This is a genomic window from Crossiella sp. NPDC003009 (assembly GCF_053591555.1).
Genome location: NZ_JBSFUA010000028.1, coordinates 1 through 55,336 on the forward strand (window position 1 = coordinate 1; position 55,336 = coordinate 55,336).

Sequence of the window (55,336 nt, forward strand, 5' to 3'; positions counted from 1 at the left end):
CACCCGTTATGACCAGACCGCGGTCTCCTACCGGGCAACCATCACCCTGGCCGCACTACTCCTCTGGTCCTCTGGCTTTGAAAACGCCCCCTAGGCGGGCAGCGCCCACATCGGGTTGGTGTAGAACCACAGGTCCTCCCACGGGTCGGCGTCCCCGGCCACGTCCATCGCCGGACCGGCCGGATCCACCGCCGCACCACCCAGCCCGACCGCGACCCGCTTGCCGTCGGTGCCCCGCAGCCGCAGGTAGAACGGAGAGTCCAAGCGCCCCAAGGAATGCGTGAACCGCACCGTGCCCGCGGAGGCGGTGACCGTGAAGGAGCGCACCACCTTGGTCTTGGGCGCGCTGAAGGTGTCCCGGTCGGCGACCGGGCCGGTCACCGCCCCCTGGATGAGGTCCACCCTGGCCAGCTTCGGCACGAACTGCGCCCAGTTCGGCAACCGCGCCAGGTCCACGTCGATCACCAGCTCCAGCGCGGTGCCCCGCTTCGCCCGCAGCACCCCGCCCAGCGTGACGCTGTCCTGCGCCCACCGGTCCGCGGTGCGCAGCCGGATGTCCAGCCCGGCCACCAGCGCGCCGTGGTCCACCCAGACCCGCCCGGCCCGGATCCCGGCCATCACCGCGCGGTAGGAGTGACCGTCGGCGCCGACGTGCGTGCGGGTGTAGGCGCCGGGCCAGAAGTCGGCGTTGGTGAGGTCGGGCACGGGGCCGTGCACGGCATCGGCGAGCTTGCCATCGCGGTCGAAGTTGGAGCCGGGGCCGGTGACGGCGGTGTCGCCGTAGACGGCGTGGGAGTCGGAGTTCGCGGTGACCCACCACGGCCTGCCCTCGGCGAGCAGGCTGTCCCACAACCCGCCCACGGTGGCGGTCATCCAGTCGAAGCCGCCGAAGGTCCGGTAGCTCGCGGGCGGGTAGGCGGGGAAGGAGTCCGGGCCCGGCTCCATGAAGTAGTAGCCGCGGGAGAGCCCGGCCCCGTGCGGCTTGGCGATGCCCGCGGCCTGGTGTCCCGGCGCGGCCTCCATGCCCACCGCGATGTGCGGCTGGGCGTCCCGCCAGTTGCGGATCTCGTGCGGGGTGTCGATGCCTTGCCGGGCCGGGTGGTTGGCCAGGAACAGCACGTCCTCGATCCGCCTGCGCCGCAACGCCTCGGCCAGGAAGTCGATGCCCGCGATGGCCAGTGCCTCGTTCGCGGGAGTGTTGCTCAGGGCGTTGCGCACGATGCCGTCGAAGGAGCCCTCGAACTCCTTGAGCACCCGCACCTCCTCCCGTCCGGGGTGGACGAACACGGTGCCGTGCTCGGCGGCCGGGATGTTCCACTCCAGGCCCTGGAACACCAGCGCGTCCGGCACATCCCGGCGCGCGGCCACGATCTCCGGGTGCACCCGTTCCACCCCGATCCGGGCGTGGGTCGGCCCGCCGTGGTCGGTGATCACCATCCAGTCCAGCCCGTGCGCCGCGCCCTGCCGCACGTGGTCGATCACCCGGTAACGACCGTCCAAGCTGTACTGGGTGTGGATGTGGTGGTCCCCGGCAAGCCACCGGTAACCCCCGCGCGGCGGTGCCGCACTCGCGGTGGCGCCAAAAACCCCTGGCGCGACAGCGAGTCCGGCGCCCAGCAGCCCGGCCCGGCGCAGCATTGCCCGGCGGGACAAGCCATCCGGCGGCAACGCCTCGTCCGGCACCGCGCTGTCGAGTGCCTCGGGTAGGGGATGGTCATGGGCATGATGGTGGTGCTGATGATGATGGTCCACAGCCGGTGGATCGGGGCCGCTCGAAGCCGGCCTGGATAGCCCACCCCGGTGACTCCGCCGTCGCCCGTTCGTGCCGGGTGTCAGCCCAGGTCGCGCCGGGCACGGCGAGATAACTAGATAAATAGTTCAGCCGGTGGGACTGCGGAGAACTCCTGCTGGAGCTGTCAGCGGGGTCCGGGGCCCGCGGTGACCGGCATGCCGACCGACCGGTAGTCCGAGCTGACCTGGTTGTCGCTGTAGAACTTCACGCCGGTGGAGGCCGAGGTGGCCTCCGCGACCCGCGTCGAGGAGCCGACGAACCTGTTGCGGGTGATGAACACCTGGTCCGGCCCGTCCACCTTGATGGCCTGGTTCCAGCTGTCGCCGATCTCGTTGTCCGCGATGATCCAGTTCCGCATGCCGTCGGTGTTGCCGCCGGAGTTCCCGCCACGGCCGTAGTCCTCGGCCATCAGGAACTGGTGGATGCTGGGAATGCTGTTGTCGCGGTCCGGGTTCGGCGGGCCGATGGCCTTGTTGCCGCGGATCTGCACGTCGTCACTGGCGATGGGGTGCGAGCTGGACACCCAGGTCTGGATGAAGTCGGTGTGGCTGTCGCCAGGGTCGCCGGTGACGAAGTTGACCGCGGTGTTGTAGAGGATCTTGTGGCCGTCGCCGAAGAAGGTGATGGCGTTGAGGTCGCCGGGGCCCTTGACGCCCTTGATGTCGTTGTTCTGGATGGTGACGCCGGTGTTGTTGTCGGAGTAGATGCCGTACTGCTGCCTGGCATCTACCCGGCAGTTCTGCAGCACCACGTGGTCGGCCGTGATCAGCACGCCGCCGCGGATGGTGTTGCCCTGGCAGTCGTAGACCTTGGGCGCGGCCGCGGTGCCACCGGAGCTGATCTTGTACCGGGAACCCTGGGGTGGCACCAGGATCGCACCGGCCGGCGTGGCCACACCGCCGACGCCGAGGGTCTGCTTGGGCGGCGGCTGGGTACCGGTTGATCCGGACACGGTCGCCTCGGTGATGCTCGTCCACTTGGCCGAGTCGGCGGAGTTGTTGCCGTGCCCGATGATCCGCAGGTAGCGGGCAGGCCCGTCGGCGAGGTCGTAGGTCTCCAGGCCGAGTGTGCTGCCGCTGCTGGTCGCCCGGGACAGCACGGTCGACCACGCCGAGCCGTCCTGGGACAGCTGGACGTCGAAGCTCGCCCGTCGGCGGTCCCCGTCGTGCCAGGCCAGCGCCACCGACCCGACCGTGGCGACCGAACCGAGGTCGAAGCGGATCCAGACCCCGTCACCGGCGGCGGACCACCGGGTGGACAGGTCACCGTCGATCGCGTTGGCCGGCCCGTTGCCGTCGTGGGTGTCGGCGGTCGCGGCGAGGATCGGCAGCGTCGCCGCCGCGGGTGGGCCGTGCAGCGCCATCGAGCCGAGTGCCGCGCACACGCCCAGCGCGGCGGTCAGCATGCGTTTCACCGGAACACCTTCCTGTCCTTCGGGGAAGTGAGCACCTGGGGTAGTTGCTAGCGGATCAGGCCCGGGATCGGTCCCCTCAGGCCCGGTCAGTTCGTTCACCACCTGCTGATGACCCCGGCGTTCTCCAGCCGCTTTACCCGTTCGGTGGTGCGAGGCAGGCTGGTCGGCATAGTCTCGATCACATGTTGCTCGGCGTGAACGTCCCGAACTTCGGCCCCGGCACCGGCCCGGCGGTGTTGCGCGACTGGGTGCGGACGGTGGAGGGCCTGGGCTTCGACCTGCTCATGGTCTCCGACCACGTGTCGGTGACGCCCGATGTCGCCGAGCAGTACCCCGCGCCGTTCTACGAACCGTTCACCACGCTGTCCTGGCTCGCCGGGGTCACCGAGCGGGTCACCCTGGGCACCACCGTGCTGATCGCGCCGTACCGGCATCCGCTGCTGGTCGCGCGGATGGCGGCGAACCTGAGCGAGCTCAGCGGCGGCCGGCTCGTGCTCGGGGTTGGGGTCGGCTGGGCGCGGCAGGAGTTCGAGGCACTCGGAGTTCCGTTCCACCGCAGGGGAAAACTGACCGACGAGCTGATCACCACGGTACGCGCGGCCTGGCAGGACGAGGGATACCGCGCGGGGACCGTCCCGATCTGGGTGGGCGGGCAGAGCGACGGCGCACTGCGGCGCGCGATCCGGCTCGGCGACGCCTGGCACCCCCTGCGGCAGACACCCGACGGCTGGCGGGAGTCCCTGACTCGGCTGAACAACCTCGCCGCCGAGGAACAGCGCCCACTGCCCGGGTTGGCGCCACGCATCCTGCTCCGGCTGACCGACGAGCCCGTCCCGGACCGACGGCTGGGCGAGGGCACGATCGATCAGGTCGTCGAGGACCTGCGACGGCTTCGCGCCGACGGCGCACGCGCCGTGGTGCTGGACCCGTTCCTCGGCGACCCGGCGGAGACGCACCACCCGGAGGTCGCCTGGCACGCCCTGGCCACCGTACGGAAAGAGTTGCTGCGAAAGGACCTCCCATGAGCCAAGAACACCTGCTGCGGGCCATCGAGCTGGCCGCCGAGGCGCGGGCGAGCGGGAACCCGCCGTTCGGGTCGCTGCTCGTCGGCCCGAACGGCTCCGTGCTGGCCGAAGAGCGCAACTCCAGCCTCACCGACGGCGACATCACCGCACACCCCGAGCTGAAGCTGGCCCGCTGGGCGGCCCGCTCCCTGGACGCCACCACGGCGGCCGGCACCACGATGTACACCAGCTGCGAACCCTGCGGAATGTGCGCGGGGGCGCTGGCCAGGTCGGGCCTCGGGCACGTGGTGTTCGCACTGTCGACCAAACAGCTCAACGGGCTGAAGACCACCGGCGGGTTCCCCGAGGTGCCAACCGACGGCCCGCACCTCTACGACAAGGCAAAACTCCCGGTCGAGGGCTACTACCCGTAGGGGTGCTCGGTCACTTCGGCCGACGAACGCACCCCCACCGCCCGCGAACCGTTCCCGACCCGAGTGTTCAGGCCGCGTCCGTGCCGCGCGGGAAGTCCTTGCGCTTGATCTTGGCCCGGCGCCTGGAAGTCGAAGGGGATGCAGAGGTGTTCCGCCAACGCCAGGGGGTTGCCCTGGATGCGGGGGCCGAGTGCCTCGCACGGGTGCTCGCCGTTGGGCCACCCTGACACGTCGGTGTTCCCGGCCGCGGCGAGGATCCACTTGTCCTCGGCGGAACCCGCATCGGTGTCGACGTACCAGCCGTCCACGATGCCCTGCTGCTTCTGCGCCTTGTTCGGGTTGCGCCGCTTCTCCACCCGGACGAGCTGACCCGAGCGGACGGTCAGGCGAATGTTGGTGCCATCGAGCTTCTCCGTCCCCACACCGGCTCCGTCGAAGACCCACGCGCACTCGGCGCGAGGACGGTCGACCACGTGGAAGCGCTCATCGCGCTCGAAGAGCGTGGGGATCTTCGCCATGACCAGTTTCCCTCTCTCGACCTGCCCGAGCAGTTCCTCGTGCGTGATGCCTCTGTGCTCAGCGCTCGCGGTTGTGACAGCACCGGGCCGGAGCCGGGCGGCGCTGTCGGGGCTGCCCGCTAGTCTCTCCGGCGGGGCTTCACGAGGGGGGTTCATGACGCACGAGTGGCCGGAGTGGTTCCAGGCTTGGACGGACGCGGACCGGGTTCGGGCGGAGCTGGACGCGGGCGCTGACCCCAACGCGCGGCTCTGGGCGATCGGCAACGCGCCGCTGCACAGTGCGGCACAGGCCAACGCGGGCGGGGATGTGATCGACCTGCTGGTGTCGCGGGGCGCGGAAGTCGAGGCGCGCAACGCGGCCGGGGAGACCCCGCTGTGGCTCGCGGTGCGGTGCGGCGGGGGCCGGGCGGCCGCGGCGCTGCTGGCCCACGACGTGCGGCCGTGGGAGCCCGTGCTGGCGGGCCGGTCGGCGGGTGAGATGGCGTTGCGCGGCGACCTGGCCCCGTTGTTCGCCGAGCTGCCCGGTGCGCTGGTGCTGAGCGAGCAGGAACGCGCGCGCCAGGCGGAGGCGGACGCCCTCATCGAGGGGTACGAGGGGCTGGAACGCCTGCCGTACCTGGCGATCGCGTTCGTGGGCGGGGTGGACCTGGACACGGTCGTCCGGCGCATGGGGGCGGATCCGGCGGACTGTCCCGAGGTCGGCCTCCGCGCCTACGAGGAGGTCACCTGTGCGGCCCCGGAGAGCAGGGTGTGCTGGGCCGGGGCGCCGCCGGGGGGTGGCGTCGTGGTGGTGCAGCTCGCCGGGATCATCCCGATCGGCGAGGCGTTCAGCCGCGCGGTGAGCGCCGCCGGCGGCATCGTGGCGTCTCACTTCGACAATCCCGCTGGCGCGTGCAACATGGCTTGGTGGCGGGACGGGCAGCGGGTCCGGTTCCGCGGTGAGCCCTTCCTCGACCCCGGCGACGGGCCGGAGGAGGCGTGGTACTGCCGGTTCGGTGACGGGCTGACCGATCAGGGCCCCACTGCCCGGTGCCTGGCGTTGATGGGGATGCTCACCGGGGTGCGCACCGGCCGTGCATGGCTGGTCGACGCACCGAAACGACTCGTGCACACCGCCGGGGTCGACTTCTGGTAAGGGGTTGCGTCTCAAGTGGCTTGAGGCTCCACAGTGGACGCTGTGAACGACAACGAGCTGTACCCCATCGGGGACGCGGCGCGCCGCACCGGTCTGAGCGTGAGTGCCATCAGGTTCTACGCCGACGCCGGTGTCCTCGCGCCCACCCGGCAGACCGATACCGGACACCGGTTCTACGACATCGACGCCATCGCGCGGCTGGAGCTCGTCCGCACCCTGCGGGACCTGGGCGCGAGCCTGGACCACATCCGCGGACTGCTGGCCGAGGAGACCAGCCTGGCCGAGCTGGCCGCGACCCACCTTGACCTCCTCGAAGGTCAGCTGCGCGACCTGCACGCCCGGCGAGCCGTCCTGCGCACCATCGTCAACCAGCCCACCACGACCGAACGGGTAGCCCTGATGCACCGCCTGGTGTCCATGTCCGACGAGCACCGCAACCGGCTCCTGGACGAGTTCTGGCAGGAGGTCACCCACGGCCTCACCGTCGACCCCGCCTTCGTCGAGCACCTGTACCGCCTGCGGCCGCAGCTGCCGGAGGAACCAGCCACCGAACAGCTCCAAGCCTGGATCGAACTGGCCGACCTGGTGCGGGACAAGGCTTTCCGCGACTCCGTGCGCCAGTACTTCCACACCAGCTTTGCCTCGCCCAAGGCCGTCGAGCTGACCGCGCCGCCGAGGTTGGCGCGGCTGGAGAAGCACCTGCTGATAGAAGTGGAGGCGGGGGAGGCGGAGCGGTCCGGGCTGTCCCCGGAGTCCCCGCGGGCGCGGGAGATCGCCGAGCGGCTGCTCGCCTCGATCGCCGAGCTCACCGCCGACGCCACCGGTGCGCCACTCAACGAGCACGACCTCGCCGAGCTGCGGCACTCGATGACCAACCCCGATCCCACCAGCGCCGCGCACCGGCACGCCGCGCAGGCCGTCGCCGGGTTCACCGGCCTGCTCACCAGGTACCTGTCGTTGATGGCCACCATCAACGGGACGCCGCAACCGGATGCCGAGGACGCGGGAGTGAGCGAGGAGTGGCTCGCCGCGGCCCTCGCGGCACCCGGCCGCTGACCACGATCCGCTACCGCACGGGAACCGGAGCCTCCGGCCCCTGCGCGGAGCTGATCGGCTCCGGCACGCGCAGGTCCTCATGCGCGTAGAGCGCGCGCACGGCCGAAGGATCGTCGGTGGCGCACACCCTGGCCAGCTCGTCGAGCAGGATGTCGTAGTCTGGGCCGGTCGTGCCCGCGTAGGCCTCGGTCATGCGGCCCCACTCGTCCCAGGGCAGCATCTCGACCTTGTTCAGCGCGGCGAGGTCGCGCACGGCGTTGCCGCTGATCTCGGCAGGCCCCCAGTTCTCGGTGCCGTACACGCCGAACCGGGACGCGTCGATCTCGCCGCGCCGATGGGCCAGCCACGCCTCACCGCCGGTGAGGAAGTCCTCGGGGCGCAGGTCGTGCGGGTGGGGCAGCGCGTTCCCGCCGAGGTGCTCGGTGTCGACGCGGACCCAGCGGGTGTCGTCCCAGTACTCGGTGATCCAGTGGTCGACGGCCTTCCCCGGCTGGAAGTAGGTGGCGAAGCCACAGCGGGCGCGCGCGGCGATCCCGCGGTGGCGCAGCAGCGCACAGCCCAGCACCGCGAAGTGCCGGCAGCTGCCGACCACGCGTTTCCGGGGTTCGCGCGGGACGGTCAACGGCGCGGGATCGAGTGCGAGCAGCCGCTGGAGGAGTGAATTCACCGGCCGAATTTGGTTGTCCTCGAAGCGGTCGGCGGGTAGGTCCAACTCCGGTGTGTCCATAGGGTGAACTACCAGGGTGTGGACCGGTCGGCAGATGTCCACCGGAGCAATGGCCGCGGACTCCAATGCGTGCGGATCCAAGCCGTCCAGGCTGGTGAACGGGCCGGGGGACGCGTAGTCGATGCTTTCCGCCATGAGGTTGACGGTAGCGGCTATAGGGGTTAATTCGCCATATTCGGAGGCATCTGATCGGAAGTATTGCTATTTACTGTGCGAATGAATATCCACGCGGTGGTCCTGGGCGGCGGGCTGGCCGGGATGCTCGCCGCGTCCGCACTCACCGGCTTCGCCGACCAGGTCACCATCATCGAACGCGACCGGTTCCCGGACGGGCCCCTTGAGCGCAGAGGCATTCCCCAGGCAGGCCACACGCACGTGCTGATCGCCGGTGGCGCGCACGCGATCGACCAGCTGCTGCCCGGCACCATCGACACCCTCATCGCGCACGGCGCCCAGCGCATCGGCCTGCCGAGCAGGTTCCTGGCCCTGGCCTCCCGCGGCTGGCTGCGACGCTTCGACGAAGCCCAGTTCCTGATCAGCTGCTCCCGCGCCTTGCTCGACTGGGTGGTCCGCGACAAAGTACTGCGGGACAAGAAGATCGCGGTCCGCGAGGGCACCGAGGCGATCGGCCTCCTCGGCGACGCCCAGCGGATCACCGGTGCACGGCTACGCGACCGCGACACCGAGGCCATCGAGCACCTCGACGCCGACCTCGTCATCGACGCCACCGGAAACTCCTCCCGCGCCCCACGCTGGCTCGCCGACCTCGGTCTGCCCGCGGTCATCGAAGACGAAGTCGACCCGGATATCTTCTACGCCACCCGCTTCTACCGCGCCCCCGAATGCGCGAGGCTCGACTTCCCCGAGATCAACATCGCCTCCGACCCGGCAGTCAGCCCGGTGCTCCAAGCCGGTGTCCTGCTGCCCATCGAGGACCACCGGTGGATTGTCACGCTGGTCGGCCCTCGATCAGCCAAGCCGCCGGTGGACGACGAGGGTTTCGCCCGCTTCGCCAGGGACCTGCGCCATCCGGTCATCGCCGATCTCATCGCCCGTGCCGAACCGCTGACCGCGCCACGGCGGTACCGCATCCCCGGCAACCGCCGACGCCACTACGAACACATCAAGCCCTGGCCCGCCGGCTTCCTCGTACTCGGCGACGCCGCCTGCACCTTCAACCCGGTCTACGGTCACGGCATGGCCGTCGCCGCCCGCGGCGCCCTCGCACTCCACAACGGCCTGCGACACAACGGAATCCACCGCGCCGGCCCGATCATCCAACGCGCCGTCGCACGCCAAGCGGACCTCGCCTGGAGGATGGCCACCAGCCAAGATCTCCGCTACCCCGGCACAACCGGGCCCCGCCCCAGCCGCCTTTCCGGACTTCGCCAGGCATTCCTGGACCGCCTCTCCTGGGCGGCCACCGGACGTCCCGCGGTGGCCGCCGCACAGTTCGACGTCTACACCCTCTCCGCGTCCCCACTGCGGCTGCTGGCACCGCGGATCCTGCTCGGCGCTCTCCTCGGTCCGGGGCGTCCGGCCTTGACCGAACCACCGCTGACGCCCGAGGAGTGGCGGGCGACTTGTTGATCTGCTGACCATCATCGGTTGACCGCGATCACGACAACGACGTGTCATCGGTGGCGACTGCGGCGCGGAAGACGCGCAGCAGGCTGGTGTGGAGCGCTGCCGTCGCCTGCGCGGAGGACATCCGGCCGGCCTCGACCTCCTCGCTCGCGGTGTGGCCGAGCTGGATGGTGACCGCGACCAGCCAGTCGGCGGAGAGCTGGTCGTCGAACTCGCCAGTCTTCTGGCCGCGCCGGATGATGCGCCGCAGCCGGTCGGCGACCGGTGCGTGGCGTGCGTGATCAGCCGGCGGGCTCACCGGCAGCGCGCTGAGCTTCCGCAGCAGGACGGGGTATCGCCCGGAGGTCCGGCGGCCGGCCTCGAGCAGTCGGAGCAGCGCGTCCGCGGCCGGTCCGGTGTCCAGGTCGGCGGCGTCCATCGCGGCGACGGCCTCGTCGGTGAGGTGGTCGAGCACCGCGGCCAGCAGCTGCTCCCGCAAGGGGAAGTGGGCGTAGACCGTCTGCCGGGTCACGCCCGCGGTGGCCGCGATGGTTTCGACACTGGCGTCGGGGTCGGCGTTGAGCACCCGGATCGCCGAGCCCAGGATCGAGGCCCGGCTGCGTTCGGCGTCGGCACGGCGCTTCCGGCCCTGCGGCTGATTCATCTCTTACACCTTGTCAAACTTGCGTAGCGGTCGATATCTTACAGTCTGTCAAGGAACGCGGCCGACTGCGAGGCAGGAACACCATGAGCACCCTCAACGGCGTCGACCCGAAGCAGTTCATCACCGACTTCTTCACCTCCTTCACCGAGGACCTCCTGCGCGGCGAGGAGGATCCGGCGCTGATTGTCGACCGCTACCACACCCCGGACGTCGTGCAGGTCGCCGACGGGCACCGGATGGACCGGGACAAGCTGATCGCGCACACCCGTCCGGTGCGCAAGAACCGCCCCAGCAGCCGGATGGAGGTGCACGAGGCCCTGGCGACCGGAGACCGGCTCGCCGCCCGCTACACCCTGCACGTGCGCAACCGCGGCAGGGACCTCGCGGTCGAGGTCTGCTTCTTCGGGCGGTTCAACGCCGAGGGCCGGATGCGCCAGGCACACATGCTGACCCGCACCGTTGCGGTCGACGCCGTCGCCTCGACATGATCGAGAGCACCTACACCGTCAGCGGCATGGCCTGCGGGCACTGCGCGGGCTTCGTCACCGAGGAGATCGAACGCATCGCCGGTGTTACCGCCGTCGCGGTCCACGTCGAGACCGGCCAGGTCACGGTGACCAGCGACCGGGCCCTGGACCTCGCGGAGGTGCGCGCCGCGGTCGACGAGGCCGGCTACGAGCTCGGGACCGCGCGCCGCTAATCGAGAAACTGACCGGCGCCCGCCCGCCGGTTTGCGCCAACCGTTTGGCTGAATCCCGGCCAACGTCGGTACCGCCGGGCTTTCCGGCAATCCCGCGATCGGCGGGTTCGAGGACATCCAGCGCGACGATCGTCGCCTGAGACCGGGCCTGAGCAGCGGTTCCCTCTCGGTGGCCGGTCGCCGGATTCGTCGAAAAGAACAGGCCGAACGGGGGGTATGCAGAACTATGCATATGTGACGGAATAAGCGGGCATGGAAATTCGAAAAAGGTCCTTCTTGGGCCTCTTTCCGGCATTGCCGCACTTACCCTGCAAGTGAGGACATCGCTATGATCAGTAAGCTCATCTTTCGGTACGGGTTGATAGCCGCGGCTGTCTCGGCCATGGCGTTCCTGGGCCCGGCCACCCAGGCGGGTGTCGTGTTCGAGAGCCAGGCGACCTCGGCTGCCCTGCCGATGGCCAACCCGCAGGCGGACGCCTCCCTGGGCCACCCGACCTCGGTCATCGACGTCCAGCCCGGCCAGCGCGACACCGCCGCCGAGCCGGCCGCGGGCATCCTGGCCTGGCCCGCGCCGACCCGGCGCAGCTTCCACCTCACCAGCTCCTGCCAGCCCTACGCCGCGACGATCAGGCGGGGCGCGGCGGCGTGGAGCGGGCTGACCGAGGGCGCGGGCACGCCGGTGGAGTGCACCAACAGCTACATCACCAACTGTGGTGGCGGTACCAGGGTTGTCGGCTGCAACTGGGGCCGGGGACAGCGGATCGCGCTGTTCATGCGCGGAGTTGGGGACGGCGCCCTGCTCGCCGCGCACGAGTTCGGACACAACTGGTACGGGCACTCGTCCTACCGGTGCGCGGGCTGGGGTAGCCCGCAGGAGGTCATGGCACCGTCGATCTGCAACTAGCGTACGAGAGGACCGCATCGGTGTGGCGCGAACCGCCACACCGATGCGGATCTTCACCACCGCACGAGCACCTTCTCCACCCCGCCGGTGAGGTCGCCGGTCACCAGGGGCATGTCGTCCAGGCCGGTGGCCAGGCTCAGGGCCGGGAAGCGGCGGAACAGGGCGGGGAAGACGATCCGGAGCTGGATGCGGGCGAGGTTGAGGCCCAGGCACACGTGCCTGCCGCCGCCGAAAGCCAAGTGCGGGTTGGGTTTGCGGTCGGGGCGGAACTCCTCGGGGTCGGCGAAGACCGTCTCGTCCCGGTTGGCGGAGTCGTTGGAGACCAGCACCAGGTCGCCGCGGCTGATGGTGATGCCACCGATTTCCACGTCCTCGCGGGCGTAGCGGACCAGGCCGAGCCCGTGCGGCGCGGACAGGCGCAGGATCTCCTCCACCGTGGACTGGACCTGGCCGTCGGGGTCGGCGGCGAAGGCTGCCCGCCGGGACGGCTCGGACAGCAGGTACAGCACGCCGAAGTCGATGCGGGTCGCGGTGGTCTCGTGGCCGGCGAACAGCAGCGCGATGACCAGCTGCGCCACCACCTCGTCGGTGATGGTGGCATCGCCCGCCTGCGCGGCGACCAGGTCGGAGATGACGTCGGGACCCGGGTTCGCGCGCTTGGCGGCGGCCAGGCGGAGGGTGTACTCGACGAACTCGCCGAACGCGGCCTGGCTGGCCGCCCCGTCGTCGATGAGGCCGAGGTTCCTGGACAGGCGGCTGAAGTGGTCCTGGTCCGCGGCAGGCACACCGAGCAGCTCGCTGATCGCCAGTGCCGGCAACGGAAACGACACCAGCTCGCGCAGGTCGGCAGGCGAGCCAGCGGCCGCCAGGTCGTCAAGGCACTGGTCGGTCAGCTCGTGGATCCGGTCGGTCAGCCTGCGCATCCGGGGCGCGGCGAACGCGGGGGTCAGCACCGTGCGCAGCCGGGCGTGCTCGGCCTGCTCGGTCTCGTAGTCGCCGCTGGCGCCGCCACCCATCGCCGACTGCGACAACCGGGCCGCCTGCGCCGGATCGGGGTGCGAGCGACCGAACCGCGGGTCGGTGAAGGCCTGCTTCACCGCCTCGTAGCCGAGCACGAGCCAGGCCGGATCACCGGCTGGGGTGGTCACCCGCACCAGCGGCGCCGAGCGGCGCAGCGCCTGGTATTCGGGCGCCAGCGACAGCGGGTTGGGCCGGTCGAGCGGTAGTTGGAGCTCGGACATGCGCTTCCTCCCCAGGTCGTGGGCATGCCAGAGCCATAGTGGCCAAATCTGGAGAATTCACAAGCTTTCGGAGTTCGCGGGATTCTGTTAACGGGCAGCGCTGCCCGGCGCGGTGCGCAGGCGATCCGTCGTGCCCCGGTACACCACCGCGAGGTTGCCCGCGCTGTCCCGCCCGACCTCGGCGTCAACCTCGAACACCTCGGCAAGGCGTTGCGCCGTCAGCACTTCCGACGGCGACCCGGCCGCGACCAGCCTGCCGTGGTGCAGCAGCACGAGCTGGTCGCAGAAGCGGGCGGCCAGGGACAGGTCGTGCAGGGCGGTCAGCACGGTCTGCTCGGTGGTGGCGAGCAAGTCCAGCAGGTCCAGCTGGTGCCGGATGTCGAGGTGGTTGGTCGGTTCGTCGAGCAGGATCGCCCACGGTTGCTGGGCCAGGGCGCGGGCGATGTGGGCGCGCTGGCGTTCGCCGCCGGAGAGGGTTTTCCAGTGCCGGTCCCGGAAGTCGGTGAGGTCCAGCCGGTCCAGCGCGGCCTCGACGATCGCGTGGTCGGTCGCGCCGGCCGCCCGCCAGCCGGGGCGGAACGGGGTGCGGCCCAGGGCGACCACGTCGGCCACGCGCAGGTCGCTCTCGGTTTCGGTGGCCTGTTCGACGAAGGCGATGTGCTGGGCGATCTTCCGCACGCTCCAGCCGGCGATGTCCTGCTCGTCGTAGCGCACCGTGCCCCCGGTGGGCGCGCGGAGACCGGCCAGGCAGCGCAGCAGCGAGGACTTGCCGGAGCCGTTGGGGCCGATCAGGCCCACCGTCTGTCCTGAGTGGACGGTGAAGGTGATGTCGTCGACGATGGTGCGGCCGGGCACCGACCAGGTGACCGCCTCGGCGCTGATCCTCACAGCTCACCCCGCCTGCGCAGCACCAGCAGGAACAGCGGCACGCCGACCAGCGCGGTGAACACCCCGACCGGCACCTCGCGCGGGGCGAAGGCGACCCTGGCCAGCGCGTCGGTCCAGACCAGGAACACCGCACCGGCCATCGCGGTGAACGGCAGCAGCACCCGGTGCAGCGGGCCGACCAGGAAGCGCACGCCGTGCGGCACGATCAGGCCCACGAAGCCGATCGCACCGACCGAGGCCACCGCCACCGAGGTGAGCAGCGCGGTGGCGATCAGCAGCACCAGCCGGGTGGTGCGCACGTCCACGCCCACCGAGGCGGCGGTGTCCGAGCCGAAGGCGAAGCCGTCCAGAGCGCCCGCGCACAACCAGATCACCAGCAGGCCCACCGCACCCGCGATCGCGCACACCAGCACCGCGTCCCAGCGGGCCGAGGCCATCGAGCCCAGCAGCCAGTAGGTGATCGCCCTGGTGGTGTCCGGATCCGCGGAGGCCATCAGGACCAACGAGGTCAGCGCGGCGAAGAGCTGACCGACGATCACGCCGGTGAGCACGATCCGCGCGGTGTGCATCCCGCTGCGCCGCAACAACAGCATCATCAGCCCGAAGGACAGCAGCGCGCCGGCCAGCGCGCCGCCGGTCACCCCGAGCGCGCCCGCGCCGGCCCCGATGACGACCACCACCACCGCGCCGGCCGAGGCGCCGTTGGACACGCCCAGCAGGTACGGATCGGCCAGCGCGTTGCGGGTCACGCCCTGCAGCGCGGCCCCGCAGACCGCCAGCAGGGCCCCGACCAGCGCGGCCAGCAGCACCCTGGGGATGCGCAGCTCCCAGATCACCGAGTCCAGCAGCCGGGGGAGCGGGGTCACCGGCAGGCCGAGCCGGACGCCGAGGGCGCGGCCGATCTCGGCGAAGCCCACGCCGCTGACCCCGATCCGGACCGCGAGCCCCATCGAGACCACCAGGACCGCCAGGCCGACCAGGAACACCGCGGCGGTGGACCAGCCGGCGCGCCCGCGCGGCCGGGTCGCCTGCGGCGGTTCGGTGTGGGAGCGGGCGCTGGGATGTAACAGGTCAGCCGAGGACACCGAGCGCCTTCATTCCCTCGGTCACCAGGCGCAGGGTGTTGGCGCTGCGCACGGTGGGGTCCAGCTCGATGCCGGGCACCTGGATGATCCGGTTCTGCTTCACCGCGCTCAGCTGGGAGACCACCGGGTGCTCGCGCATCATCTTGATCTTCTCCGCGGCGCTGTCGCCGGGGGAGCCGCGGTCGGCGAGGTCGCCGACCACGATCACGGTGGGGTCGCGCCGGGCGATCTCCTCCCACGGCACCTCCGGCCACGCCTGGTCGATGTCGTCAAAAGCGTTGGGAGCGCTCAAGATGCGGCTCATGTCACTGGGCATCCCGTTGCGGCCCGCGACATACGGCAGGCCCTTGAACACCGAGTACAGGTAGACCACGGTCGGTTTGACGGCACGTCCGGCGCCAGCGGCCTCGGCCTGCTTGACCACCTCGCGCTGCTGGGCGATCAGGGCAGTGGCGCGGTCGGGCACGCCGAAGACCTTGCCGTAGTTCTCGTAGTCGCGGAACAGCCGCTCGAACGGGGTGACCCCAGGCAGGTCCTTCGGGCAGTCGACCGCGCTGACGTAGGAGGGCAGGCCCAGCGCCCGCAGTTCCTCGCGGGTGCCCACCTTGTCCTTGGTGAAGTTGGCCGCGAAGGAGCTCACCGCCAGGTCCGGGTTGGCCGCGCGGAGCTGTTCGCCGGTGAGCGCCTTGGGGTTGAGCACCGGGATCTTGTCGTAGGCCGCCTGGTACTCGGGCAGGACCTTGGTCACCCGGTAGGCGGTGCCCGCCATCCGCTCGCCAAGCCCCAGCGCCAGCAGCGTCTCGGTGGAGGACTGCTCCAGCGTCACCACACGCTCCGGCGGTTTGGCCAAGCGGAGCTCCTGGCCGCAGCTGGACACGGTGACGGCGCCCTGGCCGGGCGCGGCGCTGTCGGCGGGCGTCGCGCACGCGGTCACCAAGACCACCGCGGCGAGTGCGCAGCCCATCCGGGCGTGGTGCGGCAAGCGGGCCTCCTGTTGGGTGTGCTGCGAGCTGCTTGCAACCGCAAGGGAGTTGCGATAGACACCCTAGGGCACCGACAACGGTTTTCAATAGTCTGAGGAGCGGCACCCTGTCCACCGCTACCGTCCTCCGGGACCGGACCTTCCTACGGCTCTGGACGGGAACCACCGCCTCCGGCCTGGCCACCTGGGCGCTGCCCTTCATCCTCGGCCTGGCCGTGCTCGACCGGAGCTTGAGCGCGGTCTCCCTCGGCATCGTGCTGGCCGCGCGGACCGTCGGCTTCCTGATCGCGGTGCCGCTGGGCGGGGTGCTCGCCGACCGGCACTCCCGGCGCGGTGTGGTGCTGTGGTCGGGCCTGCTCGCCGCCGCGGCCACCCCGGTGATCGCCTGGGGCCTTGGCGAGTCGCTCACGCTGACCGCGATCGCCGCCGCCCTGGTCGGCGCGGGCCAGGGCGCTTGCCGCCCAGCGTTCCAGGCCCTGACCGCGGAGGTGGTGGACCCCGGCCGCCGCCAGCAGGCCAACGCGGCGATGACCCTGGCCGTGCGGGTGAGCACCCTGCTCGGGCCGGGCCTGACCGCGTTGCTGGCCACCGTGCTGGACATCCCCGCCCTGCTGTGGGGCACCGCCGCGCTGTGGCTGCTCGCCGCCCTGCTCCCGCCGCCCGGCACCGCGGATCATGCGCCGACCGAGCGCGCGTCCCTGGCCGCCGAGTTCGCCGAAGGCCTGCGGGAGGCGCGCAGGCATCCCTGGTTCGTGGCCGGACTGGGCGCGCTCACCGCCGTGATCGCCACCGGCTACTCCGCCACCGGCGTGGCGCTGCCCCTGGTCAGCCGGGACCGGTACGGCTCGGAGGTGGTGCTGGCCGCCGCGCTCACCGCCTACACCGCGGGCGCGCTGGTCGGCGCGCTGATCATCGCGCGCTGGCGGCCGCGGTCGCCGGGCTGGGCCGCGCTGGCCGGGCTGGGTTGTTACGGCCTGGCCCCGCTGAGCCTGATCGCCGACGTGCACCCCGCGGTGGTCATCGCCGCCTACGTGGTCACCGGGATCGGCATCGAGCTGTTCAACGTGCCCTGGTTCACCGCCACCCAGCGCGAGGTCGACCCGCGCCTGCTCGCCCGGGTGTCCTCTGTGGACTTCCTGTTCTCCTATGGCCTGGCCCCGGTCGGCCTGGCCCTGATCGCACCAGCCATCAACGCCTTCGGCCTGACCGCCGTGCTCGCCGGCTGCGCCGTCGTCTGCTTCGCCGCACCGGGCCTGGCGGCCCTGGTGCCCAGCTCCAGGAGGTTCGCCCGATGACCGCCCTTGGCGTGCTGCCCCAACGACATGACCTCGCCGCGATGTCCGAGGCCCGCGCCGCCTTGGCCGCCGACGGCGCGGTCCTGCTCACCGGTCTGCCCGCCACCGCGGACGGCCTGATCGTCGGTGCGGCGAGTCTGCTCGGCCCCGGCCTGCGGCAGCTGTTCCCGCTGCGGGAGCGGGCCAGTCAGGACGGCGGGCCGGTGGACCTGCACGCCGACAGCTTCAGCATCGTGGTCGACATCGCCGGAACCCCCACCCGCAGAAGGGATCCGGACGAGGACTTCGTGTTCGTGCAATGCGTCCGGCCCGCTCCCAGCGGCGGTGACTCCTTCGTCGCCGACGCCTACCGCTTCGTCGACGAGCACGCCACGCCAGAGCTCCGCGAGTTCCTCACCACCGCCGACGTCGACCTCTACGGCCAATGGGCAGACATCCGCGGCGTGCCCGCGATGCCGTTGGTGGCCCGGCACGTCGAGCACACCCGCACCGGCCGCCGGATCGTCCGCCGCACCGACGGCGCCCTGCCGCTGCACCGCGACCCGGACGCCGAGCACATCAACGACATGCTCGACGTCTTCACCGAGGCCGTGCGGGAGATCCAGCCGGGTCTACCGAGGTTCCGGCCGGAGGCGGGGGAGATCCTGGCCATCGACAACTACCGCTGCTGGCACGGCAGGGACCCGCACACCGGCGACCGGATGGTCCGGATCCTCACCGTCCGCACCGCCGACGCCCGGTAGCGCGGCGCAGGGCAGGGTGCCGCCGCGGAGGGCGTGCCCGCCGGTGTTGCCGTCGTCGGCCCACAGCACCGGTTTCCGGCCCGCGGCACAGCTCTCCGGCGGCGCGATCGCGAAGCCCTCGTTGTTGAGGTTGGACATCCGGGCCGGGCGTTCGTGGACGGCGGTGGCGGTGAACCGGCCGCCGGTCACGGTCAGCGTGCTGGCGCGGCCCTGGCAGGTGTTGTCGCACACCGCCCACAGCCGCCCGGTAGCGGTCTCGAACTCCAGGCCCATGATCTTCGGCAGACCGCTCGGGATGGTGGCGACCCTGGTGTACTTGCCGCCTGCCTGGTCGAGCGCGTAGGCGTAGATGGTGCCGTTGTCCTCAAGTCCGACGAAGTACAGGCCGCTGCCGTGGCCGGGGTAGGCGGCGGGGTTGTAGGGCGCCTTGGTGCGTTCGTCGCGGAAGCCGCTGGCGGTGAGCGCGGTGTCCGGGACCCAGGTGATGGCCTCGGGCCCGCTGTTGGCGGAGACCTTCGGCAGGTCCGCGGTGAGGTCCCATTCGGCGGTGGCGTTGAGGGTGCGGGAGGCGGCGGCGGGGTTGAAGCGCAGGACCTTCGCCGAGCTGACCCCGCTGTTGTCACCGTCCCGCTCGGTGGCCGCGAACACCCCGTCCGGCGTGGCCACCACGCCCTCGGCGTCAGGATCGCCACGGCCGTCGCGGTAGCGCAACGACCAGCCACCGCTGGGATCGGGCCGCCACCTGGACCCGTCCGGCACCAGGCGGTAGAGCGTGCCGGGGCCGTTCCGCACCGCCCACAACACGTTGGGGCCCTGGAAGGCCAGGCCGCTGAGGTTGGAGCCGAAGACGTTCGAGGCGTCGGCGGTGCCGATCTCCGCGCTGCCCGGCCACTTGGCGATCGGCGGTGCGGCCAGCGCGGGCGCGGCGGGCAGGGCCACGGCGAGCACGGACAGGGCGGCGAGCAGGGAGCTGACTGGGGCACGCATGGCGAACTCTCCTTGGCGCAGGGGGCCACGGCAAGCTACGAGAACCAGTTAGGAAAGGAAGTTAACTAATGGCACTGTAGCTAGCGCGGTCCTGCTTGTCCACGGTGGAATCCCCTACCCGGCCGGGCCCCGTATCGTCTGCGGATGCCCGGTCAGCCGCGCTGGGCCTCGGCGGCGGTCTTGAGGTCGCGGAGCCAGGTTTCCAGGCCCATGTCGGAGCCGGGGCTGGCCTGCGGGCCGGTGTGGCTTTCCTCGGTGCGGACCAGGACGCCGCCGCGGACCTTGACGAAGTTCTACACGTGGATGCCATCGACGTGGTACCCAGCGCCGACCGCGGGTCCGGCCCAGCGGATGCACCTGCCGGGCTGGAGCTGCTGGACGGTGGAGTTGATGACCACCGGTCCCCCGGGCGGGGCACCTGGATGGTCGCCTGGAACCGGGAGTGCCTGCGCAGCGGTCCCGGGTCCAGGCGCTTGATGGTCATGGGGGCGGCGGGTTTCTGCCAGGCGGGCCAGTTCTCCACGTCGGTTTGCAGGTTCCAGATGGTGTGCAGCGGCGCCTGGATGAAGACCTCGGTGCGGTCAATCAGGAAAGTGAGAGGCTCTAACCGGTTCCGGTCAGCGGAGGTCGCGGATGAGGTTGGCGATGATCGAGTCGACCTTGGCCGAGTCGAAGGTGTCCGTGCCGATCAGCAGGGTCACCGCCCGCCGGCCGTCGTCGGTGATGGCGTTGCGGAACTTGTGGCCGCTGGGCATGCTGCCGCTGTGGCCCCAAGCCACGAGGTCAGGGGCGGGGCGGTAGCGCTCGACGCCCAGGCCGTAGCCGTCGGACAACTCGTCCGGCACGGTCCGCTTCAGCTCGGCCAGCTGGGCCGGGGCCAGCAGCTTTCCGGTCAGCAGCGCGGTCCAGAACGTGGTCGCGTCGGCGCCGGTGGAGATCAGCGCGCCGGAGGCGTCGGCCTCGGAGGTGTTCCATTCCGTCCGGTCCACCAGGGTCCCGGACCGCCGCACGTAGCCGCGCAGGTCCGGCTTGGGCAGCCTGGTCCGGTCGCCGGGCCAGTAGGTCTCGCGCAGGCCGAGGCGCTTGATGATCCGCTGGTTGATCTCGGCGCCGATGCCGCGGCCGGTGACCTTCGTGACGATGAGTCCGGCCAGGTTGTAGTTGGTGTTGGCGTAGGCGAAGCCCCGGCGGGGCGGTGGCAGGGTCAGCGCCTGCTTGACCGTGCGCAGCGGCTCGATGTGGTCCCATCGGCGCTTCTCCTCGTCCCGCCAGAACGGCGCGTCCAGGTAGTCGGGCAGACCGCTGGTGTGCTGCAGGAGCTGCTGGATGGTGATCTCGCGCCCGTCGTAGCGCTTGGTGCGGATGAGGCCCGGCAGGTGGTCCTCGACGGTGTCCTCGAGCTTGAGCTTGCCTTCGCCGACGAGCTGGAGCACGACCGTGGCCGTCCAGGCCTTGGTGTTGCTGCCGATCCGGCTGTGCTCATCGCCGAGGACCGCACGGCCCGTCCTGCGGTCGGCGAGGCCGACGCCGCGCTGCGCGAGGCCGCAGCGTGGACTCCGCACGGTCAGCGCGATCCCGGTCGCCCCGACCTGCCGCAGCGCGTCCAGTGCCGTCCGGATGGGTTCGGTGTCGCACCGCGGTGTCGCGGTCGAGACGGCGGGCAGCAGCACAAGAGAGGTGGTGATCGCCAGGACCACGGCGGCGTTCGACTTGCCTCGCACGGCATCCCCTTTTCTGGCAGGGCGGCGGTTGTGGTCAGCGTTGTGGCTGTGGCGCTCGGGCGCATACGGTGCGCAGCCAGAGATTCCGCGCAGGCTTTGTGCGTCTGGCCAAAGAGGTGAGGATGCTCGACACCGCCCTACCCGAGCTCAGCCAGGTCCTCGACGCGCTGGGCCGGTCGCTCCTGCGGCCGCTGACCGCGTTGCCCGAGCGGCCGGTGCCGGTCTCGGGCGTGCTGATCTTCGAGCCGCGCGCCCCGCTGCCACCGGTGCGGGACGCGATCCTGCTCGCCGTCGGTGTCGGGACGGCAGAGGCGCAGGAGCTCGTGGATTCCGTTGCCGGGGCCGGACTCGCCTGCCTGGTGGTGAAGAGCTTCGGCGAGCCGGTCGCCGAACTGGTGCAAGCCGCGCGGCGCTGCGGTGTCGTGCTGCTCGCCGCCGACGAGACCGTGGCCTGGCACCACCTGGACGCCATGCTCTCCTCGGCCCTCGCCGCCACGGCGCACTCCGGGCAGGCCGGCTTCGCCCCTGGCGGCGGCGACCTGTTCGCCCTGGCCAACGCGATCGCGGCGATGGTGGGCGGCGCCACCGTGATCGAGGATCCGCAGCGGCGCATCCTGGCGTACTCGACCGTGCCCGGCCAGGCCATCGACGAGGGCCGCCGTCAGGGCATCCTCGGCCGCCAGGTGCCGGCGGGCCCGGACTACGACGAGCAGTACCGCGCGCTGGCCCGAGTCGGGCGCATCCGCCGGTTCCCAGCCGTGTCAGGCGGTTTGCCGCGGCTCGGGGTCGCGGTGCGCGCGGGCGGGGAGCAACTGGGGTCGGTCTGGGTCGTCGACGCCGAGGGCTGCCTGGACTCCGCTGCCGAACAGGCACTCGCCGAGGTGGCCGACATCGTCTCGCTGCACCTGCTCGCCGCCCGCACCGCGGTCGACGCTGCCCGGCATCGCCGTGCCGGCCTGTTGCGGCGGCTGCTCGCCGACCCGAACAGCGTCACCGAGGTGGCCCCGCAGCTCGGCCTCGACCCGAACCGGCCCGTCGCGGTGGCCGCGTTCGTCGTCGCCTCGGCACACGCGGCCACCCGCCTGGCCGACCTGGTGAGCCTGCACTGCGAAGCGCACTACGGCTGGCACGGCTGCGCGCTGATCGACGGCACGGTCTACGTGCTGCTGCCGGACGCGCACCGCGAGCTGCTCGCCGACATCGCCAGGCGAGCCCACGGCGCGTTGCGGGTGCCGATCCTGGCCGCGCTCGGCTCGCTGGCGCCGGGGCTGGGCTCGATCGCGAGCTCACGCGCCGACGCGGACCTGGTCCTGCGCGCACTCGCCGACCGGCCCGGTGAGCCGGAACCCTGCCAGGTGGCCACGCTCGAGGAGGTGTGGGCCGGCGCGGCGCTGTCCGCACTCGCCCAGACCCTGGCCGGGCACGAGCTGCTGCGCCACCGGCTCGGACCGGCGATCCGCGCCCACGACCTCGAGCACGGCACGACCTACGCGGCCACCATCCTCGCCTACCTGGACGCCAACAGCGATGTCTCGACCGCCGCCTACCGGCTGTCCGTGCACCCGAACACGGTGCGGTACCGGCTGTCCCGCGCCGAGCAGATCTTCGGCTTCGACCTCGCCGACCCGGACCAGCGCCTGGTGCTGTGGCTGCGGTTGCGGCTCGGCGACCAGCCCGGCTGGTGACTCAGAGGGCGGCCAGCACCGTCGCGCGCTCCTCCGCCGTCATCCGCAGTCCCACCTGGGAGCCGTCGGCGAAGGTGAGTCCCAGGTAGGGCACATCGCCGCCGACGTCCTCGGCCGCAGGCCCGGAATCGGCCCCACTGCGCCAGCACACGGTGAAGTCCTCGCCGTCCTCCTCCACCACCGCCACCGCGACACCGTCGCTGACCACCCACCGGTCCAGCTGGTCGATCTCCTCGTCGAAGCCGACGAACCGGCCGGCGTCGGTGTGGATGAACCCGGCCGGCGGCGTGTGGCGACTCTCGTCGGCCATGTCGCTGGCGCCGCCGAACAGACTTTCCACGAAGCCGAGCGCGACCGTGAACCCCATGCCCACCTTGCGCCGCAGACCATGTCCGCTGCTGACCACCTCGGTGGAGGGCACCACGGTCAGCGGGGTGAGCACCACCGGAGGGCCGAAGGAGGGCGTCAACTCCGCCAGGCAGGCGCGCACGCGCTCCTCTGTCCGCTGCGATTCCATGCCACCATCCTGCCCGTGCCCCCCGGTGGCCGCGCCAGGGGACGTCCGGCCCCACCCCCGTAGCCGGCACGATACGGAGCAAGGCGGGCGCCTGACTGCCCGCACGGGCGTTCTCGGGGGCAACGCCGTTCACCGTGGCCGGTACCAGCCTAGGGTGCTGATCATGGGGAGGACGATGCGCGCCGCGCTGCTGGGAGTGCTGCTGGCCGGGTTCAGCCTGGCCGCGACCACTGCTGCCGCGGCGGCGGAGACGCCGATCGAGGTGTCGATCCAGCAGCGGGACGACATCCGCGGGCCGGATGGGCTGACCATGACCGTCACCAACCGGGGCGACCGGCCGTGCACGCTGGCCGCCACCGCGGCGGGCACGGTCGAGGTGCTGTCGGTGACCCGGGACGGGCAGCCGGTCGAGCCGGAGTTCATCCAGACCGCGTACCACGCCGGGTTCGACGCGATGCTCGCCGCCGCCGCCCGGCCGGTGGCACCCGGGCAGAGCCTGTCCTTCCCGCTGGCCGCGGACGCCGCGCTGGCCGCGGTCAGCCCGGTTCCCGCGGGCGGCCTCGGCTCGCACTGGGCACTGGAGCAGCCAGGTCGCTACCTGGTGACCGCCGCCTACCGCATGCCACCCGGAACGGAGACCGGCGAAGGCTCGGTGTGCGCCGGTGCGAGCGCCCCGGCCACCGCCGCGCTGGAGGTCGGGTCAGCGGGCAATGGGTTGTCCTGGCTGGTGATCGCCGGGATCGCGGTTGGCGTGCTGGTCCTGGCGCTGCTGGTGGTGCTGGTGCTGCGGCGGCGCAGCCGCACCGGGGTGGTGGTGCTGGTGCTGCTGGCAGCGGTGGCCGGGCAGCTCGCGCCCCTGCGCGAGGCGCGGGCGGCCATCCAGGTCGTCGACGGCGGCGACGCCGGGTTCCGGGCCACGGCCGAGGGCTGCTTGTCGCTCTTCCGCGGCAACGACCCCAAAGGGCCGCCGCGCGGGCCGCTCGACCCGGCGAAGATCATGCCCTTCCTGGACGGCCCCTTCAAGGTGTGGATCAAACCGGTCAAGGGCGAGCTGAACGTCAAGGCGCACACCACCCCGGACTGGGCCACCATCTACTGGGACCACGACAACCACAAACCGATGCACGGGGATCCCACCGTGAGCTACGACCCGTGCTCGGCGCTCTACCACGAGCTGACCCACGCCTTCGACGGCGGGAACAACCAGCTCGCCGAGGGGGAGTGCGCCGCGGCCACACCCGGCAAGTCCGGCAAACGGGTGCCCATCAGGGACGTCCGGGCGGTCCGGGCGGAGAACGAGTTCCGCGCCAGCCAGGGCCTGCCGCCGCGCAACAGCTACGGCCCCCGCCCGCTGCCGCCCGGCAAGGAACTGGACGCGGCGAAGATCAAGGCCGACTGCGACAAGGGCAAGGACGGCAAACCGGCCAAGGGCGGGCCCAGTCGCAGCAACCTCGTGCCGGGGGGCAGCGTCGGCGACCCGCACCTGACCACCTTCGACCGCAGGGAGTACGACTTCCAGGCGGTCGGGGAGTTCGTGCTCGCGCGGGCCCCGCAATGGGAGGTGCAGGTCCGGCAGGCCCCGCTGGCCGGCAGCCGCACCGTCTCGGTCAACCAGCAGGCGGCCCTGCGCGTCGGCGCGGACCGGGTGGTCTTCGACCTGGCCGCCGACTCGGGCGCACAGCGGATCCTGCTCACCGGCAAGCAGATCAGCCCCCTCGACGAGCGGCTGCCCGGCGGTGGCCGGATCGTGGCCACCGAGGAGGGGCACACCGTGACCTTCCCCGACGGCTCCGAGGCCGACATCGACCCGATCGGCCGCTGGGGCCTGCACGTCCTGCTGTTCCCCCGCCCTGAGCTGGCAGGCAAGCTCAGCGGCCTGCTCGGCGACCTCAACGGCGATCCGGGCAATGATCTGTCCACAAAGGACGGAAAGCCGCTGCCGGAGAAGCCGTCCAGGGACCAGCTCTACGGCGAGTTCGCCGACCGCTGGCGGGTGGGGGCGAACGACCCGCTGCTGGACTACCCGGCCGGGCGCGGCACCGCCGACTACACCGACCGGTCCTTCCCGGACAAGGAGATCAGCGTCGCCGACCTGCCCGCGCCACGTCGGGACGCCGCGCAACGCCGCTGCGCCGCCCTGGGGGTGGCCGGCCAGGCGCTGGACGGCTGCACACTGGACCTGGCCCTCACCGGCCAGACCGCCTTCGCCCGCAGTGCGGCGGCGATGACCGAGACGATGACCCGTGGACCGCAGCCGCGGCCGCGCCCGGGTGAGCAGGGCCTGCTGCGGGACGGTTCCACCGTCTCCGGCCGGGTGGACAAGCCGGGCACGGTGCACACTTACCGCCTGGAACTGGGTGATGCCACGGTGTTCCGGCTGCACGACGTGCGCGGCGACCTGCACGACCGCGGCAAGCTGGAGGTCAACCTCGAGGGCCCGTACGACCCGGACTCACCCGGCTTCACCATCACCAGCGTGTACCAGTACCGGGTGGTCAAGGGCGGCAAGTACACCTTGACGGTGACCGGGGACGACGGGGCGACCGGCAACTTCGCCTTCCGCCTCAACACCGCCAAGGAACGCCGCATCCCGGCCGGCATCGGCGACACCGTGCGCGGCACCCTGGACGTGCCGGGCCGGGTTGACCTGTACAGCTTCCAGGCCACCGCGGAGGTGCGGCTGGTCCCCGTCGACGGCTCCGGGTGCGAGTTCGCCATGGCGCTGGTGGAGGAGAGCGCGTCGCTGACGGCGCACACGCCGCACGGGGTGTGCTACGGGGTGGGGATGGGGCGGCTGGAACCGGGGAAGCGGTACGTGCTGGCCGTGTGGTCGAGCGAAGGGCGGACCGGGACGTACTCGTTCCGGCTGACCGGCGAGAACTGACCTGCGAGGTAGCCTGGCGGGCGGCACGACCATGATCCCCGGCTCGGCCGCCGCTGAGGTCGCCGCGGCGATGCTCGCGCTGTAGCCGGCAGCGACTGGACTCATGATCAGGCCGCGGTGTAGCCGCCATCGACGCTCAGGATGCTGCCGCTGACCCAGGATGCGTTGCCGGAGGCCAGGAACACGGTCGCGTTGGCCACGTCCTCGGCGTGGCCGAGGTCCGGCCAGGGGGTCTTGGCGCGCAGGAGCTGGTTCAGTTCCGGGTCGTCGATGAGCGGGCGGAGCATCGCGGTGTGCAGGAATCCGGGGCAGACGGCGTTGATGTTGATGCGCTCGGCGGAGAAGTCGACGGCGAGCTGGCGGGTCAGGTTCACCACCGCGCCCTTGGCGGTGCAGTAGGCGGGCGCCTGTGGCAGTCCGACCAGGCCGCCGGTGGAGGCGATGTTGACGATTCGGCCGCGGGTGCCGTCGACGAGGTCCTGCCTGCGCATCTGGGTGATCGCGGTCTTGCAGCCCAGCCACACGCTCTTGCAGTTGATCAGCATGGTGCGGTCGAACTCGGCTTCGAGCTCGTCGACGATGGTGTGCGGCGGGTTCAGGATGCCCGCGTTGTTCACCATGATGTCGAGCCGTCCGAACGCCTGGACCGCGCGGTCGACGACGGCTTGCACGTCCGCGGCTTTGCTCGCGTCGGCGTCGAGGTACTCGGCCGTCCCACCGCCGGCCCGGATCACCTCGTCGGTGTCCCGGTCGGCGTCGGTCTCGTAGCCGCCGTCCTTTGTGGACTTTCGGAGGTCGGCGCAGACGACGCTGGCGCCCGCCGCGGCCAGGGCAAGGGCGATGGCGCGGCCGTTGCCGGAGCTTGAGCCGGTGACGGCGGCGGTACGTCCGGCCAGGCGGGCCATGAACACATCGGTCATGAGTGGACGCTAGGACGGACCCCGGGCTCGACCCCATGCGCCGGGTTGCGGTGTGCCGGTGGGGAATTGCGGTGCACCGAGGCTTGCCAAGCCGCCAGTACTCTGTGATACGTTGTAGTAGTACTCGGTGCCACTGAGTACTAGGCGAATCGAAGAGGACCCACGATGGACGACCTGACGGAGATGCTGAAGGGCACGCTTGAGGGTTGCGTGCTGGAGATCATCGGCAGCGAGGAGACCTACGGGTATGCCATCACGCGTCGGCTGAACGAGCTCGGTTTCGCCGACGTGGTCGAGGGGACGGTTTACACCATCCTGTTGCGGCTGGAGAAGAACGGGCTCGTCGAGGTGACAAAACGACCGTCCGGGCAGGGCCCGCCGCGCAAGTTCTACGCGCTCAACGACGCGGGGCGGGCGGAGCTCGCCACGTTCTGGGCGAAATGGCAGTACATCACATCACGGATCGACAAGCTCAAGGAGGGCGGGGCATGAACTTCTGGGAGACCATCACCGGCAGCGATCTCACCAGGGACTGGAAGGCGTTCGAGGCCAGGGCCGAGGCACTGCCTGCCGACTACCGGGCGGCGTGGGTAGAGATCAAGGGACACCTTTCCCTCTACTCGGACTTCACCGGCCGGAACCTGACGCCGATTGTCGACGGTGCGCTGGGGCTGCTCGAAGAGACAGCGGCCGACGGGCAGAGCGTGCGCGAGGTGCTGGGTGAGGACATCGAGGGCTTCTGCGCGGCGCTGGCCGGCGAGGAACGGCGCCGGACCTATCGCGACCGGTGGCGTGCGCAGCTGAACCGGAACGTCGCGCGGAAACTGAACCGGCTGGGAGGCTGACATGGGCATTCAGGACATCATCGAGGGCAAGAGGCAGTGGCGGGCGCACAAGGCGCGGGTCAAGGCGCTCCCGCCGGACTACCAGATCGTCTACCAGGAGATGCAGGGGTACCTGTTCAAGGTCGGACCGGTCGACCTGCATGACGGGCCGCTGCTGCCGGGGATCGTCGACTTCTTCGAGGAGGGCGTCGCGGCGGGCAAGGGCGTCCTGGAGCTCATCGGCAACGACGTCGCCGCCTTCTGCGACGGCCTGATCAAGGACACGCCCACCTACGCGGACATCTATCAGGAGTCCGTCAGCGGAAAACCCGGCACGGCCAAGAAGTAGCGCCCGTCGAACCAGCTCTCCGAAAAGGATTCCATTGTGGACACAACAGACGGGTTACCCGAGGCCGGCAACGGTGCCGACCACGGCTGGGGAAAGGTCGCCGACGCGTTCCGCGCGAACTTCGACGGAAAACCCGGTGAGATCGGCACGGCGTGCAGCGTCTACGTGGGCGGCCGCCCCGTGGTCAACCTGTGGGGCGGCCACGCCGATCGCAAGACGAACCGGTTGTGGCGCAAGGACACCGTCATCCAGGTTGCCTCCACGACCAAGGGCATGACCGCGATCTGCGCCCACCTGCTGGTGCAACGCGGTCAGCTGGACCTGGACGCCCCGGTGGCCGACTACTGGCCGGAGTTCGCCGCCAACGGCAAGGAGCAGGTCCTGGTGCGCTGGTTGCTGTCGCACCAGGCCGGGCTGCCGATCGTCGACGGGCCGCTGACCTTCCAGCAGGCGTGCGCCTGGCACCCGGTCATCCGGGCGCTGGAAGCGCAGCAGCCGTTGTGGCGGCCGGGCACCGAGCACGTCTACCACAGCGTCACCTACGGGTTCCTGGTCGGCGAGCTCGTGCGCCGCATCACCGGCAAGTCGCTGGGCAAGTTCTTCGCCGAGGAGGTGGTGCGCCCGCTCGGGCTGAGCGCCTGGATCGGGTTGCCGGAGAAGGAAGAACACCGGGTGGCCCGGATCGAGAACGCCGCCCCGTTCACCATGCCGGAGTTCATCGACGCGATGATCAAGTTGACCGGGCTCGACCGGGACACGGTCACCGCGTGGATCACCGCACTGTGGGCGCCGGGCTCGGTCCAGGCCCGCGCGGGCGAGCTCGGCGGCGCGCTGGACAACACTTCCGACTACCCGGCCACCCGGGCCTGGCGCGCGGCGGAGTTCCCTGCCGCCAACGGGATCGCGGACGCGCGGTCGCTGGCCCGGATGTACGCCGCCACGGTGAGCCGCGTGGACGGCGTGCGGCTGCTGGACCCGGCGACGGTCCGGCAGGCGACGGTCGTGCAGACCGACCGGACGCCGATGCACGGACTGCCCGCGGGACTGAACATCCCGGCCGACCGCTCCTTCTACATGTCGCTCGGGTTCTTCCGATCCAGCCCGGTGGCCCCGATGCTCGGGCCAGGGTCCTTTGGCCACCCGGGTTCCGGCGGCTCGATCGGCTTCGGCGACCCCGATGCCGGTGTGGGCTTCGGCTACGTCACCAACCTCTGGAACTACCGGCCGGACGACCCGCGGGCGACGAACCTGGTCAACGCCGTCCGGTCCTGCCTCGGCTGAGGAGGGCGAACTCCCGGGGTTTCGACATTTTCGGAACTTCGCTCGCGGTTCGCGCACTTGCGATCGTCGGGGCGAGTTCCGGACCGGTCGTCTGTCCACAATGCGGCATGTCTCTTACGAATTCTGATGCTCCCCAGGCTGCGACCGCCAGGCGAACCCTGCTGCGCGGGCTCGCGCTCGGCGGACTGGGGCTCGCCGCGGCTTCGTGCGCCTCAGGTGCCAGCGGTGCCGGCACGGGCACGACGGTGCCGATGCCGACAGCGCAGGAACTGCCGAAAACTCCCGATGGCGCGTTGCAGCGGCTGCTTGCCGGGAACGACCGGCTGCTCGCCAACCAGGCGCTGCACCCGCAGACGCTCGACGGCATCCGCCAGCACGCCACCGGCCAGGCCCCCTATGCCCAGGTGTTCGGGTGCGCGGACTCGCGGGTGCCCGTCGAGGCGGTCTTCGACGAGGACTTCGGCGATGTCTTCGTGACGCGGACGGCGGGCAACGTGCTGGCCGACCCGACGATCGGCACCATCGAGTACGGCGTGGTGGCGCTCGGCACGCCACTGATCATGGTGCTGGGCCACCAGAGCTGTGGCGCGGTGAAGGCGGCCGTGGACGCGATGAAGGACCCGGCCAAGACGCCCTCCGGTGCGCTCGGCGGGCTGGTCTCCGCCATCGTGCCCGCGGCACGTGCGGCACAGGCTCGTGGCGGGGACATCTACGCGGCCGCGCTCGAGGTGCACATCCGCAAGGTGGTCAAGACGCTCCAGGACAACAAGGCCTTCGCGGAACCCATCGCCAAGGGGAAGCTGCGGGTGGTGGGCGCGTCGTACGACCTGGCCACCGCCAAGGTCAGCATGTACGAATGAGCCACGGCGGACCGCGGCACCCCGCCCGGGAGGTCAACGCCACCGCACCGGGCGGGGCGCCGGCGCAGCGGCCTGGCCGTGCCGCCGCGCGCCGCGGGTGGCCGGCGGTCCGGCAGCGCGTGTCGGCAGGATGGTGAGCGCTAACACCAAGCGAGCTCGGCTGGAGAGCTGGGCGGTGCGGGTGTTGGCGCTTTCCGCTGTTCAGGGGCTGGCCGTGTCGTTCCATTGGTGGAACGGCGTGCCGCATACCGTACCAATCCGGCCCCCGGGTGCGCCCGACCGTACCAACGCGACCGCCGCCCACTATGTGTCCACAGTATTTGGCGCTCTGAGTTGACCGTTGTGATCGCTCACTCTCAAGCTTGTCCCATCCGCACCGACTGCCCTTAACGGGTGGCATGGCTACTCCGAAAGGGAGATCGCGGTTGCGGACAGTAGTGATCCACTGGGACTGGGGACATCTCGGAAAGTGGTGTCGAACCGATGACAAGTGCACGCCTGCATGAAGCCCATGACGTCAACGTCGGCCGCGGTGCGGACGCCGGGTCCGTGCGCGCCCTGCGGGTGGCCGGTGAGCAGGAGCAGCGGCTCGCCGAGTTCCGGGCCAGGGTGCGCACGGCCGGTGAGCAGTGGGCCGGTGCACGGGCCGGCGGGCTCGTCGAGCTGCTGCGCGAGGCCGCCGCGGGCGACCCCGAACTGGCCCAGCTCGCGCAGCTCGGCGGTCAGCTGCTCGAGGACTTCGTCGAAGGACTGGGCCGCAAGGTCGTGACGTCCTCGCCCCGGGATCTGGCCGCTGACCTCATCGACGGCACGGCGCTGCCCCGCGAGGTGCTCGACCAGCTCGCACCCGCGTACGCGGTGGTGCTCGCCCGGTTCCCCGCGGAGCGGCGGACCGAACTGGCCGCGCTGGATCTGACCGGTCGCGGGGTGCTGTGCACCAGGCGCTCGGGCGTCCTGGTGCTGCTCGTGCCGGGCACGGAGGCCGAACTGCTGGACGAGCTGACCCGGCAGCTGGCCGGTGACGGCTGGGTCGCCACGGCCAAGCGAGCGGTGGCCGAGCTGGCGGAGGGCTACGCGGAGGCGCGGGACGTGCTGCGGCTCGTGGTGGCCGGCCGCAGGCCCGCCGGGGTCTACCGCGTCGTCGACGTGCTGGTGGAGTACGCGCTGATCGGAAACGAAGCGATCACCACCCGGCTGGCCGAGATCATCAGGCCGCTGCGGGACCACCCGGTGCTGTGGGAGACGCTGGTCGCCTTGCAGGAGGCCGACTTCAGTCGCAACGAGGCGGCCAGGAGCCTGTTCATCCACCGCAGCACGCTGGACTACCGGCTGCGGCGCATCGCCAAGGTCACCGGTCACGACCCGAGCAGTGGCCGCGGTGCGCAGGCGCTCAGCGCGGCCCTGATCGCCGACGCCGTGGTGTGAGATGAGCGAGAACGCCTGGGACGCGGCAGGATCCTTGCGCGCGGTGGAGAGCAGGGCGCCGGCCGTCACCCGCGCGGTCGCCCTGCTGGAGGAGCTCGCCCGGCACGGCAGGCCGGTCGGGATCGCCGGGCTGGCCCGCTCGCTGGGCCTGGCGAAGTCGACGATCGCCAACCTCTGCTCGGCCCTCGAGGGCACGCACATGATCCGCCGGGTGGACGGTGGCTGGGCACTCGGCTACAAGGTCGTCGAACTGGGACAGGCGTTCCTGGCGAGCACCGACCTCGTCGAGGAGTTCCGGCGGGTCGCCTGCGCCCTGCCGGTCGGCGCGCGGGAGACGCTACTGCTGGGCGTGCTCGACGGAACCGAGGTGGTGCACCTCGCCCGCCACGACGGCAGCCAGCCGGTCCGGCTCGCCAGTGCCATCGGGCACCGCATGCCCGCGGTGGTCACCGCACTCGGCAAGGCACTGCTGGCGAGCCTGCCGGAGGACGAGCTGACGGACCGGCTCGGCCGGGTGCACGAGCTGCCGCTGCGCACCGCGAAGTCGCACCGCACGTTCGAGGCGTTGCGCCGGGACCTGCGCGAGACACGGGAGCGCGGGCACGCCGTCGACGACGAGGAGAACACCGAGGGGGTGACCTGCGTGAGCGTGGCTGTCCCCGGCTACGCGGACACCCCGATGGCGGTCTGCGCCACGTTCCTGACCGCGCGCCTGACGACCGGGCTGCGCGACGGCCTGCTGGCCGACCTCGGCACCCTGGCGCGCCTGCTGTCGCGGACCGCCGCCCGGTAGTCCCGTTGATGCACCCGTTCGCGTCATCACGAACCGCCCACCCGGCTGGTCCAATCGGTCTAAGATCCTCGCGGGCACGGCGGACATGGCCGCGGCTGTCACCCCGGCCCATGAGCCGTGCGGCGATCCGGTGGTGCGAGTCGGCGCGAGGAGCGGCAGGGCAGTGGGCGAATCCGTTCGAGGTCTGGCTACCACGCGACCGGTGGGCAGGCGGGCCGAGGTCGAGCTGGTCAGGGCGCGGGTGCGCGAGGCCGCGTCGGGACTGCCCGGCGTCGCCCTGGTGCGCGGCACCAGTGGCATCGGCAAGTCCACCCTGCTGTCCACGGTCTGCGCGGCGGTGCGCGCGGAGGCCGAGGTGCTCAGCACCACCTGTGCCGACGGCGACGCGGACTTCGCGGCCGCCCGGTCCTTGTTCGGCACCGCGGCCGAGCAGCCGCCCGCGGACGACGGCCGCTCCCGGCTGCGGTGGCTGGTCAGGATCGCGACTGACCGCATGACCGAACGGCCCCTGGTGCTCGTGCTGGACGACGCCCACCGCTGTGACACCGGAACCGCCCGCTGGCTCGGCCTGCTCGCCCGGCGCGCGAGCCGGGGCGGCCTGCTCGTCGTGCTCGCGTTTCCGTGCGTTGAGCGGATGGCCGCCGAGGAGAGGTTCGCGGAGCTGACCGGCACGCTCGACACCACGGTGATCGACCTCGGCCCGCTGCCCGAACCTGAGGTGCGGGAGCTGCTCCGCGCCGTGTTCGGCACCGAGCCGCACGAGGACTTCCTGCGGGTCTGCGTGCAGGAGTGCAACGGGAACCCGGGCGCCACGCTCGCCTACGTGGAACGCGTTGTGGCGCTGGGCGGAGGACCTGATCAGGAGTGGGCGCGCTGGCTGCGCGCCGCGGCAACCGCCGGCTCGAACGCGGAGCGGCTGGCGTGGCTCAACGACCAGCCCGAGTCCGTTCGCCGGTACGCCACGTCGGTGGCCATCCTCGGTGGCGCCGACGCCGGGGCCGCCTCCGCCTTGTTCGAACTGCCCGCCGCCGCAGCGGAGACCGCCCGTACCACGCTGACGCTGGCTCGCGTGCTCACCGAGCGGGGCTCGTTCCGCTCCGGGCAGTTCCGGGCCGACCTGCTCGCCCAGCTCGACCCGGTCGAACTGGCCGCGCTGCGGGCCAGGGCAGCCCGGTTGCTCAGCGACGAGGGACGGCCGCGTCAGGAGATCGCCGAGCAGATCGTCGCACTGCCAGTCATCACCGAGCAGTGGATGGTCACCGCGTTGCGCGAGGCCGCACATGACCGCGCGGACGGGCCTGAGGTGGCCGCCGGCTACCTGCGCCGGGCGCTGGAAACCGACCCCGGGCACGTGGAGATCGGGCTGGAGCTGGCCAGGCTGCTCGCGGACGTCGACCCGGAGCAGGCCCGCGTGCTGTACGCGGGCCTGCTCGGCGACATCGGCGACCCGGAGCGGCGGGCCTCGGTCGCGGCCGACTACGGCATGGTCGCGCTGCGGACGGGTCAGCCGCGCGAGGCGTTCACGACGCTGCTCGACCTCTGGCAGGCACTGCCCGAGACCGCCGATCCGGAAGCGCGTGCGGCGCTGGAGGCCACCATGCTGGCCCTGGGGACCGATGACCTCGGCACGGTGGCCACCGCGCTCGCCCGCACCCGCGAGATCGGCTCGCCCACCGGGGTCAGGACCGAGTCGGCCAGACGCCTCGCCCTGCTGCTGGCCAGCGGAATGCTGATGAAGGCCGAGTCACTCGAGGACACGGTGGCACTGGTGCGCTCGGCCCTGAGCCTGCCGACCATGCCGCACGACCACTGGGACCTCCGCGGCGCGGTGAACCTGCACTACTGCGGTGCGCAGGCGGAGGCGGCAGCGGTCGTCGAGAGGGCGATGGCCACGGCGGAAGCGAAGGGGGACAAGGACTTCCGGGCGATGGCGTTCGTCACCAGGGCGGTGTTGTGGCACGCCTGTGGCGAGCTGGTGGACGCGCGCGCCGACGCCGAGCAGGCGTTGTCCGAGCCCGCGACCGGCGTGGGCTTCGACGACCTGCGATGGGCCCGGTGCGTCCTGGCGTCGGTGTGCTCGCGCACGGGGGAGCGGGAACGCGCCGCGCGGCTGCTCACCGAGCTGGGGGAGCCGAGGCAGCCCGCGGAACACGCCTGGATGGCGCAGGTCCGGGCGCACCTGCTGCGCGGCTCCGGGGAGCCCTCGGCCGCGCTGGAGGTCCTGCTGGACTGCGGCGAGGACCTGGCGGCGATGGGGGTGCGCAACCCGTCGGCCTCGGCCGGGTGGGTCGACGCCGTGGCGTTGCTCGTCGAGCTCGGCCGCCTGCCGGAGGCCGTCGAGCTGGCCGAGCGCGGCGCGGACGGGGTGCGGCGGTGGCCCACGCCGGTCGGCCGCGGCTACGCGCTGCTCACCGACGGGCTGTGCACCGGGCAGGCCGAGACGTTGCGGGAGGCGGCGTCGCGGCTGGGGGAGGCGGGCTGCGCCTTGTACGAGGTGCAGGCCCTGACCGCGCTCGGTGGCGCGCTGCTGCGGGACGGCCAGGACAAACAGGCCCGCAGGCAGTTCCGCGCCGCGGCCGACCGGGCGGTGCGCTGTGGCGACCTCGACGGCGCGAACGAGGCCCGCGCCGCGCTCGTGCGAGCGGGCGGCCGGATGGGCGAGGTGTCGGTGCTGACCGGCGACGTGCTCACCAGCGGTGAACGGCGGGTCGCCGAGCTGGCCGCGGCAGGGCAGACGAACCGGCAGATCGCCGATGCCCTGTTCATCACGGTGCGCACGGTGGAGAGCCACCTGTCCAACGCCTACCGCAAACTCGGCGCCCAGGCGCGCGCGGACCTCGCGGCCAGGCTGAGGTGAGCTCCGCCGCTGAGCTCCTCGACCGTGCCGCCGAACTCGCCGCGCTGGCGCGGGCGGTGGACGCGCTGGCCGCGGGCGAGCCATCACTGGTCGAGATCAGCGGCGCTTGCGGCACCGGCCGCAGCGCCCTGCTCACCCACGCGGTCCAGCTGGCCCGCGCGGCCGGGGCGGTGGTGCTGACAACGGCGGGGGAGACGCCCGGCCGCCGTCACGACCACCAGGGCGTTGACGAACTGATGCGGCAGCTGGCGACGGTGGATCCCGGGCGGGCGGGTGACATCGCACCCGCGGCGGTCATCGCGGCTGTCCGGGAGCTCGCCCGCGGCACCCCGGTCCTGGTCGCCGTCGACGACGCCGACCGGCTCGACGACCACACCCTGGCCTGGCTCGCCCGGCTGGCCGTCCGCGCCGACGGCCGGGCGATCATGGTCGTCGCCGTGACCGGTGCGACGCGACACCTGCTCGACGGCGCGGAGGTGCTCACCACGCGGCCGCTGCCGCCAGAAGCGGTGGAGGCGCTGGTCTCCGCGGCCTGCGGTGAACGGGTGGCCGTCACGCTGAGCCGCCGCACCGGGGGAGTGCCGTCGGTGGTGCACGCGGTGCTGGACGCCTTGCGCGCCAACCCATCCGCCACTGAGGAGGAGGTCGCGGAGCTGGCGGCCGAGGCCTTCGCCGACCTCGTGGTGCGGGCGACGGCGACGATGCCGGCCGAGGCGAACGGGCTGCTGCGTGCGATCGCGCTGTGCCGGCCAGGGGCCGGCTTCGGCCTGACCTGCGCGGTGGCCGGACTGCGGGACATCGCGCCCGGCCGCGCACTGGACCTGCTCGTCGGCGCGGGGCTCGTCACCCGCGACCATCCGCCCGCCCTGTCCGCCGGGGTGTGCGCCGACCGGATCCTCGCGGGCATGGCGCAGGCGGATCGCGACGAGCTGCACGTCCGGGCCGCGCGGCTGACCCACCGCGACGCGGTCGAGGAGTCCGAGGTGACGCGCATCCTGGACACGACCCCACCGCTCGGCGAGCCGTGGGTGGTCCCGTTGCTGCGCACCGTCGCACAGAAAGCGGTCCAGCGCGGCGAGCCGCGCACGGCGGCCCGGCACCTCGAACGAGCGTTGCGCGAACCCCTCGACCCCGCAACGAGGTCCGGCCTCGTGGTCGAGCTCGCGGCGGTGGAAAGCACCTGGGTGCCCGACACCGGTGACCGCAGGCTCGCCAGGATGTTGCTGGAGCCCCAGCCGCCGGAATGCGGCCCGGCGCGGCTGGCCGCCGCGGACCAGCTCTTCGGCCGGGGCAATGCCAGCATGGCGCTGTACGTGTTCGGCTCGGCGCCCTCGACCGGCGTGGAGCGCGACAGCCTGAACGCGATGTACTGGCTCATCACCGACGCTCCCTACGAACTGCCGGAGCTCGGGCTGCTCGACGTGCCGCCACCGCCGGTCGCACCGGACAACCCGGCACACGCGGGCACGGCGGCCTGGCTGTGCGCCGCCCGCGTCGGTGACCCCGAGTTGGCGCGCACGCTGGCCCGCACCGCGCTGACCGCTGACGCGACGGTGCGTTCGCCAAAAATGCTCGCGTGCCTGGTGCTGGCGCTCACCGACGACCTGGACGAGGCCTTCGCGGGGCTGGACGCCATCGTGGCCGAGGCGCGCAGGCACCGCCTGAACGCCGTGGTGAGCCACACCCTGGTCTTCCGCGCCATGCTGATGGTGCCCGCGGGCAGGCTCGCGGAGGCGGCGGCTGACCTGGACGCGGCGCGGAGCGCATTGCCGCCGAGGTGCTGGCATCCGGACATGCGCGGGCTGCTCACCATGGTGCGGATCCAGCTCTGCCTGGAGAGCGGGCTGGTCGCGGAGGCGGAGGAGCTGTCCGCGAGCGTGCCGGACCACCAGCTGGGCAACGGGCACAATCGCACGCTCATGCTGTTCGCCCGCGCGGTGCTCGCGCTCCGGCGCGGAGACGCCGCCGCGGCGCTGGCGCTGGTGCGGGAGTGCGGACGGCGCATGCACGCCAGGGGCTGGCTCAACCCCGCCATGCTGCAGTGGCGTTCGGTGGCCGCGAAAGCCCTGAGCGTATGCGGCGACGCCGAAGGCGCCGCCCGGCTGTGCGAGGAGGAACTGGCGCTCGCTCGCGCCTGGGCGGTGCCCAGCGTGCTCGGCCGGGCGCACCTGGGCCGCGCGGCCGCGTGCGGTGACCCCGAGGACCTCCGCGAGGCCGTGCGGCTGCTGCGCGGGTCACCGAGAAGGCTGGCCTACGCTACCGCGCTGCTCGACCTCGCGGAGATCACCGAGGCGCCTGCCGCGGAGCCACTGGTGCGGGAGGCGGCCGAGATCGCGGTGCGCGGACGGGCCGGCGCGCTGCTCGGCCGTGCGCGCGGGCTCGGCTGGGTTCCCGGCGGATGAGGAAGGCGGTACACGCAGCGGTGTTGCTCGAACGGGACGGCGAGCTGGACGTGGTCGGCCGGGTGCTGCGTGGTGCGGCGGGCGGTGCGGGCGGCGTGATCGTGCTGACGGGCCCGCTGGGCATCGGGAAGACCGCGCTGCTGCGGGCGTTGGCGCGCAGCCACGGGAGCGCGGAATGCGTTGTGCTGCATGCATCGGGCGCGCCCATCGAGCTTGACTTCGCCGACGGCGTGCTGCGCCAGCTGCTCGAGTCCACGCCCGCCGCGGCGCCGGAGGAGGGGACCGGCGCGGACCTGTTGCCCGCCTTGCTCGGCCTGGCCGGCGAGCGGGTGCTGCTCGTGCTCGTCGACGACCTGCACTGGGCCGACGAGGATTCGCTGGCCGTGCTCGAGGCGTTCGCCAGGCGGGCCCAGCACCTGCGGGCCGTGCTGGTGGTGAGCGTCCGGGACGGAGATCCGCTGGCGAGCAGGCCCGCGGTGGTCTCGATCGTCGCGGGCGCCGCGCACCGCCTGCGGCCGCTGCCGCTCACCAGAGCCGGTTCGGCCGCACTGGTGCGGGCGCGGCTCGGCCGGGACTGCGACGAGGAGTTCGCCCTCGCCTGTCACCAGGCGACCGGCGGCAACCCGATGCTGCTCACCGCGCTCGCGCTGTCCTGGCGCGCCGAAGGGCGGCCACCGACGGCGGCCGGCGCCGCGGCCGTCCGCGCGATGCGGCCGAGCTACGCGCGGGACCGGATCGCCACCTGCGTCAGTGGCCAGCCGGAGCCCGCGCGGGCGCTGCTGAAAGCACTGGCCGTGCTCGGCGAGCTGTCCGACGCGGCCGCGCTGACGGGTCTCGACCGGGTGGCGCTGCTCGGCGTGACGAGCTCGCTGCGCAAGCTGGGCCTGTTGTCGGACAACGGTTTCGCCCATCCCGCCGTGCGGGACGCGGTCGAGGACATGATGACCGCGGCCGAACGGGAGGAGCTGCACGTCCGGGCGGCGCGGCTGCTGCACGGCAGCGGTCGTGCCGCGGAGGAGGTCGCGGGGCAGCTGCTGGAGATCACTCGGCCGCAGGGCGCCTGGGTGGTGCACATCCTGCGTGCGGCCGCCGCGGTCGCGCTGCGGTCCGGCGCACGGGAGACCGCGGTGCGCTACCTGCGCCGGGCGTTGCTGGACACCTCGGCCGACGGCGAGGACCGGGCCAGGGTGCTCGTGGACCTCGCGAGCGCGGTGCGCGGACTCGACGTCCAGGCCGCCGCGCGCTGCATCTCCTACGCCGTCCCGCTGCTGCGCGAACCGCGGGACCGGGCCGCGGCGCTGATCCGGCTCACGCCGATGGTGATGGCCGACGCGCCCGACTGTGTCGTGGGGATGTTGCGGCAGGTCGCGGCGGAGCTCGGCGACCCGTCCGGGCTCGATCCCGTCGACCGGGAACTGGCGCTGCGGATCGAGGCGCGGTGGCGCTACGCGGCGGCGACCGACCGGGGCGAGCTGGTCCAGGCCGCGTCCCGGCTGGCCGGGCTCGGGCCCGGCGGGGCGACCAGCGGAGCGGAGCGGGAGCTCCGGGCGGTGCTGCTGTACACGGCGATGGTCGGCGTCGGCCTGCCGGCGAGCGAGGTGGCCGCGCAAGCCGGTCGGTTGCTCGAGCAGGAGCCCGCGTCCTCCCCGGTCCGCTGTTCGGCCGCGCCACTGCTGGTGACCTGCCTGGCCGCCGCCAACGCGGCCGGCGACACGGCGGGCTGGCTCGACCAGGCGATGGAGGTGGCCGGCAGCCGGGGCGACGTGGTGGAACAGGCGGTGATCCGCAGCGAACAGGCTCTGGTTCACCTGGTGTCCGGCCGGATCACCGAGGCCGTCCGCGCCGCCGCCGGCGCCGCCGAGCTCATCGGGTGGACCTGGAGCGCGATGGGGCCGTCGACCCTGGTGGTGCTGGCGGGGGTCGTGTTGCAGCTGCGCGATCCCGTGCTCACCGGCCAGGCGCTGGCCGCCACCGGGAGCGAGCCCGCGGACGAATGCCTCGCCGCGGTCGTCGGCCTGCTGCGCGCCTCGGACGCCGCGCAGCGCGGTGACCTGCCGGGGGCCGCGGCGTTGCTGGTGGAGTGCGGAACCCGGCTGGACCGCTCGGGCTGGCGCAACCCGGTGCTGTTCCCCTGGCGGACCTCGCTGGCGTTGCTCAAGCACCGGCTCGGCGACACCGAGGACGCACTCGCCCTGGCCGAGGAGGAGCGCCTGATCGCCGAGGAGTGGGGCGCGGCCTCCGCGACCGGTCGTGCGTTGCGGGTGCTGGGCGTGCTCAGGGGAGAACAGGGCGGTGCGGCGCTGACCCACCGGGCCATCGAGGTGCTGGAGGGTGCCGGAGCGGGCCTGGAACTGGCGCTCGCGCTGCGGCAGTGCGCGGAGCTGTCGGGCAGCGAGGACCTCTGGCGGCGGTGCCTCCAGGTGGCCGAGGACATCGGCGTCCGGCGGATCGCCGATCAGGCCAGGGCGGCACTGGGTGGCGGGGCGCCCGCGCCCGCGGCGGTCAGGTTGACGCCGTCGGAACGCCGGGTGGCGCTGCTCGCGGTGGCGGGCCAGTCGAACCAGGAGATCGCCGAGTCGCTCGCGGTGACGCTGCGCGCGGTGGAGAAACACCTCACCAACACCTACCGCAAGCTCGGGGTGCAGCGGCGCGCGGAGCTGGCGGAGGCGTTGCACGAGATCGGTGTGGCGCTGACCTGACGGTGGACCGCCCGCGCGGCCACAGCCCCTGCCCGGCCTGAGCCACGGGTTTGCGCGAATCACAAAATAGATTCCGGAAGTACTTCGACGCGTTGTCCGCCAAGGACTTCGCCACGGTAGCCGGCATGTTCGCCGACGACATCGTCTGGCACCAGCCTGGCGACAACCGCTTCCCCGGCACCCGTCGCGGCGCCGCGGCGGTGGACCAGGACGGCATCGACCTGCTGCGGGTCGAGGGCGATCGGATCGCCGAGGTGTGGCTGTTCTCATCCGACCCGGCACAGGAAGACGCGTTCTGGGGCGCTGTCTGATCCGCGAGCGCGGTGGGTTGAAAAGTATGAAGTGCGCGGCGCCCGCGGATCGCAGCCGCCGGCAAAGGCGAGTGGAAATGCAGTGAAGGGCCTGGGGGTTTGTCCCCGGGCCCTTCACCACACATCCGGCAGCCGGCTTGCGGTCATGCCACGGTATTCTCGTGGGGTTCCATCCTCGATCCGGTCAGATGGGCTGGAACGTGACGCGGTTGCCGTCCTGCTTCCAGTTTCCGAAGAAGGCCCAGTTCCGGTGACCGCCGTCGCCCTTGCGGACGAAGTGGCCCGAGCCGTCGAACACCGCCCAGTGGTACATGGCCTTCTGGGCGAAGGGTTCCTTGCACGGCCTGGCCCTCGCCTCACCCTGGGCCACCACGCCGGTGAACTGGCTGTCGGCCCGGGCCCGATCCCGCCACACCATGATGTTGTGCTTCCCGTTGGGGTCCCAGCCCCTGAGTTCCTCCATCTTCTTGTCGAGGTGACAGGCGTCGATGTCCGCCGACGTGGCGGCTGAGGCGAGCGGGGCGGCCAGGCCGATCCCGGCGGTGAGGGCGGCCGCGGTGGCGGCGCCGGCGATGATGCGGTGCATGGTCTTCATGGCGCGGTGTCCTCCTCGTGTGCCCGGGTCAGGGCTTGCGGAACTTGACGGTGTTGCCGGTGCGGTCGAACCAGCCCCTGAAGCCCCAGTTCTCCCAGCCGCCCCTGCCCTGGTTGACGAACTCACCGGACTCGGCGATCCACAGCGCGTAACGGACGTTCCTGAACTCGAGGTTGGCGAACAGCCGCTTGCCGTTGAGGTTTTGCTTGTAGTCCTCGGAGAGGTTCATGATGACGACGTTGAACCGCCCGCCGCTCTTCTCGAAGGCGGCGTCCACTGCCTGCTTCACGAACTCGGACTTGAAGCGCGTCCTGATCTTGTTGATGGCGCTGGCGACCTGGACCCCGTTGGCCCCGTCGTCGAGGTGGACGCTGACCTTGGGCACGTGCTCGGCCTGAACCGCCAAGGTCGAGGCGGCGTCGGTGGTCTCCGCCTGCGCGGGCAGTGCCACGGCGCCGAGCAGCGGCAGCGTGACCAGGGGCAGGGCGGCGAACATGGTCTTGATCTTCATGGCAGTGTGCTCCTTCACGGTTGACGGAAAGTGACGCGACCACCGTCGCGGGTGAACCAGCCCTTGAAGCCCCAGTTGTCCGCGCCGCCGTCGCTGTTGTTGACGACCTGGCCGGAGCTGAAGACGATGACCCGGTAGGCGGGGTATCCGTCGGCGCTGACCTTGGCGTCGTAGACGAGGTCGTGCACGCTGAAGGTGTACTGGTGGCGGAACTTGATGACCAGGACGTTGTAGCGCTGCCCGGCCTCGTAGAAGGCGCCAAGCACAATGGACCTGACGTAGCCTTCGCGGTTGTCGTGCCGATCGACCGCATTGGTGATGATCCTGTTGAGCTGCGTGGTGAGTTTGATCGTGGTGTTGATGGCTTCGACCTTGACGCCCTTTGCCGCGCCGGCGGACACCGACCCGGTCGCGGCCGGCGCGGCCACCGCCGTCGTGGCTGGTAGGAGCAGCCCGCTGACCGCCGCGGCGCCGACCAGCACCGCGGTCAGCTGCTTGCGAATGGAACGCATCTTGACCTCCTTGTATCGCCTTTCCCAGCTGCTCTGCCGGGGGATTTCGACGGTCGCGCCGTCAGGAGAAAGTTTGCGCCCGGCCAGTGGCGTGGACTAGTCGCGGTCTTCGCTTTGCGCGGATTTCTGAGGTTCTTCCGCGACAACGTGGTGAGTGGCGAATGTGTGCCGTGGTGAATATCGCGCCCGTGCCGCCCACGAAATGTTTCATCCCTCGAACCACACCCGGCTGCCGACGCCGAGCATGACTCACTCGTTTGGCCTAGCATCGACAGGCGTCGCATCCACCCGCGGCGCCGCTGATCCGTCCTGCCGGTCCCCGCCGTGGACGGAGGTCGACATGGCGTCAGCACGCCGAGGCCGCGGTGGCCTGCCCGAGGCGATCGAGCCCATGCTCGCCAGCCCCGACGGCGGCACGCTCATCGATGACCCGCGGTTCGCCTACGAGTTCAAGTGGGACGGATACCGCGCGGTCATGCGGGTGGCCGGGGACGGCGAGACCGCGTTGACCAGCCGCAACGGCAAGGACTTCACCGCCGAGTTCCCTGAACTGACCACAGCCCTTGGCCCGGTGCTCACCGGGCGTCCGGCGGTGCTCGACGGCGAGATCGTCGCCCTCAACCAGCGCGGACATCCGGACTTCTCCCTGTTGCAGAACCGGCGTACCGGGCGGCTGCGCGGCATTGACGTCCGCTACTTCGCCTTTGACCTGCTCCAACTCGGCGACACCCGGCTACTGGCGGAGCCCTATGTCCGGCGGCGGCAGTTGCTGGCGGAACTGACACCGCCCAAGGGCTCCCGCTTCTCGATCACCCCGTACTACCTCCGCACCGACCTCGCCGAGCGCGGCATGACCCCGGTGGATCTGCTGGGCGTCGCCGCGGCGTCACACCTGGAAGGCTTGGTGGCCAAGGCCATCGACTCCCGCTACCTCCCCGGCGTGCGCAGCAAGGCCTGGCTGAAACATCCCTTGATCCAAACCCTGGAGGTCGTCATCGGCGGCTGGCAGGCCGGGCAGGGCCGCCGCGAGGGCACCCTCGGCGCGCTGCTGCTCGGCGCGCACGACCCGGCCACCGGGAACCTGGTCTACCTCGGCAACGTGGGCACCGGCTTCACCGACATCGCCCTGGACGACCTGCACCGCCGACTCCGGCCGCTCGCCCAGCCGAAGAGCCCCTTCGCCGAGGTGCCACGGGACCGGGCCCGACGCGCGCACTGGGTGCGGCCGGAGCTGGTCGGTGAGGTCGTCTACCGGCAGTTCACCCCCGGGGAGGGGCGGTTGCGGCACACCGCCTGGCGTGGCCTGCGACCGGAGCGGCGAATCGAGGAGGTCCTGCTGCCCCAAGGGTTGCGGCCGGAGCGGGAAGGGGAAGGCCGTGGCTGAGCAGCGGGTCACCGTGCAGGTCGGCAGCAGGCAGCTTCGACTGTCCAATTTGGACAAACAGTTGTATCCGGGGTTCAGCAAGGCACAGGTGATCGACTACTACACGCGGATCGCCCCGGTGCTGCTGCCGCACCTGGCCGGGCGTCCGGTGACCTTCATCCGTTTCCCCGAGGGCGGCACCGGGCCGAGCTTCTTCGAAAAGGACGTCTCCCGGCACGCCCCGGACTGGCTGCCCACCGCGGCCCTGCCCTCCAGCGGCTCCCGCGGCAACGGCGAGATCATCCACTACCCGCTGCTGAAGGACCTGCCCGCGCTGGTGTGGGCGGCCAACCTCGCCGCCCTCGAACTCCACGTTCCACAATGGACACTCCGCCGGGACGGGACCCGCGCCGCGCCGGACCGGCTGGTCTTCGACCTCGACCCAGGACCGGGCACCTCGATCGTGGAGTGCTGCCGCATCGCCGAGCGGCTGCGCGAGATCCTGCTCGCCGACGGCCTGACCCCGGTGGCCAAGACCTCCGGCTCCAAGGGTTTGCAGTTGTACTGCGGGGTGCGCACCCGGACGCCGGAGCGGACTTCGGCCTACGCCAAGGCACTGGCCGAACAACTCGCCCAGGAAACCCCGCAGCTGGTCACCGCGAAGATGACCAAAGCCCTGCGCGGCGGGCGGGTGCTCATCGACTGGAGCCAGAACAACCCGGCCAAGACCACCGTCGCCCCGTACTCCCTGCGCGGGCGGGCGCGGCCGACGGTGTCCACGCCGGTCACCTGGGCCGAGGTCCAGGACTGCCGTCATGTCGAGGACCTGGTCTTCACCGCCGATCAGGTCCTGGACCGTATCGCCGAGTCAGGTGACCTGTTCGTCGGTCTCGCCGGCACCCGCGCGGTCCTGCCGGCGCGCTGAGGCGGTGTTCAGTCGCGGCCGTGCCAGTCCAGGCACACCACCATCGCGTCGTCCTCGGCCACGGTGATCTGGGTCGGGTTGCGGTATCCGACCAGCTCCTGCAGCAACGACCGCGGCACGTGGGTGGCCGGTAGCAGCCGGGTGGCGGCGATGGCTTTGGCCAGCGCGCGCTCGCCGTAGCGCTCGCCCTGCTGGGAAGCCACGTCGTAGACGCCGTCGGTGACGAACACCAGGCGGTCACCGGCTGCCAGCTCGAAGTGCTGGCTGACGTACGGGGTGCCGTCGAACATGCCCAGCGGCAGCTGGGCCTCGAACTCCACCGGGCGCACCTCACCGCCACGCATCCGCCACAGCCGCGGCGAGCCCGCGTCGACCACCTCGGCCCGGCCGTCGGCCAGGTTCAGCCGGACCAGCAGGGCGGCCACGTGCTTCGCGCCGTGGTACTGGCCGAAGATCGCCTGGTCGGCCAGCATCGCCTGGTCGGCCAGGGGAATGCCGGCGCGGCGGGCGTTGCGCAGGGCGTTGATGGCCAGGTTGGTCAGCAGCGCGGCGTCGATGCCCTCGCCCATGCCGTTGGACACGGTCAGGGTGAGGTGGTCGGCGGAGGCGGACCAGTCGAAGTTGTCGCCGTGCACCGCGTAGGCCGGTTCCAGCTGCGCGCCGAGGGAGAACTCCGGCCGCGCGCAGGCCCGGCCCGGCAGCAGCTGCCACTGCATCTCCGCGGCCAGGGTCAGCCGCTCGGCCCGGCGGGCCTGCACGTACAGGTCGGTGTCGCGTTCGGCCACGGTGATCTCGTGCGCCAGCACGCCGGCCAGCTCGGCCAGCGTGGCCACCAGCTCGGGCTCGGGCGGTTGCGGCAGTGCGACGCACAGCACGCCGAGCCGGTCGCCGCGCACGCTCACCGGCAGATAGATCGAGATGGTGCCGTCCTCGTGCTGCTCCAGGTGTGGTTCCTGCGCGCCGAAGGCCCGGCCGGGCTCGGTGTTGTGCACCGGCACCGGGGTGTTGGTGTAGGGCAGCACGGACACCGGTTGCAGCCGCATGAGCCCGTAGTCGGCCATCAGCAGCTGCACCCCGGTCGCCTCCGTCGAGGTGGCGAGTGCTTTGTGCAGTACGTCGAGCAGCTCGTGCGGCGCCGCGGCGCGCAGCAGCCGTTCCACCGCCGGGTAGTCGACCACCGTGGCCCCGTTCCTCATCCTGGCCGCGAAGGCGGCGGGAGGACAGCAAATCACAGAAGATGAGACAGTGGAGGCATGACCCCGTCCGATGCTCTGACCGAGGTGACGGAGCTGCTGGAGGTGCTCTGGGAACGCGGTGGCGCCCCGTCGCCCGCGCCGCTGTCGGTGTCCCAGCTGCGGGCGCTGTACGTGCTGGAACGCGCCGATTGCCTGAACCTCCGCGAACTGGGCGAGGCGCTGGGCTCCACACCGCCCTCGATCAGCCGGTTGTGCGACCGGTTGCAGGCGGTCGGTTTTGTCGCGCGGACACCGAGCTCGGTCAGCAGGCGTGAGGTGGAGCTGCGCATCACCGAGAGCGGACTCGCCTATCTGAGTGAACTTCGAGCGCAACGGCGGGCGCAGCTGGCCGAGGTGCTCGAAGCGATGCCGGCCGCCGCCAAGCGGTCCCTGCACGCGGGGCTCACCCAGTTCCTCGCGGCTGCCGACAAAGTCACCGGAACCAGGTTTATCGCCCCCCTGGAACGGGGAACCGAGACCGCGTAACCGCTGCCCGTGTGATCGCCGGGAGCGATTGTCCTCCTCTCGCCAGGTCGGCTAACATTTGTCATGAGACAATAGTTTGTCCGGTGAACGGAAGGTGAGAGGGGAACCACTGGTGGTGGCCAACGACGGTGACGCGGCCCGCGACCTACTGAGCCAGGTGCTCTCCGGCAATGACGCCGAGGTGGTCAGTCGCTGGGTGGAGCTGCAGGTCGAGCGCGGTGAGCAACCGCCACGGCTGCACGAGGCCGACCTGCGCGCGGAAGCCGTCGCGATGCTCGACGGACTGCGCACCGGCATGGCCTCCCCGCTGCCGCTGCCCGAGGTGGTCAGGGCGCACGAGCCGCTGCGGGAGGCGCTGGTCGACCTGTCCCTGCGCCGGGCCCGCACCGGCACACCGCCCGCGGACACCGCGATGGCCGTGCTCGCGCTCAAGGAGGTGGTGCAGGAACAGGCGGCCCGGCTCACCGCCGATCCCGGCACGCTGCTCGCGGTGGCCGGTGAGATCAACCGGCTGCTGGACGCGGCCGCGGTGCTGACCTTCCAGGCCTACGTGGAAGGCCGGGAGGAGATCATCCGCTCCCAGCACCAGCAGATGCTGGAGCTGTCCACCCCGGTGGTGCGGCTGTGGCGGCACGTGCTGGCCGTGCCGCTGATCGGCACCCTGGACAGCACCCGCACCCAGGTGGTGATGAACGGCCTGCTGGAGGCCATCCAGGCGCACGAGGCCAGGGTCGCGATCATCGACATCACCGGTGTGCCGATGGTGGACACCGTGGTCGCCCAGCACCTGCTGCAGACCGTCAGCGCGGTCCGGCTGATGGGCGCGGACTGCCTGATCAGCGGCATCCGGCCGACCATCGCGCAGACCATCACCCAGCTGGGCATCGACCTGTCCGCCATCGTCACCAGGGCCACCCTGGCCGACGCGCTGGCCGACGCGATCCGGATGACCGGCGACGAGCCGGTGCGGTCATGAGCGCGCCGCGCTCCGGCGTGCCCATCCTGCGGCTGGGCGACATCCTGCTGACCGGGCTGCTGGAGGACCTCGACGACGCGGCCGCGCTGCGGTTCACCGGCGAGCTCACCGACCGGATCGCCGCCGAGGGAATCCGCGGCGTGGTCATCGACATCTCCCGGCTGGAGCTGCTCGACTCCTTCGCCGCCCGCCTGCTGATGGAGCTGGCGGGCACCGGCAAGCTGCTCGGCGCCCGGATGATCGTGGCGGGCATGCGGCCCGCGGTGGCCATCACGCTCTCCGAGCTCGGGCTGCAGCTCACCGGAGTGGAGACCGCGCTGGACGCCGAGGCCGCGATGGTCCGGCTGGGCTGGCAGCGAGCGCGGCGCCATGCTTCGTGACCAGACCTCGCCGGCCCCGGCCGCCGAGACGCACCCGATCCGCGCCGAGCACGACCTGCTGCGCACCCGGCACGCGGTGCGCGCGGCCGCGGTGGCCGCCGGCTTCGACCTGATCGGCCAGACCAAGATCGTCACCGCGGCCAGTGAGCTGGTGCGCAACGCCTACATCCACGGTGGCGGCGGTTCGCTGGTGGTGGAACAGGTGCGCTCGCTGACCGGCAGGCGCGGGCTGCGGCTGACCGTGCGCGACTCCGGCCCCGGCATTCCCGACCTGGACTCGGCTTTCGCCGACGGTTACAGCACCGGACCGGGACTGGGCCACGGGCTCGGCGGCGCCCGGCGGCTGGTGGACGAGTTCCACCTGGACACCGCCGCAGGCGCCGGGACCACGGTGACGGTGACCAGGTGGGCCACGTGATCAAGACCGCCGAGCAGCCCACCCAGTGCTTCCGGGTGGACCACGCCAGCGCGGTGCACGGGATCGCCAAGGCCGCCCGCGCCGCCGCCGTGGCGGCCGGGCTGCCGGGGGCGATGCCGGAGCAGGCCGCGGTGATCGCCTCGGAGCTGGGCAGCAACCTGGACAAGCACGCCCGCGACGGGGTGATGGCGGTGCAGCCGCTGCTGCTCGGGCACGGCATCGAGATCCTGGCCGCGGACGCCGGGCCGGGCATGGCCGACCTGGCGCGCTGCCTGGTGGACGGGCACTCCACCACCGGAACGCTCGGCGCCGGGCTTGGCGCCATCCGGCGGATGGCCACCGAGCTGCACCTGCACTCCGAGCCCGGCACGGGCACGGTGGCGGCGGCGCGACTGGTCCACCCGGCCGGAACCTCGTTGCCGCACAAGGACTTCGGTTACGTCCGGGTGCCCGCCGACGGCGAACGGGCCTGCGGCGACGGGCTGGCCTTGCACCGGACGGGCGAGGGCTGGACCGCGTTGCTGGTCGACGGCCTCGGCCACGGACCGGCCGCGGCCGAGGCCGCCGAAGAGGCCGTGCTGACCTTCCGGCGCGACCCCGAGCTGCCACCGGTGCGGCTGCTCACCGCGCTGCACCACCGGCTGCGGCTGACCAGGGGAGCCGCGGCCGCGGTGCTCAGGGTGGCCGGCGCGCGGGCGGAGTTCTGCGGGGTGGGCAACATCCGGGGGCTGGTGCTCGGCGACGGCCCGCGGCGCAGCCTGCTCAGCAGGCCGGGTGTGGTCGGCCTGCACCTGATCACCCCGCAGGTCACCGCCGTCGACCTGAGCCTCGGCGGCACGGTGGTGCTGCACAGCGACGGCTTGGACGCCACGGCGGCGCTGCTGGACACCGTGGGGCCAGTGCGGTTGCCGCCCGCGCTGCTGGCCACCGGGCTGGCCCACCGGCACCGGCAGCTCCGCGACGACGCCACGGTCCTCATCGCCAGGGCGCGGGAAGGAGCCGGATGAACAGGGACACCTCACCCACCCTCGACCTGAGCCAGCTCAAGGCGAGCTTGCGCGCGCGGTGCGCCGAACACGGCGTGCCGGTGGAGACCAGGGCCCGGCTGGTGCTGGCGGTCGCGCTGCTGGCCGGGCCGGTGTTCGCGGCCGGGCAGCCGGTGCGGGTGACCGAGGAGGTCGACCCGAGCGGCCCCCTGCTGGTGATCACCTTGCGGCTGCCGGAGAACACCCCGGTCGCGGGCGCGGACCTGCCGCTGGTGCCCGAGCCCGGCGGCCCCGGCGTGGCGGTGTGGCGGATCCCGGTGCCACAGGTGCCGCCCGCGCCGGACTACCCGGCCGAGACCGCGGCCGAACAGGAGCTGGCCGCCGTGCTGGCCCGCCTCGACGGCCTGGAACGCGAGCAGTGGGAGCTCAAGCACGAGCTGGCCGAGACCAACAGCGGCGTGCTGGCCATGTACGTGCAGCTGGAGGAGCGCGACGAACAGCTGCGCCGCTCGCACGCGCAGATCTTCCAGCAGCTGGAGGACGCGCTGCGCCCGCCGCCGCCGGTGGTGCCGGGCGTGGACCTGGCCGTGCACTACACCCCGGCCGAGGCGGACGCGCCCACCGGCGGCGACCTCTACGACTGGTTCGTGCTGCCCGACGGCAGCCTGCACATCACCGTGGTGGACGCGGTCGGCCACGGCGTGGCCAGTACCCGCAACGCCCTGCACGTCACGCACGCGGTGCGCACGCTGACCCTGGAGGGCTACCCGCTGGGGGAGCTGGTCGAGCGGACCGCGACCGCCCTGCGGATCACCGACCCGCGCCTGATGGCCACCGTGCTGCTGGCCCGCCTCGACCCGCGCACCGGCAGGCTGGAACTGGCCAACGGCAGCCACCCACCGGCCCTGCTGGTGCGCGCCGGCGGCGGCGCCGAGTACCTCACCGTGCCCGGCCGGGGCGTGGGTTTCCCGCTGCCGGGCAGTTTTGAGGTGCGCACCGAGACCCTGGCCGAGGGCGACCTGCTGCTGTTGCACACCGACGGGCTGACCGAATGCCGCGGCGACGCCGAGGAGGGCGAGGCCCGCCTGCTGGCCGCGGCCGAGGCGCACGCGGCGCTGCCGGTGGGGGAGCTGACCGAGACCGTGGTGGCCGGGCTGCGCACCGTGGTCACCCACACCGACGACACCCTGCTGCTGGCCGCCCGCTACCGCCCGGCGCCATCGGCCCGGTGACCGAGGGGGCAGCACACCGGGTCCACTGTTACCTGCCCACGATCTTGCCCGTTCCCGCACAACCACCTACCCGTTGCTGTTCGCCCTGCGGTCCGGGTCGGCGGGAAGTTACCCGCCGCAAGTGTCCACTATGGACGGACCGCGGGACCGTCAGGTGATCGGAAGTCGCAGCCGGAGCTGGAAACCGCCGTCGGCCGTGGGACCCGCGTGGATCCGGCCGTCCAGCAGCGCGGCCCGCTCCTGCAGGCCGATCAGCCCGTGGCGGGCGCTGGGCAGGGTGAGCGCGGGCCGGGTGGGCGGGGTGTTGGTGACGGTGATGGTCAGGTCGGTGTCGTCGTGGCTGAACTCCACCGTGGCCTGTGCGCCCGGGGCGTGCTTGCGCACGTTGGTCAGCGCCTCCTGGATGGTGCGGTAGATGGCCCGCTGCACCGGCGCCTCCACACCGGGCGGCGCGCTGCCGACCAGCCTGGTGTCGATGCCGCTGTTGTCGATGAGGCGTTCCAGGTCGGTCAGCGTGGGCTGGGGCGCGAGCTCGGTGGCCGGGGTGCCGGAGGCGCGCAGCAGGTTGACCATGTGCCGCAGCTCGTCGAGGGTGTTCACCGACAGCGTGCGGATGTGCTCCACCGCCTCCCGCACGGTGGGATCGGGGGTGCTCACCGTGACCACCGCGGCCTGCACCGCGATCAGGCTGACCTGGTGGGAGACGACGTCGTGCATCTCGCGGGCCAGCTGGTTGCGTTCCTTGGTCAGGATCACCTGGGCGTCCAGCTGCCGCTCGTGCTCCCTGGCCTCCTTGACCTCGGCCAGCCGCAGCGCCAGCTCGCGGCGGGTGTGCAGGAACCGGCCGAGCAGGATCGGCGCGCCCGCCGTCATCGTGGAGTAGATGATGTCGAGCACCAGGTCCGGGATCGGGATCGGCATGCCGGGCTCGGAGAGCGGGAAGACCAGGCTGACCGCCGCGGCCAGTCCGCAGCCGCCGAGCAGCCACCAGCTCCGGTGCCGGGCGGCCACCGTGTAGAGGGTGACGATCACCGGGATGATCGCGCCCAGCAGCACCACGGCAGGCAGCGCCAGCACGAAGGCGGGCAGCGGCCAGCGGCGGCGCACCACGAGCACGAGCACGGCGGCGGCGCCGAACGCGGCGGCCGAGCTCGACTCGGTGATCCCGGTGATGGCCGCCTCGACCGCGGCGACCGCCAGCACGGCGGTGTCGGTCAGCCAGCGGGGCAGCCGTGGTGTCATGGTTTTCGCTCCCCGTCGGCGAGCAGTCCGGCGCGCTCGGCCACCAGCGCCGCCTGCACCCTGCTGCCCACCCGCAGCTTGGTCAGGATGGCGCTGACGTGGTCCTTCACCGTGCCGACGCTGACGTGGATCCGGGCGCCGATCTCGGTGTTGGACAGTCCCTCCGCGATCAGCACGAGCACCCCGCGCTCCCGCTCGGTGAGCTGTTCGGCGCGCGCCACGGCCTCGCCGTCCGCGCTGCCACCAAGACGGCCCTCCACCACCGTGCGGGTGACCTTCGAGGAGAGCACCACCCCGCCCGCGGCGAGGGTGCGGACCATCTGGGCGAGCTGAGCGGGCGCGGTGTCCTTGAGGATGAAGCCGGCCGCGCCGGAGCGCAGTGCCGTGACGATGTACTCGTCGGAGTCGAACGTGGTCAGCATGGCGACCACGGGCGGGGGTTTGAGGCCCTGGAGCTGGCGCAGCACGGTGAGCCCGTCCACGTCGGCCATCCGGATGTCCAGCAGCACCACGTCGGGCCGGTGCAGGCTCACCTCGCGCACCGCCCGCTGCCCGGTCGCGGTGGCGACGACCTCGATGTCCCCGGCCGCCTGGAGGATGAGCCGGAAGCCGGAGCGCACCAGCTCCTCGTCGTCCACGACGACCACCCGAATCATGCCACGCTCCTTTGTGGATCCTGTGTCCGTCCAGTGTGGTCACTACCGGCCTCCGGTGGCCACCCGGGGCCGGGCCAGGGCGGCGCGGCAGGCGAGTTTCGGGGGAGGGGCCCGCCCGCCGCGCCGGTTCTTGGGGTGGCTAGGACTGTCTGCGGCCGTAGGTGCCGGCCAGCAGGCTCACGCCACCGGCGGCGAGCCCGATCTGGATGAACAGCTCGATCCAGTCGATGCCCCTGGTGTCACCGACACCGAGCGCGTTGGCGATGACCGTGCCGAGCAACGCCGCGCCGATGCCGATGCCGATGGTCAGCCAGATCGGGATGCGCTGCCTGCCGGGCACGAGCAGCCTGCCCAGCGCGCCGATGAGCAGGCCGACGATGAGTGCGCTGACAATTCCGGAAATGGCCATGGTCGCTCCTTTGTGGTCAGTTGGGTCACTCGTCGTCGCCGCCGAAGATCTCCCCGGCGACCTCGCCGAGCACCACGCCGCCGACCACACCGGCCGCACCGGCGGCGAGCATGCCGCCCATGCCCGGCCCGCGCTGCTGCCGGCCGGGGTGGTCGTGTCCCTGGTGAGCGCCGTAGCCGGGCTGGCCGTACGCCGGCTGGCCGCCGAAAGCCGGGTTGTGCGCCACGGGCTGGCCGCCGAAAGCCGGGTTGTGGCCGCCGTGCCCACCGCCGAAGGCCGGGTTCACCTGGCGGCGCTCGGCGGCCTGGGCGAGCCACCCGGAGATCAGCGAGGCCCAGTCGGTGACCTGCGCTTCCTGGTGCGAGAGCCGGAACTGGCCGAAGGTGTCGCCGCCGGAGGAGAACACGCCGCCGCGCTGGTCGGCGGCCAGCAGGACGCACAGCTCGTGCGGACCGGCCACGAAGGTCAGCTCGACCTCCTCGACCCGGCCCGCGTACTGCGCGGGGGAGGCGAACCGGAGTGTCTGGCGGAAGCCCAGCTCCTGGGCCACGCCGGGCACCCGGCCCGCTTCGACGCCGGTGCCGCGGAAGGAGAACCCGAGCTGCCCGAACGCGTCCAGCACCTTGTTCTGCGCGGGCAGCGGGCCGACCTGCACCGGGTCGAGGTCACCCTTGTCCGGCGCGCCCGCGATCACCAGCTCGGTGCGCACCCCCACGGCCATCCGCGGCAGCGGCGAGCCGCCGACCGCGGTGATCGGCGTCTCCCACGGCAGCGGCAGCTGGAACGGGATGGCGACCAGCTCACCCGCCGGCACGCGCACGCCCTGCCGCACCACCAGCCGGGAGAACTCGGCGGTGCCGCCGTCACCGTGCTCGCCCTCGGCCTCGATGACCAGCGACAGCACCACCTGGCCGATCTCGGCGTCCGAGGAGCCGCCCTGGACGCGCACCTGCCCGGTCACCGCCTGTCCTGGCACGGCGTACGGGGAGTCCAGCACGGTGTCGACGGAGGGGCCACCGATACCGAAGGCGCTCAGCATCCGGTTGAACATGAACAGTCTCCTTCAGGAAGTGTGGAACGGCGCTGACTTCGGTTTCCCGTTGGTGCGCATCGCCTGTGTCATGTGGACCAGCCTCGCTGGCGGCACCGGTCAGCACCATCTGTCAGGCGTCCGGAACAACCCCCCGACTGGCTGGATGACACCCCGCCAGGTGGCGGACTGTCTGATGTGGACAGTGCGGCCAGATCGACATGTCCTGTGGTCCAGCCAGGTGACGGGGTAACGCCAGCCAGGTCGGGGATGGTGAGGCCGGGGGCCGCGAACCCATGCTCGGCAACGGCTTGGCGTGACCAACCGGTGTGACGCGCCGTCAACAAGCGAAAGGTAGCTCAAAATGACCGTCGGACATTCCTCCTGGCGCGAGGTCGCGCACGCGGAGGAATCCGAGTCGATCGGTGATCCGGTGCAGGTCGACGGTCGCCGGATCTGGCGGCTGTTCACGCCCTACCGGTGGCGGCTGGCCAGTGTGATGGGGCTGATCGCGTTCACCTCGGTGGTGGGGATCCTGACCCCGTTCATCGTCAAGGCGATCGTCGACGAGGCGCTGCCGAACAAGGATCTCCAGCTGTTGTTCGTCTTCGTCGGCGCGCTGATCGCGATCGCGGCCGTGGAGGCGGTGGTGAGTGTCCTGCAGACGCTCATCGTGTCGCGGGTCGGTCAGGCCGTCATGCACGACCTGCGCATCGGTGTTTACGGCCACCTGCAACGGATGTCGCTGCGGTTCTTCACCGGCACCCGCACCGGCGAGGTGCAGTCGCGCATCTCCCAGGACATCGGCGGCATGCAGTCCTTCGTGACCAACACCGCGGTGGACCTGACCCGCAGCGCGGCGGTGGTCTGCGTCTCCGTGGTCGCGATGCTGGTCCTGGACTGGCGGCTGGCGCTGTTCTCCTTCCTCGCCCTGCCGTTCTCCATCTGGGTGAACGGGCGGGTCGGCGCGCTGCGCGAGCGGGTGACCACCCGGCAGCAGGAACGACTCGCCGACATGCAGTCCCTGGTCCAGGAGTCGCTGTCGGTCTCCGGCATCGTGCTGAGCAAGACCATGGGCCGCTCCCGGCGGATGGTCGAGCGGTTCACCGGCACCTCGCGGGAGGTCGCCGGTCTGGAGGTCCGCTCCCACACCGCAGGGCAGTGGGAGTACTCGGTGGTCACGCTGCTGATCTCGGCCATGCCCGCGCTGACCTACCTGCTGGGCGGTTTCCTGATGGGCAACACGCCGTCGATCACCATCGGCACCCTGGTCGCGATGATCGCCCTGCAGGAGACGCTGACCTGGCCCCTGGAGGAGATCCTGCGTTCCACCGTGGAGTTCCGGACGGCGCGGGCGCACTTCGCCCGGATCTTCGACTACCAGGACCGCGAGGTCGACATCGTCGAGCGCGCCGACCCGGTAGTGCGCGCCCCGGCCGGCATCCGTGGAGACGTCCGGTTCCACGAGGTCTCCTTCCGCTACGCCGACGCGCCGGAGCCGACCTTGCGGCGGATCGACCTGGACATCCGCGCGGGCACGAAGGTGGCCGTCGTCGGCGGAACCGGTTCGGGCAAGACGACCCTCGGCTACCTGGTCGCCAGGCTCTACGACGTGGACTCCGGAGCGGTCACCATCGACGGCATCGACGTCCGCGACCTGAGTTTCACCGCACTGGCCGGGATGCTCGGGGTTGTCACCCAGGAGCCCTACCTGCTG

52 protein-coding genes and 1 pseudogene (1 of these 53 cut by a window edge) are annotated in these 55,336 nt (G+C 71.7%); 32 read left to right on the plus strand and 21 right to left on the minus strand.

Annotation, left to right across the window (positions count from 1 at the left end; genetic code table 11):
* Window positions 1–90: 90 nt before the first annotated feature.
* Both ACWDY5_RS25765 and ACWDY5_RS25770 read right to left on the minus strand, forming a co-directional pair.
* The gene (locus ACWDY5_RS25765) at window positions 91–1,683 is read right to left on the minus strand and encodes a PHP domain-containing protein (RefSeq protein ID WP_449724734.1); all 1,593 of its coding nucleotides are present in this window, start codon (window positions 1,681–1,683) and stop codon (window positions 91–93) included.
* Between the two features lie 233 nt (window positions 1,684–1,916).
* A complete protein-coding gene (locus ACWDY5_RS25770) occupies window positions 1,917–3,197 on the minus strand; it encodes a discoidin domain-containing protein (RefSeq protein ID WP_449724828.1) in 1,281 nt (426 codons plus the stop codon).
* 191 nt (window positions 3,198–3,388) lie between these two features.
* On the opposite strand from ACWDY5_RS25770, the gene ACWDY5_RS25775 reads away from it, so the two are divergent.
* A complete protein-coding gene (locus ACWDY5_RS25775) occupies window positions 3,389–4,231 on the plus strand; it encodes an LLM class flavin-dependent oxidoreductase (RefSeq protein WP_449724735.1) in 843 nt (280 codons plus the stop codon).
* A complete protein-coding gene (locus ACWDY5_RS25780) occupies window positions 4,228–4,644 on the plus strand; it encodes a nucleoside deaminase (protein WP_449724736.1) in 417 nt (138 codons plus the stop codon). Before ACWDY5_RS25775 ends, ACWDY5_RS25780 begins: the two co-directional genes overlap by 4 nt.
* On the opposite strand, the gene ACWDY5_RS25785 is transcribed toward ACWDY5_RS25780, so the two are convergent.
* Entirely contained in the window at window positions 4,635–5,162 is a 528-nt protein-coding gene (locus ACWDY5_RS25785) for a hypothetical protein (protein WP_449724737.1), read from the minus strand. The genes ACWDY5_RS25780 and ACWDY5_RS25785 overlap by 10 nt on opposite strands.
* Window positions 5,163–5,316: 154 nt before the next feature.
* Between ACWDY5_RS25785 and ACWDY5_RS25790 the strand changes: the two genes are divergently transcribed.
* Together ACWDY5_RS25790 and ACWDY5_RS25795 are read left to right on the plus strand one after the other, a co-directional pair.
* Window positions 5,317–6,297, plus strand: coding sequence for a DUF6461 domain-containing protein (locus tag ACWDY5_RS25790; protein ID WP_449724738.1), 981 nt, complete (start codon window positions 5,317–5,319; stop codon window positions 6,295–6,297).
* A 42-nt stretch (window positions 6,298–6,339) separates the two neighbouring features.
* Entirely contained in the window at window positions 6,340–7,353 is a 1,014-nt protein-coding gene (locus ACWDY5_RS25795) for a helix-turn-helix domain-containing protein (RefSeq protein ID WP_449724739.1), read from the plus strand.
* A 10-nt stretch (window positions 7,354–7,363) separates the two neighbouring features.
* Here ACWDY5_RS25795 and ACWDY5_RS25800 read toward each other — a convergent pair whose 3' ends face one another.
* Entirely contained in the window at window positions 7,364–8,215 is an 852-nt protein-coding gene (locus ACWDY5_RS25800) for a transglutaminase domain-containing protein (RefSeq protein ID WP_449724740.1), read from the minus strand.
* A gap of 81 nt (window positions 8,216–8,296) precedes the next feature.
* Between ACWDY5_RS25800 and ACWDY5_RS25805 the strand changes: the two genes are divergently transcribed.
* Window positions 8,297–9,670 carry an FAD-dependent oxidoreductase gene (locus ACWDY5_RS25805; RefSeq protein WP_449724741.1) on the plus strand — a complete coding sequence of 458 codons (1,374 nt, stop codon included), beginning with the start codon at window positions 8,297–8,299 and terminating at the stop codon, window positions 9,668–9,670.
* Window positions 9,671–9,698: 28 nt separating this feature from the next.
* Here the strand turns inward: ACWDY5_RS25805 and ACWDY5_RS25810 are convergent, their stop codons facing one another.
* Window positions 9,699–10,310, minus strand: coding sequence for a TetR/AcrR family transcriptional regulator (locus ACWDY5_RS25810; RefSeq protein ID WP_449724742.1), 612 nt, complete (start codon window positions 10,308–10,310; stop codon window positions 9,699–9,701).
* Window positions 10,311–10,393: 83 nt separating this feature from the next.
* On the opposite strand from ACWDY5_RS25810, the gene ACWDY5_RS25815 reads away from it, so the two are divergent.
* From ACWDY5_RS25815 to ACWDY5_RS25825, 3 genes are all read left to right on the plus strand, one after another.
* Window positions 10,394–10,798, plus strand: coding sequence for a nuclear transport factor 2 family protein (locus ACWDY5_RS25815; RefSeq protein WP_449724743.1), 405 nt, complete (start codon window positions 10,394–10,396; stop codon window positions 10,796–10,798).
* A complete protein-coding gene (locus ACWDY5_RS25820) occupies window positions 10,795–11,010 on the plus strand; it encodes a heavy-metal-associated domain-containing protein (RefSeq protein ID WP_449724744.1) in 216 nt (71 codons plus the stop codon). Before ACWDY5_RS25815 ends, ACWDY5_RS25820 begins: the two co-directional genes overlap by 4 nt.
* 328 nt (window positions 11,011–11,338) lie before the next feature.
* A complete protein-coding gene (locus ACWDY5_RS25825) occupies window positions 11,339–11,914 on the plus strand; it encodes a hypothetical protein (RefSeq protein WP_449724745.1) in 576 nt (191 codons plus the stop codon).
* A 53-nt stretch (window positions 11,915–11,967) separates the two neighbouring features.
* Here the strand turns inward: ACWDY5_RS25825 and ACWDY5_RS25830 are convergent, their stop codons facing one another.
* From ACWDY5_RS25830 to ACWDY5_RS25845, 4 genes are all read right to left on the minus strand, one after another.
* Window positions 11,968–13,155: a cytochrome P450 gene (locus tag ACWDY5_RS25830; RefSeq protein ID WP_449724746.1), complete on the minus strand. Its 1,188-nt coding sequence runs from the start codon at window positions 13,153–13,155 to the stop codon at window positions 11,968–11,970.
* 87 nt (window positions 13,156–13,242) lie between these two features.
* Complete coding sequence (locus ACWDY5_RS25835; RefSeq protein ID WP_449724747.1) at window positions 13,243–14,043, minus strand: ABC transporter ATP-binding protein; 801 nt, start codon at window positions 14,041–14,043, stop codon at window positions 13,243–13,245.
* Complete coding sequence (locus ACWDY5_RS25840) at window positions 14,040–15,128, minus strand: FecCD family ABC transporter permease (protein WP_449724748.1); 1,089 nt, start codon at window positions 15,126–15,128, stop codon at window positions 14,040–14,042. Before ACWDY5_RS25840 ends, ACWDY5_RS25835 begins: the two co-directional genes overlap by 4 nt.
* Window positions 15,115–16,110: an ABC transporter substrate-binding protein gene (locus tag ACWDY5_RS25845; RefSeq protein WP_449724749.1), complete on the minus strand. Its 996-nt coding sequence runs from the start codon at window positions 16,108–16,110 to the stop codon at window positions 15,115–15,117. Before ACWDY5_RS25845 ends, ACWDY5_RS25840 begins: the two co-directional genes overlap by 14 nt.
* A 107-nt stretch (window positions 16,111–16,217) precedes the next feature.
* On the opposite strand from ACWDY5_RS25845, the gene ACWDY5_RS25850 reads away from it, so the two are divergent.
* Both ACWDY5_RS25850 and ACWDY5_RS25855 read left to right on the plus strand, forming a co-directional pair.
* Window positions 16,218–17,405, plus strand: coding sequence for an MFS transporter (locus ACWDY5_RS25850; RefSeq protein WP_449724829.1), 1,188 nt, complete (start codon window positions 16,218–16,220; stop codon window positions 17,403–17,405).
* Window positions 17,406–17,446: 41 nt separating this feature from the next.
* Window positions 17,447–18,052, plus strand: a pseudogene (locus tag ACWDY5_RS25855) (hypothetical protein); the annotation flags it as partial.
* On the opposite strand, the gene ACWDY5_RS25860 reads toward ACWDY5_RS25855, so the two are convergent.
* Window positions 18,017–19,135: a hypothetical protein gene (locus tag ACWDY5_RS25860; protein ID WP_449724750.1), complete on the minus strand. Its 1,119-nt coding sequence runs from the start codon at window positions 19,133–19,135 to the stop codon at window positions 18,017–18,019. The pseudogene ACWDY5_RS25855 and the gene ACWDY5_RS25860 sit on opposite strands and share 36 nt — an antisense overlap.
* Window positions 19,136–19,752: 617 nt before the next feature.
* Window positions 19,753–20,856, minus strand: coding sequence for a serine hydrolase domain-containing protein (locus ACWDY5_RS25865; protein WP_449724751.1), 1,104 nt, complete (start codon window positions 20,854–20,856; stop codon window positions 19,753–19,755).
* A 122-nt stretch (window positions 20,857–20,978) separates the two neighbouring features.
* Between ACWDY5_RS25865 and ACWDY5_RS25870 the strand changes: the two genes are divergently transcribed.
* Complete coding sequence (locus tag ACWDY5_RS25870; RefSeq protein ID WP_449724752.1) at window positions 20,979–22,541, plus strand: PucR family transcriptional regulator; 1,563 nt, start codon at window positions 20,979–20,981, stop codon at window positions 22,539–22,541.
* 1 nt (window position 22,542) lies between these two features.
* On the opposite strand, the gene ACWDY5_RS25875 is transcribed toward ACWDY5_RS25870, so the two are convergent.
* Window positions 22,543–23,058: a hypothetical protein gene (locus ACWDY5_RS25875; RefSeq protein WP_449724753.1), complete on the minus strand. Its 516-nt coding sequence runs from the start codon at window positions 23,056–23,058 to the stop codon at window positions 22,543–22,545.
* 163 nt (window positions 23,059–23,221) lie between these two features.
* Between ACWDY5_RS25875 and ACWDY5_RS25880 the strand changes: the two genes are divergently transcribed.
* Window positions 23,222–25,942, plus strand: a complete 2,721-nt coding sequence (locus tag ACWDY5_RS25880) for a VWD domain-containing protein (RefSeq protein WP_449724754.1) — start codon at window positions 23,222–23,224, stop codon at window positions 25,940–25,942.
* A 107-nt stretch (window positions 25,943–26,049) separates the two neighbouring features.
* Here ACWDY5_RS25880 and ACWDY5_RS25885 read toward each other — a convergent pair whose 3' ends face one another.
* The gene (locus tag ACWDY5_RS25885) at window positions 26,050–26,862 is read right to left on the minus strand and encodes an SDR family NAD(P)-dependent oxidoreductase (RefSeq protein WP_449724755.1); all 813 of its coding nucleotides are present in this window, start codon (window positions 26,860–26,862) and stop codon (window positions 26,050–26,052) included.
* Between the two features lie 165 nt (window positions 26,863–27,027).
* Between ACWDY5_RS25885 and ACWDY5_RS25890 the strand changes: the two genes are divergently transcribed.
* The 11 genes from ACWDY5_RS25890 to ACWDY5_RS25940 all read left to right on the plus strand — a co-directional run bounded on the left by ACWDY5_RS25890 (window position 27,028) and on the right by ACWDY5_RS25940 (window position 40,663).
* The gene (locus ACWDY5_RS25890) at window positions 27,028–27,354 is read left to right on the plus strand and encodes a PadR family transcriptional regulator (RefSeq protein ID WP_449724756.1); all 327 of its coding nucleotides are present in this window, start codon (window positions 27,028–27,030) and stop codon (window positions 27,352–27,354) included.
* Complete coding sequence (locus ACWDY5_RS25895) at window positions 27,351–27,707, plus strand: DUF1048 domain-containing protein (RefSeq protein ID WP_449724757.1); 357 nt, start codon at window positions 27,351–27,353, stop codon at window positions 27,705–27,707. The genes ACWDY5_RS25890 and ACWDY5_RS25895 overlap by 4 nt, the downstream gene beginning before the upstream one ends.
* Window position 27,708: 1 nt before the next feature.
* Window positions 27,709–28,035: a DUF1048 domain-containing protein gene (locus ACWDY5_RS25900; RefSeq protein ID WP_449724758.1), complete on the plus strand. Its 327-nt coding sequence runs from the start codon at window positions 27,709–27,711 to the stop codon at window positions 28,033–28,035.
* A 36-nt stretch (window positions 28,036–28,071) separates the two neighbouring features.
* Window positions 28,072–29,316 (plus strand): serine hydrolase domain-containing protein, encoded by a 1,245-nt coding sequence (locus tag ACWDY5_RS25905; protein ID WP_449724759.1) that lies wholly within the window; start codon window positions 28,072–28,074, stop codon window positions 29,314–29,316.
* Between the two features lie 251 nt (window positions 29,317–29,567).
* A complete protein-coding gene (locus ACWDY5_RS25910) occupies window positions 29,568–30,176 on the plus strand; it encodes a carbonic anhydrase (protein ID WP_449724760.1) in 609 nt (202 codons plus the stop codon).
* A 483-nt stretch (window positions 30,177–30,659) separates the two neighbouring features.
* The gene (locus tag ACWDY5_RS25915; RefSeq protein WP_449724761.1) at window positions 30,660–31,601 is read left to right on the plus strand and encodes a PucR family transcriptional regulator; all 942 of its coding nucleotides are present in this window, start codon (window positions 30,660–30,662) and stop codon (window positions 31,599–31,601) included.
* 1 nt (window position 31,602) lies between these two features.
* Entirely contained in the window at window positions 31,603–32,394 is a 792-nt protein-coding gene (locus ACWDY5_RS25920; protein ID WP_449724762.1) for an IclR family transcriptional regulator, read from the plus strand.
* 202 nt (window positions 32,395–32,596) lie between these two features.
* On the plus strand, window positions 32,597–35,251 hold the full coding sequence (locus ACWDY5_RS25925) for a LuxR C-terminal-related transcriptional regulator (protein ID WP_449724763.1): 2,655 nt from the start codon (window positions 32,597–32,599) through the stop codon (window positions 35,249–35,251).
* Window positions 35,248–37,653, plus strand: a complete 2,406-nt coding sequence (locus ACWDY5_RS25930) for an AAA family ATPase (RefSeq protein ID WP_449724764.1) — start codon at window positions 35,248–35,250, stop codon at window positions 37,651–37,653. The genes ACWDY5_RS25925 and ACWDY5_RS25930 overlap by 4 nt, the downstream gene beginning before the upstream one ends.
* Complete coding sequence (locus ACWDY5_RS25935) at window positions 37,650–40,352, plus strand: AAA family ATPase (protein ID WP_449724765.1); 2,703 nt, start codon at window positions 37,650–37,652, stop codon at window positions 40,350–40,352. Before ACWDY5_RS25930 ends, ACWDY5_RS25935 begins: the two co-directional genes overlap by 4 nt.
* 50 nt (window positions 40,353–40,402) lie before the next feature.
* Window positions 40,403–40,663, plus strand: coding sequence for a nuclear transport factor 2 family protein (locus tag ACWDY5_RS25940; RefSeq protein ID WP_449724766.1), 261 nt, complete (start codon window positions 40,403–40,405; stop codon window positions 40,661–40,663).
* 184 nt (window positions 40,664–40,847) lie between these two features.
* Here ACWDY5_RS25940 and ACWDY5_RS25945 read toward each other — a convergent pair whose 3' ends face one another.
* From ACWDY5_RS25945 to ACWDY5_RS25955, 3 genes are read right to left on the minus strand one after another with little or no spacing between them, the layout of a single operon-like run.
* Complete coding sequence (locus ACWDY5_RS25945; RefSeq protein WP_449724767.1) at window positions 40,848–41,258, minus strand: hypothetical protein; 411 nt, start codon at window positions 41,256–41,258, stop codon at window positions 40,848–40,850.
* Window positions 41,259–41,286: 28 nt separating this feature from the next.
* Window positions 41,287–41,769 (minus strand): hypothetical protein, encoded by a 483-nt coding sequence (locus ACWDY5_RS25950; RefSeq protein WP_449724768.1) that lies wholly within the window; start codon window positions 41,767–41,769, stop codon window positions 41,287–41,289.
* A 14-nt stretch (window positions 41,770–41,783) separates the two neighbouring features.
* Window positions 41,784–42,281: a hypothetical protein gene (locus ACWDY5_RS25955; RefSeq protein ID WP_449724769.1), complete on the minus strand. Its 498-nt coding sequence runs from the start codon at window positions 42,279–42,281 to the stop codon at window positions 41,784–41,786.
* 340 nt (window positions 42,282–42,621) lie between these two features.
* Here ACWDY5_RS25955 and ligD (ACWDY5_RS25960) point away from each other — a divergent pair, with 340 nt between their 5' ends.
* Together ligD (ACWDY5_RS25960) and ligD (ACWDY5_RS25965) are read left to right on the plus strand one after the other, a co-directional pair.
* Window positions 42,622–43,665 (plus strand): non-homologous end-joining DNA ligase, encoded by a 1,044-nt coding sequence (ligD, locus tag ACWDY5_RS25960; protein ID WP_449724770.1) that lies wholly within the window; start codon window positions 42,622–42,624, stop codon window positions 43,663–43,665.
* A complete protein-coding gene (gene ligD / locus ACWDY5_RS25965) occupies window positions 43,658–44,569 on the plus strand; it encodes a non-homologous end-joining DNA ligase (RefSeq protein WP_449724771.1) in 912 nt (303 codons plus the stop codon). Before ligD (ACWDY5_RS25960) ends, ligD (ACWDY5_RS25965) begins: the two co-directional genes overlap by 8 nt.
* 8 nt (window positions 44,570–44,577) lie before the next feature.
* On the opposite strand, the gene ACWDY5_RS25970 is transcribed toward ligD (ACWDY5_RS25965), so the two are convergent.
* Window positions 44,578–45,765, minus strand: a complete 1,188-nt coding sequence (locus tag ACWDY5_RS25970) for a PP2C family protein-serine/threonine phosphatase (RefSeq protein ID WP_449724772.1) — start codon at window positions 45,763–45,765, stop codon at window positions 44,578–44,580.
* A 57-nt stretch (window positions 45,766–45,822) separates the two neighbouring features.
* On the opposite strand from ACWDY5_RS25970, the gene ACWDY5_RS25975 reads away from it, so the two are divergent.
* The 6 genes from ACWDY5_RS25975 (at window position 45,823) to ACWDY5_RS26000 (ending at window position 50,282) form a co-directional block, all read left to right on the plus strand.
* The gene (locus tag ACWDY5_RS25975) at window positions 45,823–46,290 is read left to right on the plus strand and encodes a MarR family winged helix-turn-helix transcriptional regulator (protein ID WP_449724773.1); all 468 of its coding nucleotides are present in this window, start codon (window positions 45,823–45,825) and stop codon (window positions 46,288–46,290) included.
* Between the two features lie 94 nt (window positions 46,291–46,384).
* Window positions 46,385–47,266, plus strand: coding sequence for an STAS domain-containing protein (locus tag ACWDY5_RS25980; RefSeq protein ID WP_449724774.1), 882 nt, complete (start codon window positions 46,385–46,387; stop codon window positions 47,264–47,266).
* Window positions 47,263–47,646 carry an STAS domain-containing protein gene (locus ACWDY5_RS25985; RefSeq protein WP_449724775.1) on the plus strand — a complete coding sequence of 128 codons (384 nt, stop codon included), beginning with the start codon at window positions 47,263–47,265 and terminating at the stop codon, window positions 47,644–47,646. Before ACWDY5_RS25980 ends, ACWDY5_RS25985 begins: the two co-directional genes overlap by 4 nt.
* Window positions 47,636–48,064 carry an ATP-binding protein gene (locus tag ACWDY5_RS25990; RefSeq protein WP_449724776.1) on the plus strand — a complete coding sequence of 143 codons (429 nt, stop codon included), beginning with the start codon at window positions 47,636–47,638 and terminating at the stop codon, window positions 48,062–48,064. The genes ACWDY5_RS25985 and ACWDY5_RS25990 overlap by 11 nt, the downstream gene beginning before the upstream one ends.
* On the plus strand, window positions 48,061–49,071 hold the full coding sequence (locus ACWDY5_RS25995) for a SpoIIE family protein phosphatase (protein ID WP_449724777.1): 1,011 nt from the start codon (window positions 48,061–48,063) through the stop codon (window positions 49,069–49,071). Before ACWDY5_RS25990 ends, ACWDY5_RS25995 begins: the two co-directional genes overlap by 4 nt.
* Complete coding sequence (locus ACWDY5_RS26000; RefSeq protein ID WP_449724778.1) at window positions 49,068–50,282, plus strand: PP2C family protein-serine/threonine phosphatase; 1,215 nt, start codon at window positions 49,068–49,070, stop codon at window positions 50,280–50,282. Before ACWDY5_RS25995 ends, ACWDY5_RS26000 begins: the two co-directional genes overlap by 4 nt.
* A 150-nt stretch (window positions 50,283–50,432) precedes the next feature.
* Here the strand turns inward: ACWDY5_RS26000 and ACWDY5_RS26005 are convergent, their stop codons facing one another.
* The 4 genes from ACWDY5_RS26005 to ACWDY5_RS26020 form a co-directional block, all read right to left on the minus strand.
* Window positions 50,433–51,524 carry a sensor histidine kinase gene (locus ACWDY5_RS26005; protein ID WP_449724779.1) on the minus strand — a complete coding sequence of 364 codons (1,092 nt, stop codon included), beginning with the start codon at window positions 51,522–51,524 and terminating at the stop codon, window positions 50,433–50,435.
* The gene (locus ACWDY5_RS26010; protein ID WP_449724780.1) at window positions 51,521–52,180 is read right to left on the minus strand and encodes a response regulator; all 660 of its coding nucleotides are present in this window, start codon (window positions 52,178–52,180) and stop codon (window positions 51,521–51,523) included. The genes ACWDY5_RS26005 and ACWDY5_RS26010 overlap by 4 nt, the downstream gene beginning before the upstream one ends.
* Window positions 52,181–52,319: 139 nt before the next feature.
* Window positions 52,320–52,589, minus strand: coding sequence for a GlsB/YeaQ/YmgE family stress response membrane protein (locus ACWDY5_RS26015; RefSeq protein ID WP_449724781.1), 270 nt, complete (start codon window positions 52,587–52,589; stop codon window positions 52,320–52,322).
* Between the two features lie 25 nt (window positions 52,590–52,614).
* Window positions 52,615–53,640 carry a sporulation protein gene (locus tag ACWDY5_RS26020; protein WP_449724782.1) on the minus strand — a complete coding sequence of 342 codons (1,026 nt, stop codon included), beginning with the start codon at window positions 53,638–53,640 and terminating at the stop codon, window positions 52,615–52,617.
* A 343-nt stretch (window positions 53,641–53,983) separates the two neighbouring features.
* Here ACWDY5_RS26020 and ACWDY5_RS26025 point away from each other — a divergent pair, with 343 nt between their 5' ends.
* A protein-coding gene (locus ACWDY5_RS26025) for an ABC transporter ATP-binding protein (protein WP_449724783.1) crosses the window boundary here: on the plus strand, window positions 53,984–55,336 show its 5' portion. It continues 477 nt past the right edge of the window; the window shows 1,353 of its 1,830 coding nt (coding positions 1–1,353); it begins with the start codon at window positions 53,984–53,986; the stop codon falls past the right edge of the window.

Bases quoted from the DNA above. Each gene is read 5' to 3' on its own strand.
- ACWDY5_RS25870 (WP_449724752.1), top strand. From the start codon at position 20,979: ATGCTCGACACCGCCCTACCCGAGCTCAGCCAGGTCCTCGACGCGCTG.
- ACWDY5_RS26010 (WP_449724780.1), bottom strand. From the start codon at position 52,180: ATGATTCGGGTGGTCGTCGTGGACGACGAGGAGCTGGTGCGCTCCGGC.
- ACWDY5_RS25990 (WP_449724776.1), top strand. From the start codon at position 47,636: ATGCTTCGTGACCAGACCTCGCCGGCCCCGGCCGCCGAGACGCACCCG.
- ACWDY5_RS25880 (WP_449724754.1), top strand. From the start codon at position 23,222: ATGGGGAGGACGATGCGCGCCGCGCTGCTGGGAGTGCTGCTGGCCGGG.
- ACWDY5_RS25815 (WP_449724743.1), top strand. From the start codon at position 10,394: ATGAGCACCCTCAACGGCGTCGACCCGAAGCAGTTCATCACCGACTTC.
- ACWDY5_RS26015 (WP_449724781.1), bottom strand. From the start codon at position 52,589: ATGGCCATTTCCGGAATTGTCAGCGCACTCATCGTCGGCCTGCTCATC.
- ACWDY5_RS25780 (WP_449724736.1), top strand. From the start codon at position 4,228: ATGAGCCAAGAACACCTGCTGCGGGCCATCGAGCTGGCCGCCGAGGCG.
- ACWDY5_RS25955 (WP_449724769.1), bottom strand. From the start codon at position 42,281: ATGCGTTCCATTCGCAAGCAGCTGACCGCGGTGCTGGTCGGCGCCGCG.
- ACWDY5_RS25945 (WP_449724767.1), bottom strand. From the start codon at position 41,258: ATGAAGACCATGCACCGCATCATCGCCGGCGCCGCCACCGCGGCCGCC.
- ACWDY5_RS25810 (WP_449724742.1), bottom strand. From the start codon at position 10,310: ATGAATCAGCCGCAGGGCCGGAAGCGCCGTGCCGACGCCGAACGCAGC.
- ACWDY5_RS25950 (WP_449724768.1), bottom strand. From the start codon at position 41,769: ATGAAGATCAAGACCATGTTCGCCGCCCTGCCCCTGGTCACGCTGCCG.
- ACWDY5_RS26020 (WP_449724782.1), bottom strand. From the start codon at position 53,640: ATGTTCAACCGGATGCTGAGCGCCTTCGGTATCGGTGGCCCCTCCGTC.
- ACWDY5_RS25820 (WP_449724744.1), top strand. From the start codon at position 10,795: ATGATCGAGAGCACCTACACCGTCAGCGGCATGGCCTGCGGGCACTGC.
- ACWDY5_RS25935 (WP_449724765.1), top strand. From the start codon at position 37,650: ATGAGGAAGGCGGTACACGCAGCGGTGTTGCTCGAACGGGACGGCGAG.
- ACWDY5_RS25805 (WP_449724741.1), top strand. From the start codon at position 8,297: ATGAATATCCACGCGGTGGTCCTGGGCGGCGGGCTGGCCGGGATGCTC.
- ACWDY5_RS25830 (WP_449724746.1), bottom strand. From the start codon at position 13,155: ATGTCCGAGCTCCAACTACCGCTCGACCGGCCCAACCCGCTGTCGCTG.
- ACWDY5_RS25875 (WP_449724753.1), bottom strand. From the start codon at position 23,058: ATGGAATCGCAGCGGACAGAGGAGCGCGTGCGCGCCTGCCTGGCGGAG.
- ACWDY5_RS25790 (WP_449724738.1), top strand. From the start codon at position 5,317: ATGACGCACGAGTGGCCGGAGTGGTTCCAGGCTTGGACGGACGCGGAC.
- ACWDY5_RS25800 (WP_449724740.1), bottom strand. From the start codon at position 8,215: ATGGCGGAAAGCATCGACTACGCGTCCCCCGGCCCGTTCACCAGCCTG.
- ACWDY5_RS25970 (WP_449724772.1), bottom strand. From the start codon at position 45,765: ATGAGGAACGGGGCCACGGTGGTCGACTACCCGGCGGTGGAACGGCTG.
- ACWDY5_RS25775 (WP_449724735.1), top strand. From the start codon at position 3,389: ATGTTGCTCGGCGTGAACGTCCCGAACTTCGGCCCCGGCACCGGCCCG.
- ACWDY5_RS25920 (WP_449724762.1), top strand. From the start codon at position 31,603: ATGAGCGAGAACGCCTGGGACGCGGCAGGATCCTTGCGCGCGGTGGAG.
- ACWDY5_RS25900 (WP_449724758.1), top strand. From the start codon at position 27,709: ATGGGCATTCAGGACATCATCGAGGGCAAGAGGCAGTGGCGGGCGCAC.
- ACWDY5_RS26000 (WP_449724778.1), top strand. From the start codon at position 49,068: ATGAACAGGGACACCTCACCCACCCTCGACCTGAGCCAGCTCAAGGCG.
- ACWDY5_RS26005 (WP_449724779.1), bottom strand. From the start codon at position 51,524: ATGACACCACGGCTGCCCCGCTGGCTGACCGACACCGCCGTGCTGGCG.
- ACWDY5_RS25860 (WP_449724750.1), bottom strand. From the start codon at position 19,135: ATGCGTGCCCCAGTCAGCTCCCTGCTCGCCGCCCTGTCCGTGCTCGCC.
- ACWDY5_RS25895 (WP_449724757.1), top strand. From the start codon at position 27,351: ATGAACTTCTGGGAGACCATCACCGGCAGCGATCTCACCAGGGACTGG.
- ACWDY5_RS25985 (WP_449724775.1), top strand. From the start codon at position 47,263: ATGAGCGCGCCGCGCTCCGGCGTGCCCATCCTGCGGCTGGGCGACATC.
- ACWDY5_RS25785 (WP_449724737.1), bottom strand. From the start codon at position 5,162: ATGGCGAAGATCCCCACGCTCTTCGAGCGCGATGAGCGCTTCCACGTG.
- ACWDY5_RS25910 (WP_449724760.1), top strand. From the start codon at position 29,568: ATGCCGACAGCGCAGGAACTGCCGAAAACTCCCGATGGCGCGTTGCAG.
- ACWDY5_RS25770 (WP_449724828.1), bottom strand. From the start codon at position 3,197: ATGCTGACCGCCGCGCTGGGCGTGTGCGCGGCACTCGGCTCGATGGCG.
- ligD (WP_449724770.1), top strand. From the start codon at position 42,622: ATGGCGTCAGCACGCCGAGGCCGCGGTGGCCTGCCCGAGGCGATCGAG.
- ACWDY5_RS25975 (WP_449724773.1), top strand. From the start codon at position 45,823: ATGACCCCGTCCGATGCTCTGACCGAGGTGACGGAGCTGCTGGAGGTG.
- ACWDY5_RS25890 (WP_449724756.1), top strand. From the start codon at position 27,028: ATGGACGACCTGACGGAGATGCTGAAGGGCACGCTTGAGGGTTGCGTG.
- ACWDY5_RS25825 (WP_449724745.1), top strand. From the start codon at position 11,339: ATGATCAGTAAGCTCATCTTTCGGTACGGGTTGATAGCCGCGGCTGTC.
- ACWDY5_RS25885 (WP_449724755.1), bottom strand. From the start codon at position 26,862: ATGACCGATGTGTTCATGGCCCGCCTGGCCGGACGTACCGCCGCCGTC.
- ACWDY5_RS25915 (WP_449724761.1), top strand. From the start codon at position 30,660: ATGACAAGTGCACGCCTGCATGAAGCCCATGACGTCAACGTCGGCCGC.